Annotated in this window: 53 protein-coding genes, 3 pseudogenes and 1 riboswitch (2 of these 57 cut by a window edge); of the genes and pseudogenes, 21 read left to right on the top strand and 35 right to left on the bottom strand. The window is 64.3% G+C overall.

From position 1 onward, the window contains the following. Positions 1 to 165: the final stretch of a hypothetical protein gene (locus tag L810_RS19830; RefSeq protein WP_021160053.1), read on the top strand. 534 nt of this gene lie to the left of the window's left edge; the window shows 165 of its 699 coding nt (coding positions 535–699); its start codon lies off the left edge, out of view; the stop codon is at positions 163 to 165. A 212-nt stretch (positions 166 to 377) separates the two neighbouring features. Further along, complete coding sequence (locus L810_RS19825) at positions 378 to 698, top strand: DUF1330 domain-containing protein (RefSeq protein ID WP_021160052.1); 321 nt, start codon at positions 378 to 380, stop codon at positions 696 to 698. A gap of 28 nt (positions 699 to 726) precedes the next feature. On the opposite strand, the gene L810_RS19820 is transcribed toward L810_RS19825, so the two are convergent. Next, positions 727 to 1,563 (bottom strand): NAD-dependent epimerase/dehydratase family protein, encoded by an 837-nt coding sequence (locus tag L810_RS19820; RefSeq protein ID WP_021160051.1) that lies wholly within the window; start codon positions 1,561 to 1,563, stop codon positions 727 to 729. 82 nt (positions 1,564 to 1,645) lie between these two features. Between L810_RS19820 and L810_RS19815 the strand changes: the two genes are divergently transcribed. Next, positions 1,646 to 2,749, top strand: coding sequence for a LacI family DNA-binding transcriptional regulator (locus L810_RS19815; RefSeq protein WP_021160050.1), 1,104 nt, complete (start codon positions 1,646 to 1,648; stop codon positions 2,747 to 2,749). A gap of 94 nt (positions 2,750 to 2,843) precedes the next feature. Here L810_RS19815 and L810_RS19810 read toward each other — a convergent pair whose 3' ends face one another. After that, positions 2,844 to 4,136 carry an MFS transporter gene (locus tag L810_RS19810; protein ID WP_042975436.1) on the bottom strand — a complete coding sequence of 431 codons (1,293 nt, stop codon included), beginning with the start codon at positions 4,134 to 4,136 and terminating at the stop codon, positions 2,844 to 2,846. A 438-nt stretch (positions 4,137 to 4,574) separates the two neighbouring features. On the opposite strand from L810_RS19810, the gene L810_RS19805 reads away from it, so the two are divergent. Then, the gene (locus L810_RS19805; protein WP_021160048.1) at positions 4,575 to 5,108 is read left to right on the top strand and encodes a methylated-DNA--[protein]-cysteine S-methyltransferase; all 534 of its coding nucleotides are present in this window, start codon (positions 4,575 to 4,577) and stop codon (positions 5,106 to 5,108) included. 19 nt (positions 5,109 to 5,127) lie between these two features. Here the strand turns inward: L810_RS19805 and L810_RS19800 are convergent, their stop codons facing one another. After that, positions 5,128 to 5,946, bottom strand: a complete 819-nt coding sequence (locus L810_RS19800) for an AraC family transcriptional regulator (RefSeq protein WP_021160047.1) — start codon at positions 5,944 to 5,946, stop codon at positions 5,128 to 5,130. Positions 5,947 to 6,023: 77 nt separating this feature from the next. Here L810_RS19800 and panB point away from each other — a divergent pair, with 77 nt between their 5' ends. Further along, positions 6,024 to 6,890 (top strand): 3-methyl-2-oxobutanoate hydroxymethyltransferase, encoded by an 867-nt coding sequence (panB, locus tag L810_RS19795; protein ID WP_021160046.1) that lies wholly within the window; start codon positions 6,024 to 6,026, stop codon positions 6,888 to 6,890. A gap of 47 nt (positions 6,891 to 6,937) precedes the next feature. On the opposite strand, the gene L810_RS19790 is transcribed toward panB, so the two are convergent. Then, complete coding sequence (locus tag L810_RS19790) at positions 6,938 to 7,429, bottom strand: Lrp/AsnC family transcriptional regulator (protein WP_021160045.1); 492 nt, start codon at positions 7,427 to 7,429, stop codon at positions 6,938 to 6,940. 156 nt (positions 7,430 to 7,585) lie between these two features. Between L810_RS19790 and glmS the strand changes: the two genes are divergently transcribed. Then, a complete protein-coding gene (gene glmS, locus L810_RS19785) occupies positions 7,586 to 9,415 on the top strand; it encodes a glutamine--fructose-6-phosphate transaminase (isomerizing) (RefSeq protein ID WP_021160044.1) in 1,830 nt (609 codons plus the stop codon). A 27-nt stretch (positions 9,416 to 9,442) separates the two neighbouring features. Further along, positions 9,443 to 9,760: pseudogene (locus L810_RS19780) on the top strand (SMI1/KNR4 family protein); the annotation flags it as partial. 88 nt (positions 9,761 to 9,848) lie between these two features. Here the strand turns inward: L810_RS19780 and L810_RS19775 are convergent. Beyond that, a complete protein-coding gene (locus tag L810_RS19775; RefSeq protein ID WP_155836309.1) occupies positions 9,849 to 11,027 on the bottom strand; it encodes a hypothetical protein in 1,179 nt (392 codons plus the stop codon). Positions 11,028 to 11,851: 824 nt separating this feature from the next. Here L810_RS19775 and L810_RS19770 point away from each other — a divergent pair. The 3 genes from L810_RS19770 to L810_RS19760 are packed head-to-tail and all read left to right on the top strand — an operon-like array spanning position 11,852 to position 15,732. Then, positions 11,852 to 14,065: a type VI secretion system Vgr family protein gene (locus L810_RS19770; RefSeq protein WP_021160042.1), complete on the top strand. Its 2,214-nt coding sequence runs from the start codon at positions 11,852 to 11,854 to the stop codon at positions 14,063 to 14,065. After that, positions 13,957 to 14,709: a hypothetical protein gene (locus L810_RS45415; protein WP_179945677.1), complete on the top strand. Its 753-nt coding sequence runs from the start codon at positions 13,957 to 13,959 to the stop codon at positions 14,707 to 14,709. The genes L810_RS19770 and L810_RS45415 overlap by 109 nt, the downstream gene beginning before the upstream one ends. Positions 14,710 to 14,724: 15 nt before the next feature. Next, positions 14,725 to 15,732, top strand: coding sequence for a PoNe immunity protein domain-containing protein (locus tag L810_RS19760; protein ID WP_042975409.1), 1,008 nt, complete (start codon positions 14,725 to 14,727; stop codon positions 15,730 to 15,732). 68 nt (positions 15,733 to 15,800) lie between these two features. On the opposite strand, the pseudogene L810_RS45410 reads toward L810_RS19760, so the two are convergent. From L810_RS45410 to L810_RS19725, 8 genes and pseudogenes are all read right to left on the bottom strand, one after another. Continuing rightward, positions 15,801 to 15,893: pseudogene (locus tag L810_RS45410) on the bottom strand (H-NS family nucleoid-associated regulatory protein); the annotation flags it as partial. A gap of 382 nt (positions 15,894 to 16,275) precedes the next feature. Further along, entirely contained in the window at positions 16,276 to 16,800 is a 525-nt protein-coding gene (locus L810_RS19755; RefSeq protein ID WP_021160039.1) for an SMI1/KNR4 family protein, read from the bottom strand. Between the two features lie 164 nt (positions 16,801 to 16,964). Beyond that, positions 16,965 to 17,579: an NTF2 fold immunity protein gene (locus L810_RS47350; protein WP_162175293.1), complete on the bottom strand. Its 615-nt coding sequence runs from the start codon at positions 17,577 to 17,579 to the stop codon at positions 16,965 to 16,967. Between the two features lie 154 nt (positions 17,580 to 17,733). Continuing rightward, the gene (locus L810_RS47345) at positions 17,734 to 18,072 is read right to left on the bottom strand and encodes a hypothetical protein (protein ID WP_021160038.1); all 339 of its coding nucleotides are present in this window, start codon (positions 18,070 to 18,072) and stop codon (positions 17,734 to 17,736) included. A gap of 42 nt (positions 18,073 to 18,114) precedes the next feature. Then, positions 18,115 to 18,218, bottom strand: a riboswitch (SAM-I-IV-variant riboswitch). A 198-nt stretch (positions 18,219 to 18,416) separates the two neighbouring features. Continuing rightward, positions 18,417 to 19,907 carry a phenylacetate--CoA ligase family protein gene (locus L810_RS49140; protein ID WP_021160037.1) on the bottom strand — a complete coding sequence of 497 codons (1,491 nt, stop codon included), beginning with the start codon at positions 19,905 to 19,907 and terminating at the stop codon, positions 18,417 to 18,419. After that, positions 19,904 to 21,043, bottom strand: a complete 1,140-nt coding sequence (locus tag L810_RS19735; protein WP_257008912.1) for a nitroreductase family protein — start codon at positions 21,041 to 21,043, stop codon at positions 19,904 to 19,906. Before L810_RS19735 ends, L810_RS49140 begins: the two co-directional genes overlap by 4 nt. Positions 21,044 to 21,202: 159 nt before the next feature. After that, positions 21,203 to 22,015: a hypothetical protein gene (locus tag L810_RS19730; protein WP_042975427.1), complete on the bottom strand. Its 813-nt coding sequence runs from the start codon at positions 22,013 to 22,015 to the stop codon at positions 21,203 to 21,205. A 215-nt stretch (positions 22,016 to 22,230) separates the two neighbouring features. Then, positions 22,231 to 23,046, bottom strand: coding sequence for a helix-turn-helix domain-containing protein (locus tag L810_RS19725; RefSeq protein ID WP_021160034.1), 816 nt, complete (start codon positions 23,044 to 23,046; stop codon positions 22,231 to 22,233). 123 nt (positions 23,047 to 23,169) lie between these two features. On the opposite strand from L810_RS19725, the gene L810_RS19720 reads away from it, so the two are divergent. Beyond that, positions 23,170 to 23,829 carry a glutathione S-transferase family protein gene (locus L810_RS19720; protein WP_021160033.1) on the top strand — a complete coding sequence of 220 codons (660 nt, stop codon included), beginning with the start codon at positions 23,170 to 23,172 and terminating at the stop codon, positions 23,827 to 23,829. 45 nt (positions 23,830 to 23,874) lie between these two features. Here L810_RS19720 and L810_RS19715 read toward each other — a convergent pair whose 3' ends face one another. The 10 genes from L810_RS19715 to L810_RS19675 form a co-directional block, all read right to left on the bottom strand. Next, positions 23,875 to 24,963 (bottom strand): porin, encoded by a 1,089-nt coding sequence (locus L810_RS19715; RefSeq protein WP_021160032.1) that lies wholly within the window; start codon positions 24,961 to 24,963, stop codon positions 23,875 to 23,877. A gap of 197 nt (positions 24,964 to 25,160) precedes the next feature. After that, a complete protein-coding gene (locus L810_RS19710; RefSeq protein ID WP_021160031.1) occupies positions 25,161 to 25,496 on the bottom strand; it encodes a Rieske (2Fe-2S) protein in 336 nt (111 codons plus the stop codon). 3 nt (positions 25,497 to 25,499) lie between these two features. Beyond that, positions 25,500 to 25,811, bottom strand: coding sequence for a YciI family protein (locus tag L810_RS19705; RefSeq protein ID WP_021160030.1), 312 nt, complete (start codon positions 25,809 to 25,811; stop codon positions 25,500 to 25,502). Positions 25,812 to 25,816: 5 nt separating this feature from the next. Next, positions 25,817 to 25,954: a hypothetical protein gene (locus tag L810_RS47340; RefSeq protein ID WP_155638682.1), complete on the bottom strand. Its 138-nt coding sequence runs from the start codon at positions 25,952 to 25,954 to the stop codon at positions 25,817 to 25,819. A 27-nt stretch (positions 25,955 to 25,981) separates the two neighbouring features. Beyond that, positions 25,982 to 27,049, bottom strand: a complete 1,068-nt coding sequence (locus tag L810_RS19700) for a maleylacetate reductase (protein WP_021160029.1) — start codon at positions 27,047 to 27,049, stop codon at positions 25,982 to 25,984. Positions 27,050 to 27,057: 8 nt separating this feature from the next. Continuing rightward, positions 27,058 to 28,524, bottom strand: coding sequence for an aldehyde dehydrogenase family protein (locus L810_RS19695; RefSeq protein ID WP_021160028.1), 1,467 nt, complete (start codon positions 28,522 to 28,524; stop codon positions 27,058 to 27,060). 44 nt (positions 28,525 to 28,568) lie between these two features. Continuing rightward, complete coding sequence (locus L810_RS19690) at positions 28,569 to 29,588, bottom strand: hypothetical protein (RefSeq protein WP_021160027.1); 1,020 nt, start codon at positions 29,586 to 29,588, stop codon at positions 28,569 to 28,571. A gap of 38 nt (positions 29,589 to 29,626) precedes the next feature. Beyond that, on the bottom strand, positions 29,627 to 30,121 hold the full coding sequence (locus tag L810_RS19685; protein ID WP_021160026.1) for a hypothetical protein: 495 nt from the start codon (positions 30,119 to 30,121) through the stop codon (positions 29,627 to 29,629). A gap of 115 nt (positions 30,122 to 30,236) precedes the next feature. Further along, positions 30,237 to 31,166 carry a LysR family transcriptional regulator gene (locus tag L810_RS19680; RefSeq protein WP_021160025.1) on the bottom strand — a complete coding sequence of 310 codons (930 nt, stop codon included), beginning with the start codon at positions 31,164 to 31,166 and terminating at the stop codon, positions 30,237 to 30,239. A 153-nt stretch (positions 31,167 to 31,319) separates the two neighbouring features. Further along, complete coding sequence (locus L810_RS19675) at positions 31,320 to 32,573, bottom strand: MFS transporter (protein ID WP_042975401.1); 1,254 nt, start codon at positions 32,571 to 32,573, stop codon at positions 31,320 to 31,322. Between the two features lie 942 nt (positions 32,574 to 33,515). Between L810_RS19675 and L810_RS19670 the strand changes: the two genes are divergently transcribed. The 6 genes and pseudogenes from L810_RS19670 to L810_RS19650 all read left to right on the top strand — a co-directional run bounded on the left by L810_RS19670 (position 33,516) and on the right by L810_RS19650 (position 41,940). Next, positions 33,516 to 36,284, top strand: a complete 2,769-nt coding sequence (locus tag L810_RS19670; RefSeq protein ID WP_021160022.1) for a type VI secretion system Vgr family protein — start codon at positions 33,516 to 33,518, stop codon at positions 36,282 to 36,284. Between the two features lie 4 nt (positions 36,285 to 36,288). Then, positions 36,289 to 37,923: a T6SS effector phospholipase Tle3 domain-containing protein gene (locus L810_RS19665; protein ID WP_021160021.1), complete on the top strand. Its 1,635-nt coding sequence runs from the start codon at positions 36,289 to 36,291 to the stop codon at positions 37,921 to 37,923. Positions 37,924 to 38,197: 274 nt separating this feature from the next. Continuing rightward, positions 38,198 to 39,541, top strand: a pseudogene (locus L810_RS19660) (virulence factor). Positions 39,542 to 39,609: 68 nt separating this feature from the next. Continuing rightward, positions 39,610 to 39,867 carry a PAAR domain-containing protein gene (locus L810_RS45405; RefSeq protein ID WP_081052751.1) on the top strand — a complete coding sequence of 86 codons (258 nt, stop codon included), beginning with the start codon at positions 39,610 to 39,612 and terminating at the stop codon, positions 39,865 to 39,867. Between the two features lie 18 nt (positions 39,868 to 39,885). After that, positions 39,886 to 40,191 carry a TrfB-related DNA-binding protein gene (locus tag L810_RS19655; protein WP_021160018.1) on the top strand — a complete coding sequence of 102 codons (306 nt, stop codon included), beginning with the start codon at positions 39,886 to 39,888 and terminating at the stop codon, positions 40,189 to 40,191. Positions 40,192 to 40,461: 270 nt separating this feature from the next. After that, a complete protein-coding gene (locus L810_RS19650) occupies positions 40,462 to 41,940 on the top strand; it encodes an aminotransferase class V-fold PLP-dependent enzyme (RefSeq protein ID WP_021160016.1) in 1,479 nt (492 codons plus the stop codon). Between the two features lie 97 nt (positions 41,941 to 42,037). Here the strand turns inward: L810_RS19650 and L810_RS19645 are convergent, their stop codons facing one another. Beyond that, on the bottom strand, positions 42,038 to 42,829 hold the full coding sequence (locus L810_RS19645) for a helix-turn-helix transcriptional regulator (RefSeq protein ID WP_021160015.1): 792 nt from the start codon (positions 42,827 to 42,829) through the stop codon (positions 42,038 to 42,040). 109 nt (positions 42,830 to 42,938) lie between these two features. Between L810_RS19645 and L810_RS19640 the strand changes: the two genes are divergently transcribed. Further along, positions 42,939 to 44,018 carry an alcohol dehydrogenase catalytic domain-containing protein gene (locus L810_RS19640; RefSeq protein ID WP_042975399.1) on the top strand — a complete coding sequence of 360 codons (1,080 nt, stop codon included), beginning with the start codon at positions 42,939 to 42,941 and terminating at the stop codon, positions 44,016 to 44,018. Between the two features lie 138 nt (positions 44,019 to 44,156). Beyond that, complete coding sequence (locus L810_RS19635) at positions 44,157 to 44,576, top strand: hypothetical protein (RefSeq protein WP_042975396.1); 420 nt, start codon at positions 44,157 to 44,159, stop codon at positions 44,574 to 44,576. A gap of 17 nt (positions 44,577 to 44,593) precedes the next feature. Here L810_RS19635 and L810_RS19630 read toward each other — a convergent pair whose 3' ends face one another. After that, on the bottom strand, positions 44,594 to 45,694 hold the full coding sequence (locus L810_RS19630; RefSeq protein ID WP_042975394.1) for a DJ-1/PfpI family protein: 1,101 nt from the start codon (positions 45,692 to 45,694) through the stop codon (positions 44,594 to 44,596). A gap of 88 nt (positions 45,695 to 45,782) precedes the next feature. Between L810_RS19630 and L810_RS19625 the strand changes: the two genes are divergently transcribed. Continuing rightward, positions 45,783 to 46,793 carry a GlxA family transcriptional regulator gene (locus L810_RS19625; RefSeq protein WP_021160012.1) on the top strand — a complete coding sequence of 337 codons (1,011 nt, stop codon included), beginning with the start codon at positions 45,783 to 45,785 and terminating at the stop codon, positions 46,791 to 46,793. Positions 46,794 to 46,828: 35 nt separating this feature from the next. Further along, a complete protein-coding gene (locus L810_RS19620; protein WP_021160011.1) occupies positions 46,829 to 47,029 on the top strand; it encodes a helix-turn-helix domain-containing protein in 201 nt (66 codons plus the stop codon). Between the two features lie 65 nt (positions 47,030 to 47,094). On the opposite strand, the gene L810_RS19615 is transcribed toward L810_RS19620, so the two are convergent. The 10 genes from L810_RS19615 to L810_RS19570 all read right to left on the bottom strand — a co-directional run. After that, on the bottom strand, positions 47,095 to 47,487 hold the full coding sequence (locus L810_RS19615; protein WP_224052028.1) for a 2-oxoglutarate dehydrogenase: 393 nt from the start codon (positions 47,485 to 47,487) through the stop codon (positions 47,095 to 47,097). Positions 47,488 to 47,569: 82 nt separating this feature from the next. Beyond that, positions 47,570 to 49,417: a S10 family serine carboxypeptidase-like protein gene (locus tag L810_RS19610; protein ID WP_021160009.1), complete on the bottom strand. Its 1,848-nt coding sequence runs from the start codon at positions 49,415 to 49,417 to the stop codon at positions 47,570 to 47,572. Between the two features lie 729 nt (positions 49,418 to 50,146). After that, the gene (locus tag L810_RS19605) at positions 50,147 to 51,961 is read right to left on the bottom strand and encodes an ExeM/NucH family extracellular endonuclease (protein ID WP_021160007.1); all 1,815 of its coding nucleotides are present in this window, start codon (positions 51,959 to 51,961) and stop codon (positions 50,147 to 50,149) included. Between the two features lie 215 nt (positions 51,962 to 52,176). Then, positions 52,177 to 53,118 carry a copper resistance D family protein gene (locus L810_RS19600; RefSeq protein ID WP_021160005.1) on the bottom strand — a complete coding sequence of 314 codons (942 nt, stop codon included), beginning with the start codon at positions 53,116 to 53,118 and terminating at the stop codon, positions 52,177 to 52,179. Next, on the bottom strand, positions 53,115 to 53,495 hold the full coding sequence (gene copC, locus L810_RS19595; RefSeq protein WP_042975421.1) for a copper homeostasis periplasmic binding protein CopC: 381 nt from the start codon (positions 53,493 to 53,495) through the stop codon (positions 53,115 to 53,117). Before copC ends, L810_RS19600 begins: the two co-directional genes overlap by 4 nt. A gap of 14 nt (positions 53,496 to 53,509) precedes the next feature. Beyond that, positions 53,510 to 53,857, bottom strand: coding sequence for a copper-binding protein (locus L810_RS19590; protein ID WP_021160003.1), 348 nt, complete (start codon positions 53,855 to 53,857; stop codon positions 53,510 to 53,512). A 68-nt stretch (positions 53,858 to 53,925) separates the two neighbouring features. Further along, positions 53,926 to 55,221, bottom strand: a complete 1,296-nt coding sequence (locus L810_RS19585) for a multicopper oxidase family protein (protein ID WP_021160002.1) — start codon at positions 55,219 to 55,221, stop codon at positions 53,926 to 53,928. A gap of 1 nt (position 55,222) precedes the next feature. After that, entirely contained in the window at positions 55,223 to 56,719 is a 1,497-nt protein-coding gene (locus L810_RS19580; protein ID WP_021160001.1) for a TolC family protein, read from the bottom strand. After that, positions 56,716 to 56,994 (bottom strand): hypothetical protein, encoded by a 279-nt coding sequence (locus L810_RS19575; protein ID WP_021160000.1) that lies wholly within the window; start codon positions 56,992 to 56,994, stop codon positions 56,716 to 56,718. The genes L810_RS19580 and L810_RS19575 overlap by 4 nt, the downstream gene beginning before the upstream one ends. A gap of 90 nt (positions 56,995 to 57,084) precedes the next feature. Then, a protein-coding gene (locus tag L810_RS19570) for a hypothetical protein (RefSeq protein ID WP_021159999.1) crosses the window boundary here: on the bottom strand, positions 57,085 to 57,233 show its 3' end. It continues 208 nt past the right edge of the window; 149 of the gene's 357 nt are visible here — the last part of the coding sequence; its start codon lies beyond the right edge, outside the window; it ends in the stop codon at positions 57,085 to 57,087.

Below are 57,233 nucleotides of genomic sequence, written 5' to 3'. Positions count from 1 at the left end.
CGGCTCAACGACGACCCGAACGGCGATGCGCTGAAAGCCGACCCGGTGCGCGTCACGCGCGCCGATGCGGCGAAAGCCGTCACGTTCGAAGCGTGGCGGCCGGGTTACTGGTGCGATTCGGCCGAGCGGCGCGGAGCCGATCCGGCTTGCAGCAAGCCGCATTGACGAATGCGTAGCTATACGAATGATGCTGCGTGCGGGCGTGCTTGCGGGCAAGCGATATGCGTGGATGCTGCCGCACCACACGGGCGGCGTGCCTGCCGGCACGTGGCATCGTTAGCGGCCGCGCGGATTTCCTTACGTCGCAGGTAATCGACGCGCGTCGCCCGCACCGCGATCATGGCTCCATCGACTCACCTCACGCCACGGAGCCCGCCATGACCGCCTACGCCATCGCCCACCTGCACGACGTCGAGATGTGCGACGACATCGTCGAGTACCTCGAGCGCATCGACGGCACGCTCGCGCCGTATGACGGCCATTTCGTGATTCACGGCGCGCGGCCGGAGATACGCGAAGGCGTGTGGCGCGGCGACCTGATCGCGATCGCGTTCCCCGATCTCGCCACCGCGCGCGCATGGTACGAATCGGATGCGTACCGGCAGATCCAGCCGCTGCGCGCGCGTCACGCGAGCGGCCCGCTGATCCTGATCGACGGTGTCGACGCGCGGCACCGCGCGACCGACATCCTGCGCTGAACCGCCGCCGCGGCGATGCCGGCGGCGCTTACGACGCGTTGCGCTCCATCGGCTCGCCGACGACGAACCCGCCGCCCTGGAACCGCTGCGCGGGATCGTCGTAGTCGGCGGTCGGCGCCGCCACCGGGAACAACCCGGCGAACTGCTCCGAACTGTCGCGCGGGCGGAAGCCGAGGAAGCCGGCCTTCGTGTTGTCCCACCACTTCACCGGGTTGTCCGACGCGCCGTACACGATCGCATGCCCGACGCGGTTCGTCAGCAGCGAGCAGCGCACGAGCTCGATGAAGTCGCGGTAGCTGAGGAACGTCACCAGCATGCGCGGATTCTTCGGTACTTCGAACGAAGAGCCGATCCGCAGGCATACCGTCTCGATCCCGAAGCGGTCGAAGTAATAGCGCGACAGCGATTCGCCGAAGCACTTCGTCACGCCATACAGGCTGTCGGGGCGCAGCGGCGAATCGGCATCGAGCACTTCCGTGACCGGATGGAAACCGATCGCATGATTCGAGCTCGCGAACACGACGCGCTTCACGCCATGCTTGCGCGCGGCTTCGTACAGGTTGTACGTGCCGGTGATGTTCGCACCGACGAGGTCGTCGAACGGTGCATCGACCGAAATGCCGCCGAGGTGGACGATCGCGTCCACGCCGTCGACGAGCTGCATCACGGCCGGGCGGTCGGCCAGGTCGACGACGCGGGTTTCTTCATGCGCGGCCGCGTCGCCGAGCGTCGCGATGTCGCTGACGCGCACGACGTCGGCCCAGTCGGCGAGCGCGCCGCGCAACTGGCGGCCGAGGTTGCCGGCCGCGCCCGTCAGCAGCAGGCGCCCGAACGGTTTGCGCGCGCCGGTGGATGAGGCGTTCATCGAATCTCCTTGAATCTGACCTGAAATCTGACTGGATCGGAAAACGTTTTCCAACTATACGCGGGAGCGCAGCCGAACGTCAATGGCCGAACCCGCTCGCAGCCATCCGCACTTTCCCGATATCGGCGCGTGGCCGCACGGCCCCGTTTTCTGCCACAATCCGGCGTTATCGAACGAAAACGTTACCCTCCGCATGAAAAAAGTTTCCCCGACGATCCGCGACGTGGCGGCGGAAGCCGGCGTGTCGGTCGCGACGGTATCGAAGTACGTGAACGGCACGCAGCGCTTTTCGCCGACCGTCGAGGCCCGGCTCAAGGAGGCGATCGAGCGGCTCGGCTACCGTTCGAACCCGCTCGCGCGCTCGATGATCACCGGCCGCACGCGCACCATCGGCCTCGTGATCCTCGACATCAGCAACCCGCACTTCACGAACGTGGTGAAGGGGGCGAACCGCGTCGCGCTGCAGCACGACTACACGCTGCTGCTCGTCGATACCGAGGAGAACCAGGCACGCGAACGCTCGCTGATCGAGGCGCTCGCGCAGCGCGTCGACGGGCTGATCGTCAGCACGCGGATGCCCGACGACGAAGCCGGCTGGATGCTCGACCTCAACAAGCCGCTCGTGCTGCTGCGCCGCAGCCCCGGCCTGCCGATTCCGAGCGTCGGCATCGACAACCGGCTGTCGACCTACATGCTCGCGCGCCATCTGCTCAATCTCGGCCACACGCGCATCGCATATCTCGGCTTCGGCACCGCGCGCGTGAACGACGAGCGGATCCAGGGCGCGCGCGACTGCCTCGCCGAAGCCGGGCTCACGCTCGACGTGCACGATGCGCATGCGCCGACCGCCGAGGCCGGCGAGCGCGCGTGTTCGCGCGTGATGCTCGGGCCGCAGCGTCCGCAAGCCGTGATCTGCTACAACGACCTGATCGCGCTCGGCTTCATGAAGGAAGCCGCGTCGCTCGGCTTCCGGCTGCCGCAGGACGTGTCGGTCGCGGGCATCGACAACGTGCCGTACGGCGAATACGCGGCGCCCGCGCTGACGACCGTCGACATCCAGAGCGAGAACATGGGCGAGCTCGCGATGCAGAAGCTGATCGACGCGCTCGCGGGACGCACCGATGCGAGTTATTCGACGTTCGAGCCGCGGCTGATCATGCGCGCGTCGACGGCCGCGGCCGGTTGAGTGCCCCGCCTCGAGCCACCAAACGAAAACGCGCCGCCCAAGGGCAGCGCGTTCGTTTGCAGACATGCGATGACGTGACTACGCGATCACCCCGTCACGCGTCGAGTTGCGCCGGCTTCATCTTCGGCGTGAGCATGTGCATCACGGCCAGCGCGAGCAGGTAGGCCGACGCGCCGATCGCGAACAGCACCCAGTAGTGGCCGGTGCGCTGCAGCACCTGGCCGATCACTTCCGAGAACAGCACGCCGCCGATCGAACCGGCCATCCCGCCGATCCCGACCACCGAGGCAACCGCGCGGCGCGGAAACAGGTCGGACGCCGTCGTGAACAGGTTCGCCGACCAGCCCTGGTGCGCGGCGGCGGCGAGGCCGACGATCAGCACCGCAACCCACAGGCTCTGCACCTGCGACACGAACGCGATCGGCAGCACGCAGCACGCGCAGATCAGCATCGCCGTCTTGCGCGCGCGGTTCACGCTCCAGCCCGCGCGCAGCAGCATCGACGACAGCCAGCCGCCGCCGATGCTGCCGACCGTCGTCAACGCATAGATGCAGACGAGCGGCAAGCCGATGTGCTGCATGTCCATCCCGCGCGATTCGTTGAGCCACTTCGGCAGCCAGAACAGGTAGAACCACCACACCGGGTCGGTCAGGAACTTGCCGACCAGGAACGCCCACGTTTCGCGCTTGCGGATCAGTTCGCCCCAGCGCGGCGCGCCGGCGTTCGCGTTCGCCGCGTCGAGCGCTTCCGCTTCGTCACGCGGCTCGTCGTATTCCGCGGCGAGCGCGCGCGTATCGGCCTGGCGATAGAGCACGAGCCACACCGCGAGCCACACGATGCCGATCGCGCCGATGATCACGAACGCCGCACGCCAGCCGTAGGCCACCGCGATGGCCGGGATGATCGCCGGCGCGAACACCGCGCCGATGTTCGCACCCGAGTTGAAGATGCCGGTGGCGAGCGCACGTTCGCGGCGCGGAAACCATTCGGCCGTCGTCTTGATCGCGGCCGGGAAGTTGCCGCCCTCGCCGATCCCGAGCAGCGCACGCACGAACGCGAAACCCATGACCGAGCCGACCGCCGCGTGCAGCATCGCGGCGACGCTCCACACGAGCATCGCGACCGCGTACGAGACGCGCGTGCCGAGCCAGTCGACGATCCGACCGAAACCGAGCAGGCCGAGGGCATAGAACGCGGAAAACGCCATCACGATCCGGCCGTACTGCACCTGGGTCCAGCCGATGTCGTGCTGGAGCATCGGTGCGAGCAGGCCGAGGATCTGCCGGTCCATGTAGTTGATCACGGTCGCGAAAAACAGCAGCGCACAGACGGTCCAGCGGTAGCGGCTGGCGGCCGCGCGCACGGCGCCGACGACGGCAGATTGCATGAATGTCTCCGATGCGCGGCCGCGCCCGTCGCGCCGCACGGTATTCGTTGACCGGCGACCGGCGCCGGGGCGGACGGCGGCGCGCTGTCGCGCACGGCCGAATCCGCCGATCAATCTGGAAAACGTTTTTCAAAGGATAGGTCGTCAGCCGGCGCCGTGTCAGTCGGGGATTTCGATGAGTCATCTCAAATTGGTCGCGGCAAAAGAGACGACTGTTTTGCAATGTGGCATTAACCGTTTTTCCGGGATTTTCCCGCCATCGGGGCGAGCGCACGGTCACGGATGCACATGTCCGAATCCGGCCAGGATCGGGGCCGGGATGGTTTACAGTCGCCCCATGCGCGTCGATTCCCCTCGCCTGCCGCGACGCATGCGGCGCGCCGGGCGCCGTGGCGCGCGCATGCCGCACGTGCGGCCCCTTCACGGAGAAATGTTGCGTTGACTCCCGCTCACCTGATTCCGAGCCCGCTGGGCGACATCGCGGTACGTATCGAGGACGATGCGCTGACGGGCCTCTACTTCGTCGGCCAGAAATACTTCCCGCCGGTTGCGATCGTGACCGAAGCGGACGCGCTCGCGACGCCACCGATCGCGCGCAAGGTCGCGGAAGAAATCGCCGAGTACTTCACCGGCACGCGCGAAACGTTCTCGGTGCCGATTCAACTGCGCGGCACCGCGTTTCAACGACGTGTATGGAAGGAACTGCTCGCGATTCCGTTCGGCGAACTCGTGACGTACGGTGACATCACCGAGCGCGTCGGATTGCCGATGAGCGGCGCGCGCGCGGTAGGCGGCGCGGTCGGGCGGAACCCGGTGTCGATCATGGTGCCGTGCCATCGCGTGGTCGGCGCATCGGGCAGCCTGACCGGTTATGCGGGCGGCATCGACCGCAAGCGTGCGCTGCTGTCGCTCGAAGGCGCGGGGTTCGAGCGCGGCACCGGCCGTCCGGCGCAGCAGACGCTCGCGTTCTGAGCGAGGGCGGGCCGCCGCGTCACGCGCTCAGCACGGGCCGGCGCGCTTCACGCTTCGCATACGCGCCGGGCGTCACGCGGAATTTCGCCTGGAACAGCGCGATGAACGACGACGTCGAGTCGTAGCCCAATTGCGCGGCCACCGCGCCGATCGGCTCGCCCGCCTCGAGCAGCGGCAGCGACGCCAGCAGCCGCACCGCCTGCCGCCATTCGGTGAACGACAGCCCCGTGTCCTGCCGGAACAGCCGCGACAGCGTCCGTCGCGTCGCACCGACCTGATGCCCCCATTCGTCGAGATTGCGCGTATCGCCCGGATACGCATGCAACGCACGCGCGATTTTCAGCAGACGCGGATCGCGCGGCAGCGGCACCGTCAGCGGCGCCGCCCGCATCCGTGCGATCCGGTCGGCGATCAGGCAGACGAGCGCACCGTCCGGCCCCGTCTCGTCGTAGTTCACCGGCAATTCGGCCGTGGCGATCACCAGCTCGCGCAGCAGCGGCGTCATGCAGAGGATCGCGCAATCGTCGTGCACGTCGTCACGCGCGATCGCCGCGTCGAGATACAGGCTGTGGAACGCGACACAATCGCGCGTCGACACCGCATGCGGCACGTGCGGCGGTATCCACATCGCATAGTGCGGCGGCAACAGCTGCCGGCCCGACGGCGTCGACACCTCGAGCACGCCGCTCGTCGCATACATCAGTTGCGCCCACGGATGACTGTGCGCGTCGACGCTCGCGTTGCCGGGAATCTCGAACGCACGCACATACAGCGGCCTCGGCAGGCGTGCCATCGGCGGCACCGCGTAAGGATCACCCGATTGTCCCGCCAGCAACATAAGACGTCCTCCGAAGGTCATTGCACGAACGAGCGCGATGCTACCGTGGCGGCTCTTCTTTCACACGGCTTCAGCCCATGAGCGCTCATACCCGCACCACCCGCAAGACCGTCACCGCGATCCGTTCGACCAAGGGCGTCGGCAGCCTCGTCTCGCTGACCGCCTACTCCGCGCCGATGGCGAAACTCGTCGACGAAGTGGCCGACGTGATCATCGTCGGCGACTCCGTCGGCATGGTGCTGTACGGGATGCCCGATACGCTGCGCGTCACGCTCGACATGATGATTGCACACGGCGCGGCCGTCGTACGCGGCGCCGCACAGGCATGCGTCGTCGTCGACCTGCCGTTCTCGACTTATCAGGAATCGCCGGCGCAAGCGTATCGCTCCGCCGCGCGCCTGCTCGCCGAAACCGGTGCGCAGGCCGTGAAGCTCGAAGGCGGCAGCGAGATGGCCGACACGATCCGCTTCCTGACCGAGCGCGGCCTCCCGGTGATGGCGCACGTCGGCCTCATGCCGCAGCAGGCCAACGCGACGGGCGGCTTCCGCGCGCAGGGGATGGACCCGCGCTCGGCCGCGCAGGTGTTCGACGCCGCGTGCTCGGCCGAACGGGCCGGCGCGTTCAGCGTCGTCATCGAAGGCACCGCCGAAGCGCTCGCGCGCCACCTGACCGAAACGCTGACGATCCCGACGATCGGCATCGGCGCATCGCCGGCGTGCGACGGGCAGGTGCTCGTGACCGAGGACATGATCGGCGCTTTCGATGCGTACACGCCGCGCTTCGTGAAGCGTTACGCCGATGCGAACACCGTGATGCGCGACGCGATCCGCCAGTATGCGCACGACGTGCGGCAACACGTGTTTCCGGAGCCCGCGCATTGCTTCGGATATGGCAAGCCGCTGCAGCTGATCGAAGCGGCCGACGCGGCCGACGCTGCCGCGTAATCGAATCGCGAGCGCATCGCGCACGCATCGCGAACCGTGCGATCGCTTCACGCGCGCTTGCGCATCGCATGCGTGACCCGCGCGTTCGCCTCGAATTTCGCGCGATGCGTCGAGAAGAACGTCCGCACGTTGCGGACGTTCGATGCGCCGGTGAACAGTCGCCGCGCGAATTCGTCGTATTCGGCGACGTCGGCCAGATCGGCCACCACGACGAAATCGGGCCCCGGCGACACGCGGTAGCACTGCGTGACCGCCGGCTCCGCGCACACGTACGCTTCGAACGCGTCGTAGTCTTCCGCCGTCTGCCGGTCGAGACTGATCTCGATCAGCGCGGTGACGGCCGTGCCGATCGCCACCGGGTCGAGCACCGCGACCTGCCGGCGGATCACGCCCGCCTCCGTCAGCCGCCGCACGCGGCGCATGCAGGTGGGCGGCGACGAGAGCGCGCGCTCGGCGAGTTGCAGGTTCGACACCGACGCGTCGTCCTGCAGGATCGCGAGAATGCGCAGGTCGAGATCGTCGAGGGTGATGCCGGCCATCGGCGGCTCCTTCCGGTCAGGGCGTGAAATTTAATTTCAACATGATAGACGATCCGCTATCCATTTCATTTATTCGTATATTTTGAAATTTAATTCCATCCGACGCCCTCTACCATCGCTCTCACTGATCCAGACAGGACATTTACGGAGCGCGATATGTGTGGAATTGTCGGGGCGGTCGCCCAGCGGGACATCCTGCCGAACCTGGTCGACGGCCTGAAGCGGCTCGAATACCGCGGTTACGATTCATGCGGTGTGGTGGTCTACCGCGACCGGGCGCTGGCGCGCGCCCGCAGTGTCGACCGCGTCGCGAACCTGCAGCGCGAGATCGCCGGGCAAGCGCTGTCGGGCTACACCGGCATCGCGCACACGCGCTGGGCCACGCATGGCGCGCCCGTCACGCTCAATGCGCATCCTCACTTTTCGCCGAGCGACGCGAACGCGCGCATCGCGCTGTCGCATAACGGGATCATCGAGAACTGCGATCAACTGCGCGCCGAACTGCAGGCGCAAGGCTACGTGTTCGCGAGCCAGACCGACAGCGAGGCGATCGCGCACCTGGTCGACCACCTGTACGACGGCGATCTGTTCGATGCGGTACGACGCGCGGTCGCGCGACTGCGCGGCAGCTATGCAATCGCGGTGATGTGCCGCGACGAGCCGCACCGGATCGTCGGCGCGCGCGACGGGATGCCGCTCGTCGTCGGTGTCGGTGAGGGCGAGAATTTTCTGGCGTCCGACGCGATTGCGCTGTCGGGGATCACCGATCGGATCGCGTACCTCGAGAACGGCGACGTTGCCGATATCCAGCTGCATCGCTACTGGATCGTCGATGCGAACGGCCAGCGCGTCGAGCGCGCGGTGCAGCGGGTCGCAGCGCATAGCGGCGCGGCCGATCTCGGGTCGTATCGCTACTACATGCAGAAGGAGATCTTCGAGCAGCCGCAGGCGGTGGCCGATACGCTGCTCGATGTGTCTTCGATCATGCCGGAGCTGTTCGGCGATGGTGCGTGGCGGGTCTTCAACGACGTCGATTCGGTGCTGTTGCTCGCATGCGGCGGGAGTTATCACGCGGCGCTCACGGCGAAGTACTGGATCGAGAGCATCGCGAAGCTGCCGGCCAGCGTGGAAATTGCAAGCGAGTTTCGTTATCGCGACAGTGTGCCGAATCCGCGCACGCTCGTCGTCGCGGTGTCGCAAAGCGGCGAGACGGCCGACGTGCTCGGCGCCGTGCATGTCGCGAAGCAAAGCGGGATGATGCATACGCTCGCGATCTGCAACGTTGCGACGAGCGCGTTGATGCGGGAATGTGCGCTGCAGTTCGTCACGCGCGCGGGAGTCGAGATCGGGGTGGCTTCGACGAAGGCCTTTACGACGCAGCTCGTCGCGCTGTTTCTGCTCACGCTATCGCTTGCGCAAGTGCGTGGACGGCTGAGCGACGACGCGGAGAAGGAACATCTGCGGGCGCTGCGGCATCTGCCCGATGCGATGTCGAAAGTGCTCGCACTGGAACCGCAGATCATGGCGTGGTCGGAACTGCTCGCGAGGCGCGACAACATGCTGTTTCTCGGGCGCGGGATGCATTATCCGATCGCGCTCGAGGGCGCGCTGAAGATGAAGGAGATTTCTTATATTCATGCGGAGGCTTATCCGGCCGGGGAGCTGAAGCATGGGCCGTTGGCGCTCGTCAGTAACGAGATGCCGGTGATTGCGGTCGCGCCGAATGACATGCTGCTCGAGAAACTCAGATCGAACATGCATGAGGTCAGTGCGCGGAATGGCCGGCTTTTTGTGTTTGCGGATGTGGACTGCGGGTTGGTGCCGGGGGATGGGATCGAGGTCATTCGGCTCAACGAATACTACGGGCCGCTTTCGCCGATTCTGCATACGGTGCCGATGCAACTGCTCGCGTATCACGCGGCGTTGGCGCGGGGGACGGATATCGATAAGCCGAGGAATCTGGCGAAGTCGGTGACGGTGGAGTGAGAGGGGACAGACAGGCGTTTTGCAACGAAATTCGGAATTCCGTTGCCTGCATCCTACAAAGAGATGCTCCGCCATGCGGACGGCGTTCTCCACAATGGATTGACGATATGGCCTATCGAGAAGCGCGCGGTGTTCAGGCAGACAATTTTCGAAGTAAATGCCGACCTTCGTGACTCATTCGACAATCGCTTTGTCTACTTTGGTCAACGCGACGAAGAGCTCTACGTCATCAATACAGGTACGCGGCGCTACTGTGCTATCGAATTTGTCGGTAAGCCTATCTGGGAAGAGTTTTCTGACGACAAGGAAATTTTCGAATTCATGCTTGAGCGTGCATGGGAATAATACAGGAACCCCATCCGAGGTTCCATCATCACCTGAACAACAGTAAGTTGGTGCGCTGCCGTGGTCACGGTCACATCATGAATATTCCTCAACGCCCCCATTCAAAATCAATCCGCGCGAACAAGCTGGTTTCCGTATCCACTTGCACAGGACCATACCGCAAAAAATCTTTTACGACTTCGGAATGTGGATGGCTCTTCTTCCTCCTAGGGTCTGAACTAAATACACTTATAGCCGGCTTAATTTTCTCCGCAATTCCATCAAACCAATTGTAACGAGAGCCATGATGCATCACCTGGAGCAGCACAATATTCTTGTTGCGCACCGGGCCCAAGTAGGTTTGTAGTTTTTTCAGCCGCTGAGCCGTGTTCAGGAAGCCATCTCCAGTATAGAGAACCGCCGCAGGCATTTTCGGATGGTAAATGACCCGATGTAATGACTCTATTGAGGGGATACGTTTCGCAACGAAAATTGGCCCCCACGGAACTGAGCTCACCCCTACAAGAGGCCCTGCGTACATAAACAAGGATATGAGATTTTGACGGAAACCACTCGTCCCAAACGCTTTGTATTTCTCCTTTAGATGGTCCAGGATATCTTGACGCTGTAGGTTGTTTGGTGCGAGGAGAAGTTTGTTTCGAAGCTTCGCAACCTCGGACCTGAAACGCGACGTGGCAATATGCGCCAACTCGCTATCGTTATAGAGAACAAACTCCCACACTCGAGAAACTGTGATTGCGGTTCCCGGTTGCATGTATTGCACGCGAATATTCGCCCGAGCCGCTTTCTGCGAGTCATTTGAATTGACAACATCCCCCTCGTCGTCGGGTGCCTCGTCCGTTACGTGAACTGTGACTGGCCACCGATATCGCCCGCCCTCCGGCAAGTCTTGGTTTTCGTCTGGTTTGGGAAAGTCCGGCTCATCGCCATCGTCAAAATCCGGCAGCTCAGGTGTTTCGCCGCCACCGCGCACGAACAGGATGCGTTCAACGCTCACGTCCCGCAGGCCCGCGACAAACGCTACCGGGTTCACCAGAAATTGCGTGAGCTGAGACCTATATGCCGCATCCGCCATAAACACGGTTGCGAGACGCTGCCACAAGGGAACGTAGGGCAGCACGAGTTCACGAATGTGAAACCTCGACAACAACATTACCAGCCCACTGATATGGTCATGGTCAAAGTGTGACACTGCCAGAAGGTCAATCACCGGGCGAGTATTCCCAATGGTTACCTTTTGCTCGAATTCCCGAATTGCCTGGTCCAAGAACCGCCTTGCGGAATTGGTCCCGCAGTCGTAAACCCATGTAAAACAATTTTGTCGTTCGTGCCGACCAAAATTGCCCAGCATTCCTGTACAAAATAATCCCTGACCGACTGCATGGAACTTCACGCGTGCGCTAACTCTGTATTTGACCATCAATCTTCCCCGCAACGTCAATTCTTACGCCAAGCGAACAGTCTCTGTACACGCTTGATACTTCATATTGGTGAAAATCAATCAACCTTGAATAAAAATGAAATGATAATTGTTCTTTGCAACCAATTCTCCCTTCACCTCGCACATCACTCCAGGCGCAAGTTGATTTTGGCAGGATATCTTGTGCGACCATGAGCCTGAACTCTTTTACTATATTGTGAAATTTTCGGCAATCACTCGTTCCAAACGCCTGACTCCGATTCAGCTCGCATTATCGACGTACTGACAGGCGTGGGCCGCGCTCCGTGGATTGACGACAAGCCACCAAGTTGCGACGTACACGACGTCATAGTGAAAATCAAAGTCCATTGTGGTCCCACGCTATCGTAGATTTTTTAACCGCGCTCTGCTCGGGCCGCGAGATTAGGCTATTAGATTGCAGAAGGCCGCGGCGCATACTTTGACGACGCCGGGTACGCCAGACATGTTCATTAACAGTACCCATACCCCCTCTCTGAGCCCAATTATTTCAAAATAGAGCATAAATCCCTGGATTGCATCAATCTCGGTGCACTGGTGGGTGCAAGGTTGCGCTTGTCATATTGCCTGCATAGGGTCTTCCCTATATGATTTTGCTCGGCTCTGAGGGGAGCCGACACAAGGAAAGCCAAATGGGAGCGCAGGACCTTATCGCGTTAATGAATGCCGGGGTATTCCAGTCTGACCGAATCGTGAAACTGGACACGCCCGCAGGACCGAATGTGCTGCTGCCGCATATCGTGGTGGGCACCGCTAGCCTCGGCGGTAATTTTGAGATAGCCGTCGATGTGGTTTCGCTGCAGGACTCGCTCGAGCTGAAATCACTCATCGCGCAGCCGGTCACCCTTTGGACTCAGCAGTCTGACAAGACCTACCGTCCACGACATGGGTACGTTCACACGGCCCGCCGGCTGGGTTCCGACGGGCGACTGGTCAGCCTGCAGCTGATTTTCTCGTCGTGGCTTCATTTCCTGAAGTTCCGCAAGGACGCACGGATATTCCAAGACCAGACGGTCGAGACCATTCTCGAAACAGTTTTTCAAGGTCATCCGCAGGCGCTTGGGGCCTTTCGCATCGATGTGCAGAAGCCTTCGCCGGCGCGCTCGTTCTGCGTGCAGTACGAAGACGACTGGAACTTCGTGCACCGGCTGATGGAGTCGGAGGGCTGGTTCTATTACTTCGAGCACGCCGACGACGGCAAATCTCATACCCTCGTCGTCACAGACGACCTGTATTCGCTCAAACCGCTTGAGCCTGAGCAACTCCGGTTCTATCGAGCTGGCGTCACGCGTCAGCCCGACGCGCTCGTGCACTGGTCGGGCACGCGAACTCTTCAGAGCACATCGTATTCGACAAGTACGTTCGACTATAAGAATCCCGAAGCGCGCAAGGAAAAGTCATTCCCTACCGTCGCAAACCAGGGCGACCTGCCGCAGCAGGCCGAGGTCTACGAGTACACCGGACCGTACACGTACCTGGAGGATGACCGCGGCGACCAGCTTACGAAGCTGAAGCTGGAGGAATGGGAGTCGCGCGCGAAACGATTCTACGCGGTAGGCAGCGCACCGAGCATTGATGTGGGGCACTGGTTCAGCTTGTTGGACCATCCAGAGCACGACCGGGATAGCGCCGAGGACCGCAAGTTCGTCGTCGTCGAAACGAACTGGTACATCCGCAACAATCTGCCGGTGGGCGAAAGTCGCCCCTACCCGCATAGTCTGGACGCCCGTCTTGCCGAGGTTCGCGATGCTCACGATGAGTCAGCGGCGGCATTCACTGTCAAGGACGCCATGGGCAGCGAGGGCTTCTTCCTCGTCGAGGTCGAAGCGCAGCGTCAGAAGGTGCCGTTTCGCAGCCCGCTCGAGCACCGGAAGCCCGTCATGCACCTGCAGACAGCGACCGTCGTTGGCCCTGGGAATGAGGAGGTCTACACCGATTCACTGAACCGCATCCTGGTGCGCATGCATTGGGACCGACGCGAGGGTCTTGGAGCAACATGCTGGGTCCGGGCCGCCTATTCCGACACGGGCGGCGGTTACGGCAGCGTGCATGTGCCGCGTGTCGGAGAAGAAGTCACCATCGATTGGGTCGGTGGGGATTGCGACCGCCCCATTGCGACAGGTCGCGTCTACAACGGGGCGACGCAGCCCCGCTGGCACTCGAATGGCATCCTTTCGGGCTTCAGCTCGAAGGAGTACGGCGGTGGGGGCTACAACCAACTTGTGATGGACGACGCGACGGGCCAGAACCGATTGCAACTCTTCTCGTCGCAAGCTAGCTCCATGCTCCACCTGGGATACCTGATTGCCCAGGACGGTAACGTTCGTGGTAGCTACCTGGGAAGCGGTTTCGACCTGCGTACTGACGCCTACGGCGCCATTCGCGCCAACCGCGGGCTATTCCTTACGACGCATCCCGGCTCGGGCGCCGCGACCCAACAGCTCGAGGTCCAGCAGGCTCAGCAGCAACTCGCCGGCGCGCACAACCTGGTCGAGTCGCTTTCCGATGTCAGCACCCAGCACCATGCCGAAAGCCTGAAAGCGGGCCGAGATGCGCTCAAGGATTTGGCGGACGCCGCGACCGACAATGTCCAAGGGCAAGGACCGGGCGGCGGTGGTCGCACGGCAGGTGGCGGTACTGGCTCAGCCAACGCATTTAAGAAACCCATTCTCCTGGCAGCAAGCCCGGCCGGCATCGCGCTATCGACGCAGCAGTCGGTGCACCTGGCCTGCGGGTCATGGGCAAGCTCAATGACAAAGGCAAGCTCAACAAGCTGTTCGAACTCAAGGCACGCGGTCACGGCATCGACGGCGTATGGCGTGCGGCACCATTCAGCAACCAGATGAAGGACTACGCCATCGTCGAAATGAAGGCATCGACGACGAAGCGCAAGCTGAAGGACCCGAATGCAAAGCATAGTATCTGGAGCAAACTCGGGACAATTAAGGATGAGGTGCGGCCCGCCGCAGACGACCTTCTCGAGCCGCCCGATGACGAGGGTCCCACTGTTCCCACTGGTGGTGGCTCAGGTAAGCCAGGGTCCGGCAAACCCACGTCTGGCGGAGGAGGTGGAAAACCTCCGAGCACCGGGGGAGGAAAGCCTGCCGCCAGTAGCGACGTCAAGGTCCAACGAAAGCCGCAAAACGAGGGTGCTGCTGCGCCAGGCGAAGCGGTTCCGACAACTGAGCCAGTGGCTCCGAAGGACCCGAAAGCCAGCATCGTCCAGATGAGCAACGCCTGGATTCTGAAGAATCTGCCGGAGGCCGTGTCGCGAGATATCGAGCTGTCTATTCTGAATGTAGGCTACTCGCGACATTTGTTGTATGTGCCGTTCTACCTCCCCTCGGCCGCGCAGCACGTCGAAGCGCTTGCGACGGGTGATGAACATGGACACGCCGACCACGACCTACCATTCACTCACCACTACAAGGACGGCGAGGTGGCTGAAGCGGTCAAGCGCAAAGCCGAGCGGCTAAAATCGCGTACCTGACACGAGATATTCGAAATGAGCGATTTTGATTCGAAGCGACGACAGCGTTTTCTAGGCGAGGACTACTTCAAGTGGCTGCTGGCCTCCTTTTCTGAAAACATCGCGAGTTGGGAAGACAGGCTGACCCCTATCGGCGATACTGAAAATGAGAGGAAGGCGCTGACCAGAGGCATTGTTGCCTCCGACAGCTATCGTCGCTTTCTGCTCATGTACACGGGCGGCGCGGACATCAGCCTGCTAAGAGACGAATTCGATTCGGTGGTCTCCGCATTCGAACAACTCACGATAGCCGAGCGCGTGCATCAGGCAGATGATCGGCAGCCGCCGCTCGCGTTCAGTGAAATCGGCGATTATGAGACCGCGATGCAGCTGATTGGCTTTTGCTACCTGCTGCATCGGCGTGACTTGCTGCCGCGCATCGTCGCAATGTTCGACCCGGCCTACCGCGGGAAGGACACACTATACGAAGACCTGCTCGCGTATGAACTCGAAGGGCGTGTTGACGTCGACAGCTGGTTTCACGATGTTCCGTATCGGCCGCTCGTCTTCAGCCTTTACCGCGAAGCGAAACAGGAATGTGTCGACGACATCACGCAATATCTCGAAGCCTGGTATCCGGGCATGGCCGCGGCGGTGTGGCATGACGGCCACCTCGAAGCACGGAAGGGCGACAAGGGGACGTACGTTGGCTATTGGGCAATCGAAGCCGCAGCGGTTGCGTATCTGCTGGAGCTGGACGACAGTTCCTTCCGGGACCATCTGCTGTATCCGAAGGACCTAGCCGACTTTGCGCGCAACTTCGACCCCGCGAAGGGGAATCCGCCAGCACTTCAGAACAACGGACCGAAGACAGTGCGTACCGGTCAGGTATGCCCGGAGACCGGTATCTGGAAAGCACAGGGCCACCATGTGCCTGGCGTGATGGTGCGACAGGGCGAGCGCATGCCAGAAGTGTTCGCTCCGGACCGGTCAGGTGCATACCGCTCCCAACCTGCGCTCTGGGAGTTTGAACGCAAGGCCTGACGCATAGACGAGTTCTCCAAGCCACACGCACAAATTTTGATGCGCGCGGTCTTGTCGAACTTAACACCTTACTTTGCGATGAGGAAACGGTCGCGACTCTTTGCGTCGCGAATCCAGAGCGGAGCGCGACCGCGCCCAGACCACATCTCGCCAGTCTTCGGACGGAGCCGCACACACCGAGGCTCTGTGCGAGGCCGGCCGTAACCGAAACTATTGGAAAAACGAGGGTACCGATATTCAAGACGTGCACGCAAACTCTGACCGGCTTGGGTGTGGCCGAGCAAGCCGAGGAAGTCATTGATTTTCCAATGAAATCTGCGTCAAACCAGAACTGATGGCGACGTGCAACTAAATCTAATGCAACTCAGCACGCGCTCAACTACAACCTCGTTTCGACAGAGCGCAAGCAACGCGCAAAGCAGGACACTCAATAATTGGTTTGCGCGCCCCGCCATCCGGTAATGCATACGCCGGAGGAGAATTCCCACGTCGTTGAACTCGACGAAAATCGACTACGTTCCGGGAAGCCGATATGTTCGCCTTTTAGCCGGGCCAGTCATCGACGGGGATGAACTGCATGTGCTTCGTTCCGGCGACAACAGTATCCAGGAATGCCGGGAACCCATCTGCTACACAGTACAGGTTGCCACATTCGGCCACCTCTGCGATATCCGGCTTGGCGGTGTCGTCGGCATGCAGATTGGTTCTATCCCAATAAAGAACTTTTCGAGCGTCGCCGAACTTCGCAAGCGCATAGTAATTTCCACCCGGATCATCGCCGATCACAACGAATTCACTCAGGAACCCGACCTCATCCATGACGCGCTCATTCTGCTCAATCAGATCAAAATTTTCATTACTGGCAGCGAGCCCGAACAACGACGAAAAAGAGATCACTCCATTATCGACGCCTGAGAAATCGAGATCGAGATAATCGGCGCCGCTGACGAACAAGCCGTTCCACTTCGCCAGAAAATCCGCATACTCGGCCGGAATACCGAAACCAATCCGGGATTCCAGCTCAGCGAAAAACGGCGCCGCGGGCTTTACACCATACAGAACTGGCACATTACCTCCTCAACACGACGGTCGATTTCACGATCGGGCAGCACCATACGCGATTGAAGCACCAACGGCCCTTGCAAGCAGTTTCTCATCCGATTCTCCCGCACCTCGGGAGGCGCGCCGGTTTGACCGACACCGAACCGGAACAGCAGGTCGGGTAGCGCTCGCTACAGCACTGATCGTTGCCACTTGTCCTTAAGATTGACAAATTCCTTTTTTCTCACCCTCCATTCGCCCGCGTCGTTCTTCATGGTGATTCGGAATATTGCCAACATCCCGACGGTTTGACGAATGATGAAAACCACCTCTCCGCCGGTGGCTTCCACGCCATCTTCAACGTCAGTTTCAGGATCGTAAGTCGGTGGATCAGAGCAACCCAAATCAATCAGACGACCTTGGCTTGCCTTATCCTGCAATGTCCATCTCTCGAAAATACCCAAAAGCGCCTTCCGAGCACAATCATCGACTTCCGATACGTCGAGCCCGCGCTCCAAGGCACTGCGCTTCTGCTTATAAAAATCCTTTTCCCAATGATTCATTTCCGACATGAACGATCTCAACGCCGTTCGCGACCGCACAAAATCATCATCGGTCATCTTCAATCTCTCATGATTGAGAATATCGCCCACAACCAGCCAGGGAGCCGGCAGCAAATCCGTCGATATTTTACCGTGCAGGGTCGGCGGGCCTTTGAGTCGGTCGCATGCTTGCGGAATGGGAAGCGCGCAACGAACAACAGGCGGCGCAACTTCGCTCCGCGCAAGTCTCTCGGAAATGTTCAATGAATTGGCACTGGCCGCGCGACGATCAAAGACAGGCCGCGGGCAAAAATACCGGTGACGTCCAATGTACACGCGACGCAGAGCGCTTTCATTTGGCACCAACATCAGCCGAACGGCGACAACAATCAGGCATCGCCTGACGGCACCCCTCCGGTCAATTCCCGGAGGCGGCCGAACCGGCCCGGACGAAATGATGCTCCATCCTCGTGCGCAGCACGCCATCGAGCGCGGCAAGTCGATCGCGCAGCCGAACCGCTTGCCCTTCCGTCATTTCCCCGAGAACGATCTTCTGCTCGAGAACGTCGCCACAACGGGCGATGGCCCACCGGTCGACCGTGGCGGTTTCACCTTCGAGTACGGCAGCCGCTGTCGACACGATGCCCGGATTCAATCCCGAAACGAGGTGAACCGTATGCGTGAGCGTGAAACCGGGAAGGAGGTGCGACCAGTCTTCACAGACAGTCTGGCGGGAAGCAGCGGTATCCTGGTGCATTATTGCTCCGGTTGAGTGGTTATCGAACCGGTGCCAGCCATGCTGCTCCCGTTTCGTTGCCGTAAATCGGCCGCATCGCCTCAAGGGCGTCCACCTTGCCCGGGAGGGCAGGTTGGCGTCGGATAACCCGACTCTGGATGCTTGGTTTCTCTCGTTCGACATTCCGAACGAGATTTCATTATATCGAAAAGCACGCGTAGCGCAAGAAGTGTCGGGAGAGCGGCACTTTAGCCGCATTACCTCACCGATCCAGCTCTTGTAAGCGAGGCGAAAGGAAGAGCTGTGTCAGTCCTCCTCACCGCCCTCCAACCACACGCGCCCCAAACACCCCGAAACCTACGCCCTCACGCGATATACCTGTTCTTGATCCGAATATCCCGCCCCTTGAACGGCCCCGTATCGTGCTCATGCACATGCACGACCACCTGTTTCGGATCGAACAACCTCGACACCTCACGAAAATCCTGGTTCACTCGCTTCATGCCCTCGACCATCTCGCCATGCAGCGCCGCATCGTCGAGCGGCATCGGCGCACTGCCCAACGCCCGTTCGAGATGGAGGTGCAGGAAACTCGTCAACTGCGCATCCTCGGTCGTCGCGAGCTGGAACGTGCTGATCGCGTCATGCAGCACCGGCGAAGCGGACAGAACCTGCTCGATGTCGGACGGGAACACTTTCGCGCCATAGAACGGCACGCTCGAATCGTTGCGGCCGTACACGAACAGGAACGGGAAATGGCTGGTCCGCGCGGCAAAATCCTGCAGGCGCATGCCATGTGCCGACAGACGCCTGTTCAGCTCGCGGAATCGATACGTCCCACCCGAATCGCGAATGTTGTACCGGATCTTCGGCGCGGCGCCCGACTGCCTTCCGATAGTCACCAGCAGTTCGCCATCGTCATTCGTTTCGATCACGTAATCGAGCGCGTTGTACTGGAAGATCATCGGCGGCGTATCGCGGCCGAACAGCTCGCGGCACAGCTCGGGCCGCGTGAGCAACGCACGCCGCAAGCCGATCGTCGTCGGCGTCTCGACGCCGATGTTGATCTCGAGGTCCGACGCGCCATACGACGAGATCACCGTGCTCGCCTTGCGCAGCAGATGGTCGCGCAACGCTTCCGACAACCCCTCCCCGCCGACGATGAAATCGATGTGGTACGCGCTCAGGTCGAGATCGCATTCGTCGACCACCGAGCGGATGAACGGCGGGTAGCCGAATATCAGGTACTGGTATTTCGGCCCGAACAGCTTCAGCGTGTTGATCAGCTTGGCCTTGTCGGGGCCGATCGACTTCATGATGCCGACGTCGACGAGCGACATCGACACGTTCATGCCGGTCGCCCACGGCCCGAGCGCAAAGCAGTTCAGCAGCATCTTGCCGGAGTCGCGGAACACCAGCTGATAGTTCAGTTGCAGGATGCGCTTGACGTCGCTGCGTTCGGCCGCGCTGCGCACCCAGTTGTTCGGCTGCCCCGTCGACCCCGACGATTCGTCGATGACGACACCCGACTTCGGAATGGCGCCACCGTAGCAGCGCTGCTCGATCGAATAGCGCTTGATGTAATTCTCCTTGGTCATGGCGGGCAGGTCCGACAGCCGCCATTTGCCGCCGGCCTTGTAGCCTTCGGCCTTCAGGAACTCGATGTAGGCCGGGCACGACGTGCTCGCCTTGAGGAACGCGACGCGGGCGCGCATACGGCCGACATAAGCCAGATAGGGCTGAAAAATCGGCGCGTTGAGGAATACGTAGAGACGTCCGTCGACGCTGATCACGCGGCGAAGGAACCAGAGCGTCCAGAGAACGGCTTCGAGAAAGAGGCGAATGAGCGTGTTCATGCGGATCTCGGCGAGTGAGACGGAACCGGCGCATCGACGAGGATGTCGGCGAGCGCCCTGCGTTGGCTTTGCGGCGGCGTACGCGAGTAGCCGACCTTGAACACGAGCCATGCGCGGTCGACTCCGGTATGCGCGCTGAACCACGCGGCGGCGTCGGGGTTCGTGACCAGGTTGCCGTACGGATGCAGGTACAGGCCGAGGCTCGTCAGCGCCAGCCAGAAGCGCAGCAGGAAGCGGCCCGACTCGATCGCCTTCTCCGGATTGAAGAAGTCGCCGCTCAACACGCCGATCGCCGGCACATGGCCGAGCTGCGACCGGTACCGGCGCTTGAAATAGAAGCGCGTCGGCTTGAACGTCAGAATCTTCGACAGACGCGCGGACATCCAGAACTCGGCGCGCGACAGGTTCATGCAGCGCCAGTCGAGACCGTCGCGATGCCGGGCAGTCGAGCGTTCCGTGAACCGAAACCAGGCCGTGATTTCATCGTGGTAGTCCGCGACGTTCATGTCATGGAACACGGCGTCGATGTTCGCCGCGATGATCGGCTCGATCCGTTCCGCACCCGACAGGTGCGTATATCGATGCCCCCATTCGTCGGCCAGCGCCGCCAGTTGCGTGACGGCGGCATCCGGCACCGGTGTCGGGTCCATCGAAATGCGCGACGTGCGGCGCGCCAGCATCAGCGCAGACGGATCGTCGCGCGACGCATCCGCGTGGGTGTTGGCGACGAGCCGCAACGCAGCGAACGGAATCAGCCCCGGCGGCGTCGGCCGGGACAGGATGGCCGCGAATTCCTGCACCGGGCGATGCAGTTGCCATTCGACGCGCAAGCCATGCGGTGCCGCGAGCAGATCGATCGCGTCGATGAACATGCCCATCGCGGACAGCAGGAACGCGCCGGTCGTGTCTTCTTTCGGCAGCGTGCGCGCGCCGTCGACGAACAGCTCGGCGCAATCGTCCGAGATCAGTTGCACCCGCCATGGCTGAACATTGTGCGGCGACGGTGCGTGTCGAGCCACGGACAGGATCGTGTGCCAGACAGTAAAGGTTTCCGTGGGAATCCCCGGCATATCTCGTGGCTTCCTTGTTGTTGTGCGGCTGATTGCCGTTGTGGCGCGAGAACCGGCCCCTCTCAAGACCGGGTGAAGCTGTGCGCATCTTACATGAGGGCCGAGGCAGCCTCATGGATGCACGGGCGGCAGATCGGCGGCGACGCAACTGTCCGCGCCCCGCAGCATCGTCCGCCGTCACATGCGGAGCCTCGTGGCCGGTCGAAGCTCCGCTCGAGAAACCCGCTACTTCGACAAATGCAGCTTCTTCGACACGACGATGCCGCTCGACTGACTCACCAGCGAGATGTCACGGATATCCATGTGCAACGTGGAGATCCTCGTCGTGATGTCGGTCGGCTCGTCGATACTCGGATCGGTATGCTCGGTTTGTTCCGTCAGGTAAGGCCGAACCAGCCGCCCGGAGAAAACGAGTGCGAATTCGCCACCCGCTCGTGCGTGCTCGGCGGGCGATAGCCGCATGCGGCTACGAATCGCGGTCTTTTTGCCTTGGCCAGAATCGAGTTCGATGATGTCGACGTGCTGGATGTACCCTTTCGCCTTCGCTTCGGGTGCAATCACGAGCCCGCGCCCTCGCGGCCCCGTCGTGACTTTTCCGAGCAGGATGCCCGCGCGGTCGTTGCGCTCTGCGTCGAACAAGTCGACGTCCAGCGTCAACAGGTGCCGGCGTGACGAGTACCTCAGCCCATACCGCACCGGCACCACGAACGTCACGTCACGATCCAGATCGACGGACGCCAGGTCCGGATTCGGGCCATGCCGGTCGACCGCGCTGGAGACCAGGCCGCGAACCCGGTCGGGCAACGAAGGTGAGTGGCTATTGATGTGCAGCTTCTTCAGCGCATCCCGGATTGCAACCGGGTCGTCGCCGGCTATCGGTCGTGCCGGCGACGTGTCGTGACTGACCGCCGACGCGATGCGCGCCGTGCCGTCCGCAGCCTCCGCCGCTGCATGCGCCGCGACCGGCGCCAGCATCATCGTCAGGGCGACGACGCACGCGAAGTTCGAGCGACCCAATGTGGATTTCCGGTAAAACACGACGAACTCCCGAGTTTCTTGCAGATCGATCAACGACGTGCACTATAGGGTGGAATGATCGGCAACGCACCCGCCGTTCGACATTCACGGACGGGCGGCGCGCCCATCATAGGTTCGTCGTCGGTACGGCGGCAGGTCAACGGACACACTACCGTGTTGCCCGGGCGACAACAACTGGCGGAAAACGCGCAGCGCGCCGTCAGGAATCCGCACACTCATCCCCGCCCGTCCTCGCGCCGATACTCCGCCGGCGCCTTCCCCACCAGCTTCCGGAAGTCGCGCGTGAAGTGCGCCTGATCGAAATACCCCAACGCCTGGGCCAGCTCCGCGAGATCGACCGCCTCGCCGCCCGCGAGCTTGTCCGCGGCTTCGTGCAGGCGATAACGACGGATCACCCATTTGGGCGTCACCCCGACATGGCTGGAAAAGAGCTGCTGCAACGTGCGTTCGCTCAACCCCGCACGCCCGGCCAGGTCGCGCACCTGCGTGAGCCCGATGTCCTGCTGCAGCATCTGCAAGATGGCATGAATACGCTCGACCTGCGGATCGGGCGGCGGCAGCACCCGCAACAGCAGCGCCTCGGCCGCCGCCACCATTCCGGCATCGTCCCCGGCGCCGAGCACGGCGGCTTCGGCTTCCGCATCGCCGCAGTCGAACAGCGTCGACACCGGCAGCACCTTGTCGGTCGTCAAATGCACCGGCTTGCCGAAAAACGCCCGGAACGCGCCCGGCCGGAACCGCATGCCGATCACCCTGCCGGCCCCCGCGAGCGTCGTCTCGAACGCCCCCGACACCACACCGAAGATCCCCGTCTGCCGCCGGTCGAACACCACATTCACGCACGGATATGGCAGTGTGCGCTGCACGTAAGGCGGCTGGCCGCGCAGATCCCATTCGACGATCCAGTGGTGATCCAGCACGCCGGCCAGTTCGGCTCGCGGGTAATAGCGATTGAGACGGAAGCGCTGATTGATCGCCTTCGGGCCGACCACGCCCTTGGGCGTGTCGGTCACGTTACGCAGGTCGGCCATGGTTGGGGAACCGGTGAGGTGAAGGCGCAATGATGCACCGCCACAGCGGGTTTTTCCAAGACGAGGGCGCGCAACCGTCCTACATTCGAATCCCTGCCGACGAACGCACCACCGGAGCCCGCCATGCCGCAAGACCGTCACCTGATCCTGTTCCATTCTCCGCGCAGCCGCTCGGCCGGCGTGCGGATGCTGCTCGAGGAACTGGGCGCCGCCTATGAATTACACGCGTTCGATCTCTCCACCGGAAAACACCGCGACGCCGAATACCTGCGCATCAATCCGCTGGGCAAGGTTCCCGCGCTGCGTCACGGCGACGTGATCGTCACCGAGCAGGCGGCCGTCTACATGTACGCGGCCGAACTGTATCCGGAAGCCGGCCTGTCGCCGGCGCCGGGCGATTCGCTGCGCGGCCCCTATCTGCGCTGGATGACGTTCTATGGTTCGTGTTTCGAGCCGGCCGTCGTCGACCGATCGATGAATCGCCCGCCCGCGGCCTACTCGACGTCGCCCTACGGCGACTTCGATACCGTCGTCGACACAATCGATGCGCAACTGGCGAAGGGGCCTTACCTGCTGGGCGAGCGCTTTACCGCCGTCGACGTGCTGTGGGGCTCGGCGCTGAACTGGACCACGATGTTCAAGCTGGTGCCCGAGACGCCGCACATTCGCGCCTACATCGACCGCGTGCTAACACGCCCGGCCATCCAGCGCGCGCAGGCGGCAGATGCCGCGCTGGCGGCGGAACAGGACAAGACCAAAGAGGCGGCCGCAGCGGCGGGGTAGTCCATTGGCGGGCCGACCTTGGCACCGGATCTGCCCGCCGCCCCATCAGAACACCGTATGCAGTCCCACCCGCGCCACCGTCTGGTTCGCCGAACCTGAAGCCCCGTTCGGATCGAGCACGCCATTGACCTGTGCATTGGCGCCGCTGTTCGCGCGTTGGTAGTCGGCCGATACATAAACCATCGTCCGCTTCGAAAACAGATACTGAAGCGCCACACTGACCTGATGCGCGTGGTTGTCGTTCACCGCTTCGTTGCCCTTCATGTACATGTACTTCGCGCCCAGCACGACATCGGGCCTGATGTGCCACAGCCCGCCGGTCTCCGCCATCCACACGCCGGCATCGTTGAACGCGTTGCGCACGGTCGTCACCAGCGCACTCGCGGTCACGGCGCCGAAGTCGTAATGCATCCCGACACCCCAGTTGCGCACGCTGGTGGACGGCACGCCAGGCGCGGGACCGTACTTCTCGTTCGTGTAGGCCGCACCGACCCCGAACGCCCCCATCTCGTAGCTCACCCCGGCGCTCACCGCATTGTCCGCGCCGACCGAGCCGGCCACCCCGCCGAACGCGTACATCACGCCGCCGGAAAAACCCGCGACCGTCGGCGAACTGTACTTGACGGAATTCGCGATCGGCTTGCTGCCAGCCGTGCGATCCCAATCGAACGCGCCGGTCGGATTGCCCGGCAGCGCGAGACGCTGGAACGGGCCGTTGCGAAAGCCGTACAGCCCCGAGATGTCCCGCGCGATCGCATTGCCCTTCGAAAAGAGCGAATCCACCATGAAGTCGTACTGGTTGCCCAGCGTGATGCTGCCGAACCGGTTGCTTTCGAGGCCCACATACGCGTTGCGTCCGAAAATCCCCGTCCCGACGATGCTGCCGTTCGCCATCGAGAACTGGTTCACGAGCGCGAACGTCGCGCGATACCCGCCTCCGAGGTCTTCGGTTCCGCGAAAGCCGAAGAGATTGGGCGCGAATATGCCGTCGTCGAACTTGACGTTCTTGCCGCCGCCCTCGTTGCTGACATAAGAAATGCCCGCGTCGATCAGACCGAACATCGTCACGCTGCTCTGCGCCGATGCGCCGTGCGCCACGGCAAGCATCATCACTGCTCCAAACCTGAGTTTCATGTCGTCTCCGTCTTTTTTATGAAAATGCGAGGCCGCCACCCGCTACGGGGCGGGTGCTCTCGCTCGGTGCTTCAAAGGAAATTGCGTTCATTCAGGCGGAATCGAATAGCGCCTGAACCATGGTTAGCTTTACTGATTGATCAACTCGATGACCACCACATCAATCGGCCCCGCCCGTGCGCATCGAAACGCGTGAATCAGGCGCCCCGATGGATGATCCACGCGGTGGAATCCACCTCGACTGTCACGGCCTCCAGCGCCGAACCCGAGCAAGGCCCGTCGATACACACACCATCGTCGAACCGGAACAGCGCGCTGTGATGGGCGCACATCAACACCTGCGACCGGTAGCAGGAAACGCTACCCGGAACGAAATCGAGCGGCACCGAGAAGTGCGGGCAGCGATTCACGTACGCCCACACCTGCCCGCCGCGTCTCACGACGATCACGGGGCGTCCGATGCAGGCCTCGTCGACGACCCGCGCGCCGCCGTCGGGCACATCGGAAAAACGGCAGAGTTGTCGGGCTTCCATGTCTCACACCCGCTGCTCGGGATTGCCGAGGCTCCAGTCCCACGGCCGCACTTCGACGTGCGAAAACAGCCCTTCCTTCACGTACGGATCGTTGCCGACGAACTGCATCACCGCGTGAATGTCGTCCGCCTCCACGACGAGCAGCGTGCCGTTCATTGCGTCGCCGTGCGGGTCCAGCGTCGGCCCGCCGAGCCGCACGACCACGCCGTGCTGGTCGGCCGAGCGCAGGTAGGTTCGATGAATCGGCCGCATGCGGTCGCGCACGTCGCGCATGCCCGGCTGGTCCGTCGCAAACACCGCAAAAAATCGCGCCATGTCGATCAACTCCGGTCGAGGACGAACGCGCGAAGAGGCCATACGACGCACCGCACGCGCAGGCGCGCGCCTCGCGTGCCGTCGAAGCCGGCGGCGACCTGCCCGGTCAACCCGGCATCGCCGTCATGATGGTCATCGCTCATGTCTGTCTCCAATGACGCGCGAGCCGCTCACCGCGGCGCGCGTCCTTCCCATGCATCCTGAAGCAGCGCGCGAATCGCTGCGCGTTCGATCGGCCGCGGGTTCGCATACGGGTTGCGACAGGCGAGGTCGGCCGCTTCGTCGAGACCGCTCTCCGGCATCCCGAGATCGGCGAGCGCCGGTGCGATGCCGAGCCGCGCGTTCAGCGCGAACAGCAGCGGGCCGGCTTCGGCTGCGTCGTTCCCGCCCAGGGCGCGCGCCACGCGGCGCAGCGCATCGGGCGCGGCGGCATGGTTGTAGTGCGCGGTATGCGGCAGCATCGCCGCGTGCGTCTGCGCGTGCGGCAGGTTGAAGGTGCCGCCGAGCGTGTGACACAGCTTGTGGTGCAGCGCCATGCCGACCGCGCCCAGGCAGGTTCCGGCGAGCCACGCGCCGTACAACGCGCGGCTGCGCATCGCGCGATGTTCAGGATCGCGCACGATCACGGGCAACGCGTCACCGAGCGCGCGGATCGACTCTTCCGCCATCAGGCTGATCACCGGGTTCGCGTCTTCCGCATAGAGCGCCTCGACGGCGTGCGCCATCGCATTGATGCCCGATGCCGCGGAAATGTCCGGCGGCAGCGACACCGTCAGCGACGGGTCGTAGATCACCGTACGCGGCAGCACCCGTGCGTCGCGCCCGGTGCGCTTCAGCCGGCCCTCCGTGAGCCCGAAGATCGGCGTCATTTCCGAGCCGGCGTACGTCGTCGGCACGGCGAGGATCGGCAACACCGACTCGAGCGCAATGGCCTTGCCGAGCCCGATCGTCGAGCCGCCGCCGATCGCGACGCAGCAGTCCGCGTCCAGCTCGGCGGCCATCTCGCGGGCGGCATGCGCGACCTCGACCGGCACGTGCATGACCGCCTGCGCACAGATGCCGGCCGCACGCTCGCCCAGGATCGCCTCCACGCGCTCGGCGAGCGGCCGCTGCTCGGGCGTGGACAAGACAAGCGCGCGGCGGGCGCCGAGCGTCGACAGCTCGTCCGGCAGCCTCGCGAGTGCGCCCCATTCGAACACCACGCGGGAAGGCGTGCCCTGATAGACGAAGCGATCCATGGAAAACCTCAGCGCTTGAAGTGCGGCGGCACGTTGCCGTCGACGTTGACCCACACCGATCGCGCTTCCGTGTAGTCGTGCATGGCCTCGAAGCCCATCTCGCGGCCATAACCCGACTTGCCGACGCCGCCGAACGGGCTGCCCGGATTGACGCGCTTGTAGCAGTTGATCCAGCACATGCCTGCGTTGATCCGCGATGCCATCCGGTGCGCGCGCGAGAGGTCCTTCGTCCAGAGGCCGCTGCCGAGCCCGTATTCCGTCGCGTTGGCGATGGCCAGCGCTTCGTCGTCGCTGCCGAAGCGCAGCACCGTGACGAACGGGCCGAACACTTCCTCCTGCGCGACGCGATCGGCCGCGCTCCTCGCTTCGATGACCGTCGGGCGCACGTAGTAGCCGCCGGCGAGCGCCGGGTCCTGCGGCGCGCTGCCGCCGGTGAGCACGCGGCCGCCCTGCTCGCGCGCGACGTCGACGTACGACAGCACGCGATCGAGGTGCTGCTTCGAGGTCAGCGGCCCCATCTCGGTATCGGCGTCGAGCGGGTTGCCGATGCGGATCGACGACGCGAGCGCGACGAATCGCTCGAGGAATTCATCCGCGATGCGTTCGTGCAGCACGAGACGCGAACCGGCGATGCACGCCTGCCCCTGGTTGTGGAAGATCGCCCATGCGGCGCCGTTGATGGCCGCGTCGAGGTCGGCATCGTCGAAGACGAGGTTGGCGCCCTTGCCGCCCAGTTCGAGCTGCACGCGCTTCAGGTTGCCCTGCGACGCTTCGACGATCCGGCGGCCGGTGGCCGTCGACCCCGTGAACGCGATCTTGCCGACCCCCGGATGTTCGGCGAGCCGCTGGCCGGCCGTATGCCCGTAGCCGGGGACGATATTGACGACACCGGCGGGGAACCCGACCTCGGCCATCAGCTCGACGATGCGCAACGTCGACAGCGGCGTGATCTCCGACGGCTTGAGCACGACGGTATTGCCGGCGGCAAGTGCCGGGCCCATCTTCCAGCTCGTGAACATCAGCGGAAAATTCCACGGCACGATCTGGCCGACCACGCCGATCGGCGCGCGCTGCACGTAGTTCAGGAAGCCGGTTTCGACCGGAATCACCGAGCCTTGCAGCTTGTCGGCCATGCCGCCGAAGTAGCGGAAGCAAGCCGCCGTGCGCGGCACGTCGAGCGCACGCGAATCGCGGATCGGGTGGCCGGTGTCCAGCGATTCGAGCTGCGCCAGCTCCTCCGCGTTGGCCTCGATGGCGTCGGCGAGGCGCAGCAGCAACCGGCCGCGTTCGGCGGCCGGCAGGGCCGACCATTTGGGAAACGCGCGCGTGGCGGCTTCGACGGCGAGATCGACATCCGCCGCGTCGGCTGCGGCGATCTTCGTGATGACGGAGCCGTCGTGCGGGTTCAGCACGTCGATCGTGGCGCGGTCGACGGCGTCAACGAAACGCCCGTCGATGAAGAGTTGGGTTTGCATGAATCGTCCTCGGTACAGGGCTGAAGCGGAAGCGGCTGCGTTGCTCAGAACGCGATCGGATACGGCGCGAGCTCACCGCTCTCGTAGCGTTGCGGCAGGTCCGGCGTCGCGTTCTCCCAGACGAGCAGCATCGAGCGCTTCGTCGAATAGCCTTGATGCCGGATGTCGGCGGGCATCGCGCAGATGTCGCCGGCGCGCATCGTGACGCGTGCGCGCGGTGCGCCGGTGTTCTTGTCGCCGATGTCCCATACGATTTCGTCGGACAGTTGCAGGAACCATTCGACGCGGTCGTTGCCATGGAACACCGGCAGGATGAATTCCTCGGTTGTCGGGCAGAACAGGCTGCGCCCGCAGACCGACGTGACCGACGGATTCCACGTGACGTCCGAACGCGACAGGTACTTGAACAGGTTGAACGCGTGCAGTTCGCCTTCGAAGCCCGGCTCGACATGCACCTCCGGTTCGTCCTGCGCGACGTCGAGGAACGCGCGGTTGACCGGCAGATCGTCGCGCAGCGGCAAGTCGCCTTCGAGGCCCGGCATGCGGCGCGTCGCGATGCGCGTGCGCTCGATCGCCGCGCCGTTCTCGCCGTGCTTGCGCCCGAACGCCGTGCCCGTTTCCTCGGGCGCCGCGAACGGATCGAAGCCTTCGTTCGTCCAGTCGTGCAGCATCGCCTTGAAGGTCGCCATGATCGTGGGCGTTTCGAAGGTCTCGGTGTAGTCGACTCCGGCGTCCTTCAGGATGCCGTTGAACGTGCCCGCATACATGTCCACCTTGCCGTAGTGATTGCGCGTGCCGAACACGTGGTCGAAATTCACCCAGCCGTAGAAGAAGCCCCACGCCACGTCACGCATCATCGCGCGCAGGAACGCGTCCGCCGGCATCGCATGCGTGCGGGACCGGCCTTTCGCGGGCCAGCTGATCTTCACGAAGTATTCGTCGCGCTGGAACGCGAATTCGCCGAGCTGGAAGCGGCGGTAGCCGGTGACGGGATCGGCTTCGGTCGATCGCACCAGATCGGCGGCAAAGCCCGTGGAAAGGTCGAGGGTGTCGAGGGTGGCCATAACGTGTCTCCTGGGAATGTCGAATGAGGTCGGACGAATCAGTGCAGGCAGATCTCGGCCCACTTCTCCACGGACAGCTCGCCAAGGACGGTCTGCACCAGCGCGACGCCCGGCCGGCTCGCGGTGAAGCGGTATGCACAACCGGCCGGCAGCAGCGCCTGATGGCCCTTGCGCAGCACGACATACCCCATCTTGCGGCCGGCCGGCTGGGCGCCGGCGCTCACGGTGCCGCGCCCCGGTTTCGGCGGCGAATCGAGCTTGATGAAGTCGATCCGGACTTCGCCGTCCATCTGGATCACGAACTCGTCGTGCGGGCACGCGAACCACGGCGACTGGCCGTCGGTCCGCAGCACTTCGATCACGTATTCGAGGTTCTTGCCGGCGACGACCTTTTCATACGGCGCCGATTTCGATGCGACCTCGAACACGTTCGAGAACGCGTAGTGCCGGGCGCTGCCGCTGGTGATTTCGATCTCGCCCTTGCGGTAATGGTCGAGCGAGCCAAAGACGGTGTGGAATGCCGTGTCGGTCATTGCTGTCTCCTGAGTTGAACTGCTTGTTGGATTCAACTCTAGGGGCAACGCACAGCAGCAACAAGGCAACGGACGGCGATTACGGCATTTGCGTTTCGCGAATAATCCGCACGGCTCAACGCACCCAGCCGCGCTCCACGAGGGGACGATCCCACGGGGATTCGTCGCCGATATATTCCGCGAGGAATTCGACCAGCGCCTTCACCTTCAGCGCCTGTCGCTGCGTTGCGGGATAAACGGCGGCAAAGTTCAGCGGCGCGAGTTGATAGTCGGTCAGGATCGGTACCAGGCGGCCCGCGACGAGCGCATCGCTCGCCACCAGAGTGGGCAGGCACACGACGCCACCGCCGGTCAGCGCGTATTCGCGCAACAGGTGGACGGAGTTCGAGCGGATCATGCCCGGCAGCTCCATTTCGACGACCTCGTCGCCGCGCGTCATCGTCCAGCGGTTGCGCGACGGGTAGCCGGAATACAGCGCGGTCGTGTGCTGCAGCAGGTCGCGCGGATGTTGTGGTGCACCATGCGCGTCGAGGTAAGCGGGCGACGCGCAAAAGAGGCGCCTGACGGTGAACAGGCGCCGTTCGATCAGCGACTCGGAGATCGGCGGAAAGATCTGGAACGCGATGTCGAACCCTTCTTCGACGGGGTCCACCACACGGTCGTTGACGATGACGTCGATCTGGATGCCCGGGTAGCGCCGGTTGAATTCCATCAGCGGCGCGCCGAAGTGATCGAGCGCGAAACCGGGCAGCATCTGGATGCGCAGCCGCCCGGTGGGCGTGGCGCGCAGCTCGCGCATCTGGTCCGTCAGCTCGTTGACGCGCCCCACGACCTCCGCGCACTCGCGATAAAACGCCTCGCCCACTTCCGACAGGCGCACGTGGCGCGTGCTGCGATGGAACAACGGCGCGTTGACGAACTTCTCGAGCTGCTGGATGCGGTTCGTCACGACCGAGCTGGTCACGCCGAGCTGCCGCGCCGCTTCGGCGAAGCTGCTCGCCTCCGCCACCCTGACGAATGCCTCGATGCTCAGAAACCGGTCCATGTCGCGCCCTTTTTCGACAGCGAAACCGGCAGTCTACCCGTGCGGATATCGGGTTGTGTCATGCGGGAGGCGTCACTGTGTCACCCAATCGATGTCAATCGCCGGCGGCGGCACCCGCCGCTCGCCGCATGCCCTGCCTTGTTCGCGCGGGCCTTACCGCGACCGCTCGCCGGCCGCCAGTTCCGGCTGCACGGCCACGCGGCGCTGCAGCACGGCCGGCGCGGTTTCCTTCAGCAGCAGGCTGACCAGGATGCCCAGCACGACCGCACACATCGGCAGCCACATAATGTTCTGGACGCCAAAGTGTGCTGCGACGTAGCCGCCCAGCGCCGGCGCGATGCCGCCGCCGAAGATCTCGCCGACGCCCACCACCACGCCGATCGACGTCGACACGAGCCCGACGGGCGCGGCCTCCGTCGCCACCGGGCCGGACAGCAGCGACACCAGGCCGAGTGTGAAGAACGACGCGACGAACAGCACCCCGAACAATGCGAGCGGCTCCGGGCCGAGGCCGCGGAACAGATAGAGCATCACGGCCGTTCCCGCGAAGCCGACGATGCTCGCGAGACGGCGGCCGACCAGGTCGGACAGGCCCGGCAGCCCGAACTGCCCGAGAAAGCCGCCGAAGCCGATCGCCGACACGACGAGGCCCATCTTCTGCGTGCCGAGCGCCAGGTAGTCGGTCAGGTACAGCGGCAGCAGCGCACCGAGCACGAATACGCCCGTCATCGCGCAGCACAGTGCGGCCATCGCCACGAGGATATTGCGGCTCCTGAGCACATGGCCGAGCGATGCCGGTGCATGCTCCGATGCGACTTCCTTCGCGACCTTCGGCTCGCGGATCACGAAGAACATGATCGCGCCGAGGATCAGGCCGGGAATGGCCACGAGCGCAAACACCCAGCGCCACGACACGAAACCGAGCAGTTGCGTCGCGATGATCGGCGACAGCGCGAGCCCGAACAGCGCGAAGCCGCTTTGCTGCAGGCCGAGGTTCAGCCCGCGCCGCCGCGGATGCGACGCGTCGGCGGTCGCGGCAAAGCTCGTCGGGCAGAACGAGCCCTCCGCGACACCCATCAGGCCGCGAATCGCCATCAGCCCGAGCAGCCCGCCCGCGAGCCCCGAGAAGCCCGACAGCAGCGAGAACGCGATGATGGCCGGAATCAGCACCTTCCTGCGGCCGACCTTGTCGGAGATGCCGCCCATCAGCGCCGCGAAGATGCCCCACGACAAGCCGAGCACGCCGATGCAGTTGCCGACGTCCTGCGCGTTCAGGTTGAGGTCCTTCATGATCGAAGGGAACAGCGGCGCGATCAGCCAGCGGTCGAGGCCGACCAGCCCGAAGCCGAGCGCCAGCAGCGTGACCGCCTTCCACTCATAGGAGGTATCCCACTCGTTTGCTTTCATTTCCGTCTCCGTGGACACAGGTTCGCCTGCGCGCGACGGAGCGCCTGCGCATCAGCCAGGTCCGATGGTTTTTGTGTGCGATGTGAATCGCCGGGAAGCGCCGGCTTCCACTCCGGTTCGACGTATCGAATCCGGCGAGCCGACGGCACAACGATAGGTGCAACGCCAGGGATCGGGTATCGAACGGGCGGCGAACGCGCCATTCGCGATATGCAAATAATCGGCGGCGGTGGGCGGAAGCGACGGTGGGAAGGCGCGCAAGGAACGGCCGTGGGGGTGACGTGACGCGCGATTGTGCGTCACGGGGGAAATCCCTCATGGACATCCGGATGACCGGGGGCTGGTTCGCTCACGCCCGGCATGCACCCGATCCGGCGAGGCCGGACGAAACGTGCGGGCAACACATTTCGTATGACAAAAGATGCGTTTTCGGTCTTCGCGCTTACGCAGTTGCGCCATGGCGAGCTGTGACGGAACCCGCCTTCCACACTATCAAACCGAAAACGGCAAAACTGCTGTCAAGCAGATAGCGCATACCGGATGCACGAGCACGATCCTGAACACATCGATTTTTATATTTCAAATCCGCCTTATCCATACTCGAATTAAGACAAATCTAATTTCCAGTTAAAAACATCCAATCCGGTTGGGCATAGCTGCCCGCAACCTTCATCTCCCAGCCTTCCAGAAAGGGATAGCGACAAATACCACCCCTGACGAACCGATATAAGACTTTTCCAATTAAAACAAATGACTCAACCAAGTCATAAAAATGTCGAACACCGTTTCAGAGCGAATTGATTTTCATCTCAAAATACCAATAAATCTTTAAAAGCCCCATTGTTTGATATTCTGCGCAGCGAAATCACGATCACCGCTTCTTTACCGCACCGAGAATTCGACTCAAAAAGATCAAGCCAGAAAAGCAACGAGATTGCCGTTATGTCGATAGCAACAGCATTACGAAACTTTGCGTCCGGTCTGGTCGACTGGAACACCCGGCCCGTCGCCCTGCACTTCGGGCAGGCGCAACACGCGGTCGGCCATCTGCTGGCGCTTCATCACGCCGATATTCGCGAAGGACTGATGTCGGGAATCGACGGGCAGCTGACCTGCATCTCCACCCACGCTCATCTGGCGCCCACGCTGTTTCTCGGCCTGCCGGTGTCGGTCCGGCTGACGACCGACCGGGGCGACGTGCGGGCGATCAACGCGATCGTGCACGACGTGCAGGCCGGCCAATCCGACGGCGAGTTGACCGTGTACCAGTTGCGCATCTGCGATGCGCTGTCGTTGATGGACCGCCGCATCAATTCCCGCGTCTTCCGGTCGCGAAACGTCATCGACATCCTCGGCACGCTGCTGAACGAATGGCGGCAACGCAGCCCCGCGCTCGCGCGCGCGTTCGATTTCGACCTGTCGGGATTGCGAGCCGAACGTTATCCGGCGCGCGAACTGACGCGGCAGGTCAACGAGTCGGACGCCCGTTTCGTGCGCCGGCTGTTGCGACGCGAAGGCATCACCGTTTTTGCCAAGGCGTGGGCGGTCGACAACGCGCGTGGCTCCACCGACGAGCGGCCGATCCACACGCTCGTGTTCTGCGACGACCCGCTGCGATTGCCGGAATCGCCTGCCGGTACGGTACGCCTGCATCCGCGCGATTCGGGAACCTCGCAACGCGATACGGTGACGTTGTTTGCGCATCGTCAGCGCCTGTCCCCCGGCAAAGCCGGCCGGCCGTCGTGGGACTACAAGAAGGCGCGCATGGACGACTCCGCGATCGCGACGAGCATCGATCAGGGCGACGCCGGCAATGACCTGGCCCGGCTGCTGACCGACGTCGCGATCGACATTCCACATGTCGGCGATTCCTGGAACGATCACGACCGCATCACGCACGACCGGATACTCGCCCACCAGTTCGCGGCGGAGCGCTACGACGGTATCGGCCACGTTCGCGACATGCCGGTCGGCTGCTGGTTCACGCTGACGGGCGACCCCGAACTAGACATGAAGCCGGCCGAGCAGCGGCAGTTCGTCGTGACGTCGGTACGGCACGATGTCCGGAACAACCTTCCCAAAGACCTGACGAGCCGCGTGACCATGCTGTACGCGGCCAGCCGGAACCTTACGCAAGCCGACCCGACCACGCCGGGCGATGCGCCGGAACAGTCGGACACACGCTATGAGAACCATTTCACGTGCGTGCGTCGCGGCGTGCCGCTCACGCCGTCCTACGATCCGAGAATCGACCTTCCACCAGCTCACCTGCTGACCGGCACGATCGTCGGCACGCAGGGTGAGGAAGTATTCTGCGACGCAGCCGGCCGCGTGCGCGTACGGATTCATGGCTTCGATCCCGCCGATCACGAACACGCGCAAGGCGCCGGAACGAACGGATCGGCCGGCGACAGCGCACCGATACGCGTCGGCGCGAGTCTCGCGGGCGGAAACTTCGGCACGCTCTTTCTGCCCCGCGTCGGGATGGAAGTCTTGCTGGGCTGCCTGTCGGGCGATCCGGACCGTCTGGTCATAATCGGAGTGCTAAGCAACGGCGCGAACCCGCCCGCGACGTTCACGCATACCGGCGCGCTGCCGGGCAACCGCTACGTGTCCGGGATCAAGACAAAGGAAATCAACGGCGATCGGTACAACCAGCTTCGCCTGGACGATACGCCGTCGCAAATATCCGCGCAGCTGGCGAGCGAGCATGCGCATACCCAGTTGAACCTGGGTTATCTGACGCAGCCCCGCAAGGATGGACACGGTGCCGATCGGGGCGAAGGCGCGGAGTTGCGCACCGATGCCGCGGCGGCCTTGCGCGCGGCCCAGGGCATCCTGTTCTCGACCTATGCGCGCACACGTTCGACCGGTGGTCAGCTCGATCGTGACGAACTGATTCAGTTGCTCGACCAGTGCATGATGCTGTTCAACTCGCTCGGCGACTATGCCGGCCAGCACGGCGGACGGGCCGCGGATACCGCCGGGCAGGAGAAGATCGTCGAGGCGTTCCGCCACTGGAAGCCCGACCTTGCGGAAGCCGGTTCGGCCGGCGACACGTCCGCCTTGATGGCGTTCGGCGCACAGGCAGGATCGCTGCACGTCACGCCCAGGACGCATGTCATGTATGCGGGCGAGAACATCGACCAGATTGCCCAGCGGCACGTGCAGGTCGCGAGCGGCGAACGCATCAATCTGCACGCCGGCCATGGCGTCGCGATGTTCGCGCACAGCGGCGGCGTGTCGGCCATCGCGAATCGCGGGAAGGTGACGATCCAGTCGCAGGACGACGACACGCAGGTGGATTCCGCGAAAAACATCCAGTTGACCGCAGCCGGCGGCAAGCTTGCCGGCATGGCGAACGATCAGGTCGTGTTCGTCACGTCGGGCGGGGCGTACCTGAAGCTGAACGGCGGCGACATCGAACTCGGGTGCCCCGGCACGTTCACGGTGAAGTCGGCAGGCCATGCGTGGGGCGGCCCGGCCAGCATGAGCACCGATATGCCGGCGTTCGACCACGCCCCGCTCGGCCGTGTGCCGAAACTCGTTCGCTCGACCGACGGCGATGCGGTGGCAGGGTTCGACGGGCAAACGCAGAGGGGGGCCGGTGCGCCGTCGAACCTGACCACCGACGCGGCCGGTGAGCTGCCGGCGGTGCATGGCGATCGGTTCGACACGCTGTCGGTGCAGTTCATCAAGAAGGATGGTTGAGATCATGACCGATTCGATTCTCGATCCTCGGCCGGTAGCGAGTGCGCACGTCCATGCGCCGGTCACGAAGACTGATGCTCCCGACGCGACGGCATCGCGCTCTTCCCCACCGCCTATCGTCGTCGGCCGAACCCAAGGGCCGATGCTGTTCGACAAGGACAAGCGGCTCATCTGCGTCAAGCAACTGCCGTTGCCCGGCGTCGTCATCTTCGTCCACGGCGTCAACTCCGAGGGCGAATGGTACAAGGCGTCCGAAGAGGGACTGTGCAAAGGCCTGAATCGTCGGCTGGGACGGCTGGACGACCAGATGAAGTATCACGGGGTCGACGCCGGGCAGTTGACGCCTGCGAAGTACACCGAGAGCGTGACGCCGGAGGGGTTTCTGAATCCGAAATTGCTGCCAAACAACTACGTCAAGCCCGATCCCTCGTTTTCTCCGGTCATCCATTTTCGGTGGGGCTACCGCGCGACACTGGAAGAGCTGAAGGAATACGGCGACAAGATCTTTCTCAATGAGAAAGATTATTGGGGAGGCGGGCCGTTCACCAACGGCTGTTCGAGCCTGCCCGATCTTTGGCACGGTGGCCTCGACGACCGAGCTGTGGGGTGGATAACCGTGCAGGGAATCAACCCGACCAACCGGCCCCTCTATCGCGCGCCGCCGCGTGCTTATGGCGTGCTTGCCGCGTTGCGGCTTGCCAAACTGATCGAGTCGATCCGGAAGATGCGCGCCGACGTGCCGATCACCGTCGTGTGTCACAGCCAAGGGAATATCGTCGGCCTCACAGGTGCGTTCTTCGGTGACGCGTTACCGGAAGCGGAAGATCCGTGGGGGCGCAAGGGGCGATGCGTCGCGGATGCCTATGTGCTGGCCAATGCGCCTTACAGCCTGGCGAACAGTGAAGGCCCGCACAGATCCGACACGTTCATGGATACCTGGTCGCAACGTGCGACAAAGGATGCCGATGGCAAGCGCGGCCGACAGACCTACGCGGCGCGCACTCAGACGCTCCGCACCTTTTTGTCGATGATTGGCGATCGCGCCGACCATGAACCGTCACCCGACACAGTCGATGCCGACATGGCGAACAACCGGGTATCGCCGACGAGCGACAAGTCGTTTGCCGCACAGGCCGACCGTGCACGCCACGGTCTGAACGGATCGACGTATGGGCGCGTCACGGCGTATTGCTGTCCGCACGATCAAGTGATTTCGGCGATCACCGTGCAGGGTATCGGCTGGCGCGGCATCGACAGGCACGAACTGACGGATAGTGATGCCGCCTCGGCGCGACTTGTCGGCCTATCGCAGACACTCACCGAAATCCTGCCGGAGTACGACCACAAGAATCAGGCGTTCAACACCGCGGCCTTGCTCGGCGACATGGGAACCGGTAGCGCATTGACCGACGTTGCACTGGCGATCGGCCGGACCAATCACTACGGCGGAAACGCGCTCGTCGCGGGCACGACCGACCCGAAACACCCCGCAGCCGTGGTGGTCATGCCACCGGCCAATCTCACGCCAATCGATCCGAACGAGGACTGGTTCCGTGCGCGTGGTGGAAACAACGCCTACCTGCCATGGTGGGGGCGTCGTCACGACACCAACTACGGGATGCAGGGCTATTCGTGGTGATGCATGCCGACGCGCAGCGCGTTGAGCACGAACGCGCTCGCCACACCGAATCCCGTCGAGGATGACACTCCACAAAGCCATCCGAATAGCAAGACGAGCGCGGAGGCCAACTCTATCCGACGGTTGGACGGGCGCTATGAAGGCTCTGATCGCTGCTCGATCCCAACGCGTCGCCATCGCCGTTCTGGTCTGGTTAATCACAATTCCGCTGATGGCCACGCTAATGGCACATGTCGAACAACCGGACCCGGCACACTTGGAAATGGGAGATTGGATGAAACGATTCGTAGCTGTGCCCGGCTTGCTGGCGCTCATGATCTTTCTATTCACTACGGCCATGGAACGGCCAGCCCAAGCAGAGACGCTTCCCGATCTAGCCACTCGCTCAGCCACCCATACGGAAGAACCTGACAAGCCTTTCGTTGCGCAGGTCGTCGGTCTGATTTGACTAAATCCGTTGCAACGCAAAGACTATTCAACAGAGTGGCAAACACTGTGGACGCAAGGGCTTGTTGCACCAAACAAAAACGATGACATGATGCGTACAGACCCGAAGTCGTTTGCGACACTCCAATCAGTCGCCGGGATTGCCTACGGGAATGAAGGTACGGAGACCTTCAAGGGTTTCTATCACAAATACATGTACGAATTTCCACTGCTGTTGCGTTCACGCTATGCGACAAACCCGAAGTATTTCTACACAGTGAGTCCTGACGATCGAAAAGACTGGCGTGAGCTGGCGGGTATTCGTGTCGAGCTTGCCATTCCCGATCGGCTGGACGCAGCTGAATCTCAAAGTTACTTGCAAGACTCGATTCGAAAAACGTTTTTCATCGGCAACCCACATTTTCCGAAGGTATGGAGCCGCGACACACCCCCTGACGTGCAGATCACACAAGGCGGTGCAAACGCCGGCTTCACGTCGTTGAACAACGCGCTGGACTATCTGCAGGCGAACCCCGACAAGAGCGTGTGGGTTATGAATTGGGACGCGCCGAATTTCCCGCCCACCGATGCCCAGATCAACGAGAACCTCGTCGTGCTGTTCCTCGCCGGCCCGACCTTCAACACCGAGCGCGAACCACTCGCGTGGATCGGCAAGGCCGCGACCGGCAACGCCGACGCGTTTTCGAAAAAGTCCGGCACGACACGAACGGTGCAGGCGTGGAAGGCAACCATCGATCAGGCGGCGCGCAACGCAGGGATCGCGATTCCGGATATCAGATACATCGTTCACGACGCCGGCACCGGTAGCGACGCCGCATCGGCGCGACTTGTCGGCCTATCGCAGACACTCACCGAAATCCTGCCGGAATACGACCACAAGAATCAGACGTTCAACACGTCGGCATTGCTCGGCGACATGGGAACCGGCAGCGCGTTGACCGACGTTGCGCTGGCAATCGGCCGGGTCAATCACTACGGCGGCAACGCGCTCGTCGCGGGCACGACCGACCCGAAACACCCCGCAGCCGTGGTGGTCATGCCACCGGCCAATCTCACGCCAATCGATCCGAACGAGGACTGGTTCCGTGCACGTGGCGGGAACAACGCCTACCTGCCGTGGTGGGGGCGTCGTCACGACACCAACTACGGAATGCAGGGCTATTCATGGTGATGCCAGCCGACGCGGCGCGTTGAGCACAAACGCACCCGCCACACCAAATCACACTGGGAATGGGTTATATGCGAGGAATCATTCGAGTAGGCGACCAGCACACTCACGGCGGCAAGGTCGAATCCGGAGCGGCGACGAGCAAGGTGATGGGACGCGCGGTCGCCCGTGTCGGCGATGCATGTTCGTGCCCGCTTCACGGCGCCTGCGTGATTGCTGAAGGAGACGAGGCGTTCAATGTCGAAGGTCGCCCCGCGGCATTCCACGATCACAAGACGTCCTGCGGCGCGGCCTTGATATCCACCCTGCAAACTTCCGGGCGCATCTGAATGGCACCGATTCGACGCATGACGGCCGAACAGTTTCGGTTGTTGAGGCTGCACGATACGCGGATCAAGCCGGTGAACCGGTGGGCGTTGTTTGAAATCTTCGTCAAGGGCCGGTCGCAGCGCAAGCTCGCCGCCGAACTCGGCATCACCAATTCCGCCATGTCGCAGCTGGTACGGAGAGCGTGGCAGCGATATCTGGCATTGCCGGGCAACGACACGCGCCTGACCACCCTGACGATCACGATCCCTGCCCGGTACGAAAGCGCCTTGCGTGCATGGGTGCGCGACACTCACCGACGGGCCACGCTACTCGATCCGCCGTGACCACCCGGTCGAGCCGGGGGAAACGCCGCGCCCCCTTCCCCGTTTCGCAGACATCGCGGGACGGTGCCATCTATCCATCGTTTCCACCGCAACCCTGAGACGGGGCCATCTCGCGCGGCGTCATTGATCAAGAAATAAATTCCCCAAACCTCCACAAAAACAAAACCACATTCCACGATAAGCCCAAACACCAACCCATTTTGGATCCTTTTTCCCTTCTGTCCCCCGTATCATTTCTCCGATTCTGAAAGAACTGAGCAAGAGACGGACATGAGCGAACCCACCACGCTGCACTACCTCGACTACGCAGCCACGACGCCCGCCGATCCCCGCGTGATCGAAGCGATGACGGCCTGCCTCGGCTTCGACGGCATCTTCGGCAACCCCGCATCGAGCTCGCACGCCGCCGGCCGGCTCGCGAAAGACAAGGTCGAGCAGGCCCGCGCGCAAGTCGCCGCGTTGATCGGCGCGGATGCCGACGAGATCGTCTGGACGTCCGGCGCCACCGAATCGAACAACCTCGCGCTGAAGGGTTACGCGGAAAACGCGACCGACAAGCGCCACCTGATCACGAGCCGCATCGAGCACAAGGCGATTCTCGACACGATGGCGAACCTGTCGAAGCACGGCATGTCGGTCACGTTCGTCGCGCCGACGCGCGACGGCGAAATCACCGCCGACGCCGTCGCTGCCGCCATCGGCCCCGATACGGGCCTCGTGTCGCTGATGCTGGTGAACAACGAACTCGGCACGCTGACCGATATCGCCGCGATCTCCCGCATCGTGCACGCCGCCGGCGCGCTGCTCCACGTCGACGCCGCACAGGCGCTCGGCAAGACGCCGATCGACGTGCGCGCGCTCGGCATCGACATGCTGTCGATGTCCGCGCACAAGGTGTACGGCCCGAAGGGTATCGGCGCGCTGTTCGTGCGCCGCGACATCGCCAACCGGATCGCCCCGCAAATCCACGGCGGCGGGCACGAGCGCGGCCTGCGCTCGGGCACGCTCGCGACGCATCAGATCGTCGGCATGGGCGTCGCATGCGAACTGGCCGCGGAAAAGCTCGACGGTGAAGCCGCGCGGATCGCGGCGCTCGGCGCGCGCCTGACGAACGCGCTCGCCGCGCTCGGCGACGTCACGCAGAACGCGGCCACGGCACGCCGCATCCCGCACACGCTGAGCCTGACGGTGAACGCGCCCGGCTTCTTCCCGTTCATGCTCGACGAAGCGCTTGCCGTGTCGTCGACCTCCGCGTGCAACTCGGCCAGCGGCGCACCGTCGCACGTGCTGACCGCGATCGGCCTCGACGCGGAGACGGCGGGCCGCACCGTGCGCGTGAGCTTCGGCCGCTTTACGACGGAGCAGGACGTCGATTTCGCGATCGCCTGTTTCCGCCGCACGATCGAGCAGTGTCGTGCGACGGCCGCGAACGGGTTTTCCGCTTCGCGGCAGATCACGCCGGCCGACCTGAAGGCGATCCGCAACGCCGGCTTCCGCTCGGTGATCTGCAACCGGCCCGACGGCGAAGGCGCCGACCAGCCCGCATTCGACGAGATCGCCGCGGCGGCCCGCGAACTGGGCCTCGACGCGCGTTACCTGCCGGTCGAGCGCGACCGCATCGGCGAGGCGGACATCGACGCGTTCGGCGCGCTGGTCGACACGCTGCCGAAACCGGTGCTCGCATACTGCGGAAGCGGCAACCGGGCCGGCATGCTGTGGAATCGCCTGTCGGCACGACGCACGGCCTGAGCCGGCACACTTCCGTCGTTACACCGCAACGTCCGCGTTCACGCACGAAGCCGACGCTTCGCTGCATGAACGCGCGGTGACGCCGGCCTACTCGGCCTCACGTCCCTTCATCGCCGTCCATCGGCGTATAGATCGCCAGCTTCAACGCGGGATCGTCGTTCGCCTGGAACGTCGCATACTCGTAGCGCTGCGTGCCGCGTTGCGCGTGGACGAGCATCTTCTCGCCCGACACGCCGCTGCGCACGTCGTGCTCGTCCCACCATTGCGCGAACTCGACGCTGCCGGCGCGCAGGCGTTCCACCAGCGCGACGAATGCCGGCTCGCTCGCGTAGAGATCGTGGTTCGTGCGAAACAGCGCGATCATCCGGCGCGCCTCGTCGGCCCAGCTCGCGGCGAAGAGCGCACGCGCGTGCGGCTCGACGAACATGTAGACAAGGATGTTGCGATCGGCTTCCGCCAGCCGGTCGAAGCCGAGCAGTTCGGCCGCGGCGGCATTCCACGCGAGGATGTCCCAGCGCCGCCCGGTCACGTATGCAGGCTGCTGAAGATAGGCAACGAGCCGCGCGATCGCGGGCGGCACACGCTCCGGCACGAACGCACGCGCCTCGTCGCGCCGTGCGAGCGTGCGCAGATGGGCGGCCTCGGCCTTGTCCAGCCGCAATGCGCGTGCCAGCGCATCGAGCGTCGCATCCGACGGGCTGACGTCGCGCCCCTGCTCGAGCCGCACGTACCAGTCGACGCCGATGCCGGCCAGTTCCGCCACTTCCTCGCGCCGCAGGCCGGGCGTACGCCGGCGTGGGCCGCCGTGCAGGCCGACGGCATCCGGCCGCAGCTTCTTGCGCCGCGAGCGCAGGAAATCGCCGAACGGCGTTCGCGTGGTGACGGTCATCGGGTTCGCTCCATGCAGGGTGGTATTGGCCGATCCTGGGCTCGTGCCGAGCCTTGTTGCGGATTCTAAGCCTGCCAGAATCGATGGGCCCCCTCCATCAGGAACCCTCATGAAAGCTGCGATTCTGAAGTCGCTCGGCCTGCCGCTTGCTATCGAGACGATACCCGACCCCGTGCTCGGCACCGGCGAGGTCATCGTGGATGTCGTCGCGACACCGGTTCTGCCCTACGCGCGCGAAGTGTTCAACGGCGCGCGTCGTTATCCGCTCGAACTGCCGATGGTGCCCGGCTGCGGCGCGATCGGCCGGGTCCGTCAAACCGGCCCCGACGCGACGCAGTTGCAGCCGGGCGACTGGGTGTTCTGCGATCCGACCGTGCGCTCGCGCGACGATGCGCGGATGCCCGACATCGTGCTGCAGGGCTGGAGCGCGCGCGGCGAAGGCGGCAAGCAGTTGCAGCGCTACTTTCACGATGGCCCGTTCGCCGAGCGGCTGCGCGTGCCGACCGAGAACGCGGTACGCATCGGCGATATCGCCTCGGCCGACGCCGCGCGCTGGTGCGCGCTCAATACGCTGCTCGTGCCGTACGGCGGGCTGCTCGCGTCCGACCTGCGCGCGGGCGAGATCCTGCTCGTCAGCGGTGCGACCGGCAACTTCGGCAGCGCATGCGTCGCGGTGGCGCTGGCAATGGGCGCGCGGTGCGTGGTCGCACCCGGCCGCAATGCGCGCGTACTTGCCGACCTCGAACGCCGCTTCGGCGGCCGCGTGCGCACGGTCGAGCTGACCGGCGATGAAACCGCTGATCGCGCCCGCATGCAGCAGGCAGCGCCGGGGCCGATCGACTGCGTGATCGACCTGATGCCGCCTTCGGTGCCGGCGACAACGGTGCGTGCCGCCGTGATGGCCGTGCGCCCCTACGGGCGCGTGGTGCTGATGGGCGGCGTCGGCATGCTCGGCGGGGCGGGGCTGGAGTTGCCGTATCCATGGATCATGCGCAACGACATCACGCTGCGCGGCAAGTGGATGTATCCAACGGAAGCGGTGACGCTGATGGCGGGGCTGGTTCACGGCGGGCTGCTCGATCTCGGGCATTTCGACGTGACGGCGTTCGCGCTCGACGACGCGAACGATGCGGTCGCGCATGCAGCCGCGAACGGCGGGCCGTTCAAGGTGACGGTGATCGCGCCCTGACCTCGGCACGCGGCGATCGTGGCGGAGCGCGATCCGGTGGAAAGCGCGCGCGAAACACTGCGCGAGTGGCCACCGGCCAAGCCCGGGCGCCAGTGAATTCCGGCACAATGCCCGTCGTGTCCGTCCCCCGAAACCCGCATGCCCTGCCCGTCAAACTCCCGCGCGCGGAAGCGCGCTGACACCGGCGCACCTTCCTCCGACAGCCCGAGCAACCGGCGGCATGCCGGCAGGGCCGCCGCGCTGCTGCTTGCCGTGAGCCTCGCCGCGTGCGACGCGACGCCCGTCCCTGACCGGCTCTCGGACTTCGATGCGACCTACGCGATGCAGGAGCGGTTCGGCCTCGGCGACGTGTTGGTATTTCTCGGGTCCTGCATCGGCGCCAAAAACCCGACGTATCCGGGCCAGGCCGCCTGCACCGCTGTCATCTACTCGAACGGCCACGGGACGGAAACGCAGGCCGATTTCCACTGGAACGGGAAGAAATGGGCGGCCGAGCCCACCCAGTCGCAGGATCTCCTGCCTTACCCCGATCCCAGGCTCGCAAAGTGGGTGAAGTAAGCGCGCGCGACGCGCCGCTACTTCGGATACTCCAGTTGCAGCGCGACCCAGCCCGATGTCGCGTCTCCGTAGCGTGCCGCGATGTCTCCGAGCACTCCCGGAAGCACCGATTCGCCACGCCGTCCGGCCGGCATCGCCACGCGCGCGTGCCCGGCATTCGCCGGCTGCGCCAGCAACCGCAGCCCGTGCCTCGACTCGATCACGCGCGCGCCCGCCGTCGCGACGACGTCGCTGCGCCAGGTCCGCGCCCACGCGTCGGCGGTCAATGCAACCGGAAGCTCGTCGAACCCGTCTTCGACCGGAAGATCGAACGTCTCGTGCCGCCAGAACGCGAGGCGGTTCGTCAATGCGACCGCTACCGCCGGCGCGGTCAACACGAACCGGCTGCCGTCATGAACGTCGCTCCATGCCTGCGCGCCGACGCGCCGCGCAGTCTCGCGCGCCGCGGCCGGCCCGGCCAGCGCACTCACCAATGCCAGCGATGCGGGAATCGACGCCGACACGCCGGTCGTCGTCATGACGTTGCCGTCCATCACATAGCGGCGATCGTCGACCCACGTCGTCCCGGTAAAGCGGCGACGCAGGCGGTCGCGCGAATACCAGTGCGACGTCGCCGTGCGCTGCTGGAGCAGGCCCGCGTTCGCGAGGACTTCCGCGCCATCGCAGATCGCCACCATCGTCGCGCCGCCAACGGCCTGCTTGCGCAACCACGCCAGCACCGCCGGCCGGTCGGCACCGTGCAGCGCGGGAACGATCACGACATCCGCCCCGGCCGGAACGGTCGCGTCGAACCGGTCGAACGTGGTGTCGGCCAGCATGCGCAACGCGGGCATCAGTTCGACCTCGCCTTCGTCGGCCGATACGGCGACGACATCGGCCGCACCGGACGTCTTCAGAATCGCGTACGGAACGATGAAATCGGTCGTCTCCGTTCCTGCATTGTCCGCGACGATCGCCACGAGCGGTCGCACGCGGCCCGCCTTCGGCGCGCCGACCGCAAGCACTCGTGCGACCGGCGGTGTGTCCTCCGCCCTCACCGGTGCCGCCAGCCCCGCCGCACACGCGCCCAGCATCGCGCACACGAGCAGCACTGCCCCGCCTGTCTTCCCTGACCGCATCGTCCATCCGTATTCGTCGATTGCACGTCCGGAAAATTACAAGGATCATGCTCGCGGTCACAAGGACAACTCCACCGCACTTTCTGCCATGTCCCAGTCAACCTGTTCGGCACGCGACATCGTTGTCGTCGGCTTCGAAGGCGTCCAGTCGCTCGACATCACGGGCCCGATGGAAGTGTTCGCGGTCGCGAACCGTCATCTTCCCGACCATGCGCGGCCGTACCGGCTCACGCTCGCGTCGCAACACGGCGACGACATCGTCACGCACGCGGGCCTGCGCCTCGCCGGTACGGCCGCGCTGGCGGCACTGCCGGGGCAGATCGACACGATCGTCGTCGCCGGCGGCAATGAAGCGGCGCTGCGACACGCGGCGTCGGAAGCCGGCGTACTGCCGTGGCTGCGCACGCGGATCGCGGACACGCGGCGAATCGCGAGCATCTGCACGGGTGCGTTCGTGCTCGCCGCGGGCGGATGGCTGGACGGCAAGCGCGCGACCACGCACTGGAACCAGTGTGCGACGCTGCAGGCGCTGTGCCCCGACGCGCGAATCGAACCGGACGCGATCTATGTGAGCGATCCGCCGTTTCATACGTCGGCCGGCGTGACGGCCGGCATCGACCTGTGTCTTGCACTCGTCGAGGCGGACTGCGGCGCGCCGACCGCGCTCGCGGTCGCGCGCGAACTCGTGCTGTTCGTGCATCGCCCCGGCGGGCAGGCGCAGTTCAGCGTCGGGCTCGACATCCAGGCCAACGCAACGCCGCGCATGCGGACGCTGCTCACCGGGATCGCCGACGATCCGACCGGCGATCTCGGCGTCGCCGCGCTGGCCGCACGGATGCACATGAGCGAACGCACGTTTGCGCGCAACTTCCTCAAGGAAACCGGGCAATCGCCCGCGCAGTTCGTCCTTGCGGCACGCGTCGAGCGCGCGAAGGCGCTGCTGGAGCGGGCCGACTGGCCGCTCGAACGGATCGCCGAGCAGTCGGGATTCGGCAGCGTCGACGCGTTGCAGCGCGCATTCGCGAAGCAGGTCGGCGTCTCGCCGCGCGACTATCGCGCCCGCTTCGGCGCGAGGCGCGACCGGCAGCGGATCGCTTAGGCCGGCGCACCGCACAATACGCGTTCCAGGATACGTTGAACCTGAACCCCATCGCGTACCTGCGGGTCGTGTGCCTGAATCACGTATACCGCGAGTTCCGGCTCGGCGATTCCGTAACCTCCGCAGCCACCAGATGGGGCGGCCGGCACCTGAGCAGTTTCGCGCGGGACTATCGTGCGATGTTCGGCGAGTTGCCGTCGGCCATCGCGAAGCCCCACGCACGCCACGCAACCTGAACGCCTGCCACCTTCCGGCGGCCGGTGCGAACGATCCCGCACCGGCCGCCGCCCTGCCTGCTACGTCACTCGTCCTGCTGTTCCTGCTGCGCCTGCACCTGCCGCTGCTGGATGAACTGCCGCACATCGCTCATCGTCACGCGGCCGGTGTGCTTCGCATCGATCTCGTCGAAGTGCTTCGACACGAAGCCGAGCCCGCTGCTCTGCGCCTGCGCCTTCGTCACGGCCGCGCCGTTGCTCAGCACCGTATTGGCGCCGAGCCGCGCATCGACACGCTGCTGCGCCTGCTGCTGCAACGTCGCGCCGGTCGACGGCAGCACCGGCGCCGCCCGCGTGGCAGGAAAGAACGGACCGTCGACACCGTGCCCGCCGTGCGGCAGCTTCACCGGCGCCACCGACTGCGGCGGCAACGCGTGGGCACTGCTCATCACGGCACCGAGGACGATCAACGGGGACATACGCCGCATCAAATTGATTAGGGACATGATCACTCGCATTCAATGGATGAATAGAGGGTTCCTTTGACAAGGAGTCCGTCGCTCACGGGGCCGCCGCCAGCGTCGTCGCGGCCGTCGCGCCCGGGACGCTGCCGGTCGGCACGCTCGGCGGGTTTTCATCCGGCCACGGCGGCGGCAGCGTATGCAGCGTCAGTGCCGTCGGAATCCGCGCGCCCTTGTAGAACGTCTTCAGGTCCCGCTTCATCTGCGGACGGGCGACGTCGTCCAGGTAGATCATGTGGCCGCCCTGGAAGAAGTTCACCTGCAGCTTCGGATTCAGGCCCTTCACCGTCTGCAGCCGCGCGAGCTGCTTCTCGGTGTTGAAGAACGGCGTCGCGAGATCGTGGAAACCGTTCTCCGCGAGCACGCGAAGCTTCGGGTTGAGCTGCAGCGCACCGAGCAGATCGGGGATCGTGTCGGGCATCGGCTGGCCGTCGTGCGAGAAGTCCCAGACGCCGATGATGTTGTCGTTCAGCGGCAGGTACGTCGCGTTCGGCGCGGTGTAGCCGAGGTAATCCGGCATCTGCGTCGCGAGCGCGTTCGTGAACGGCTGCGAAATCAGGATGTCGGACGGGTCGCCGTCGTTCTGCAGCCGCGGATCGGAGTTCGGCAACGACACGCGTCCGTCGTACCGGCCGATCGTCGTCCCGGGCAGCAGGCTCGTGCCGAACGGATTCGCGTTGAAGTAACCGCGCAGCGCCTGTTGCGTGAGGCTCGACGGGATCGACCACAGCTTGAGCGTCGCGTCGCTCGGGAACACCGGCGTGCCGAGCGCATCCGGAATGCCGAGCTGGCTCAACACCCACGACTGCGAATACTTCTGCAGCTGGTTGTAGATCAGCGTCGTGAACAGTTCCGTCTGCAGTGCGTACAGATCCTGGTTCACCGGTGCCGGCGAAACCTGGTTGAAGTACGCCGCGACCGCCGCATAACCGGGCAGGTAACCGGCCACGGTATCGGTTTCGAGCAGCAGCCCCTCCGTCGACTGCGTGATCGCGACAGCTTCCACCGCATCCGCGAAGTAGTTCAGGATTGCCGACTGCAGCACGATGCCCGTCAGGTGCACGCCGGCCGATTCGAGCGCCAGCGCGAGCATGTCGGTACGCGGCGTGCCGTACGATTCGCCGTACAGGTAGATCGGCGACGTGCTGCGGCTGTTGACGTTCAGGTAGCGCTGGATGAAGTCGCGCATGATGTTCACGTCCGCATCGGAACCCCAGTACTTGTGGTTGGTGTTCGGCAACACGGCTTCCGACAGCCCGGTGCCGGGCGGGTCGATGAACACGAGGTCGGTGGTGTCGATCAGGCTGTCGGCGTTGTCGACGAGCGGATAGTTCGGCCAGTTGCTGCCGAACCCCGGATCGGGCGTGGCCACGCGGGTCGGCGCGAACGAGCCGAGACGCAGCCAGATCGACGACGAGCCGGGGCCGCCGTTATAGACGAACGTGACGGGGCGCGGCTTGCCGTTCTTGCTCGGCGCGGTGTACGCGACATACGACATCGACGCTTCCGCATTGCCGTTCGCGTCCTGCGCGGTCAGGTGGCCGGTGGTCGTCGTGTAGTCGACGGTCGTGCCGCCGTTTTTCCACTGGTAATGCATGACGGCCGCTTTCTCGGACACCTGCGCGGGGGCGAGGCCGTCGGTCGCGTTCATCGAATAGGCGACCGGGTCGACGTAAGGCTGGTTGGCCGCAGGCGCCTGACTGCTGGCCGCTTGCGCGCTGGCCTGCTGACTGGCCGTTGTCTGCGCGAGACTCGATGCGCCGACGGACGACGAATCGTCGCCGCCGCACGCCGCGAGCGCCAGTGTCATCGCGGTCAATGCGCCTAGCCCGGCCATCCGGCCGCGACGGCCATGGCGGCTGCCGGTACTGCTCCTGTCTGGTTTCATCTCGTTCCTTGTGGCTGGTTCGGATACCGCTTCACAAAGGCCGCCCTCACTGGCGAGACGCGCAGCAACACCCGCCACTCGCGCAAAGGCGGTTGGGATCGGACTGCTTCAAGAGACTGAACGTGATACAGACACAGCAAACTGCTGGCGAGAATCGTGCTTGAACCGCCCCCTGCAGTTTGGACTTCTTTTCTGATTACCGAAATTTACGACATCGACAAAATAGGCGGTGCTGCGCCGCGTTGTCAAAGATCATTCCGATATTAAAAATCCCGTAATGATGCGAAGGGCCGCCAGTGTCTGGCATTTGAAAGAATACGGGATTATTCGTGCAAGGTGCGTCTTGTCGGCAATGCCGCGCCGAATATTTTACTTTTCGCGCACAACGACGAAGCCTTTACTGCATTGATGCAGCACGCTCAATACCTTCAGATCGACAGGATTTTTCTTTCATTTTTATTATCGCCAACCGATTAATGCATTGCGGCGAAATGCAGGCTCGATTCGAAGATTCGATTCACTTCAATCATTCTTCAATCCGGGGCTTATGCATCCCCGCCACCCATAAAATACCGATTTCGCGGAATTGCATCGGTTCCAGTGGAATTATTTACCCGATATCCGGCCGGGTTCGTCGATGCGCGAGCGGCGTGCGATTCATCCGCTGCCCGCGCGACGACGTGCGCACGTGCCGCACGTCGTCCATCGCGAAGCCGGTTCAACCCGCGCTCAATGCCCGCCGCCCGGCAGCGCGATATCGATCAGCACCGGGTCGTGATCCGACGAACGATACGCGTCCGGCGCGTAGAACGTCTTCTGCTGCTCCGCCGATTTGTAGGCGAGCGTGTACTGCAGCGCGAGCGGCTCGTCCGCGTTGATGTGCCATTCGTGCACGGCCTTCACGTGCGACGCGAGCGGCAGTGTCGCGAGCGCGTGATCGAGATAACCGGCTTCGCCGTTGTACACATAGCTGTACGCATTCGGGCCGATCCAGCGCGCGACGAGGTTGCGATAGCCGCGCGATTCGAGCGTGCGGATCGGGTCTTCGTACGTGTAGCTGTTGAAATCGCCGATCAGCAGCACGCCCTGGCCCGCGACGCCCGTCGGGTTGCCGGCGAGCCAGTCGGCCACCTTCGCCGCCGCGCGCGTGCGCGTCGGGTTCCAGCAACCCTGGCCGTCACCCTGGTCGAGATCGTCGTTCGCGGCGTCCGGGCAGTTCTTCGACTTCAGGTGGTTCACGGCCACCGTCAGCGCCTGCTTGTTGCCGCCGACCAGCCGGAACGACTGCGCGAGCGGCTGGCGGTTCTTGTCGTCGATCGCGAGCGTGGCCGCGCGGCCGACCGGCTCGACCTTGCGGCTGTCGTAGATCATCGCGACCGTGATCGCATCGCCGCCGAGCCGCGACGTGCCCGGATCGACCACGCGCCACTGGCTGCCGAGCTTCGCCGCAAGCTGGCGCACCGCGCTCAGTTCGCCGTAGCCGTTGTTCTGGATTTCCATCAGGCCGATCACGTCGGCGTCGATCGCCTTCAGCGCGCTGACGATCTTCGCTTCCTGGCGCTGGAATTCCTGGAAGTTCTTCGCGCCGCGGTTGTTCGGATCGTCGAAGCCGCCGCCGAGACCGTTGCCGTTGAAGTAGTTGAGGACGTTGAACGACGCGACGCGCAGGTTCGATTTCGGATCGCGCGCGGGCGCGTTGGTGCGCGGGTTCGTGCGCGCATCGAATGCCGGCACGGCCGCGCCGGGCAGCGGCTGCACGCGCCATGCGCCGTAACGCACTTCGAGCACGCCTTCGACGTCGCGCACCGTGTAGCCCGCACGCAGCGTGTTCGCGGCCGACAGGCCCGGCGCCGGGTACGGCACGGTCGCGGGGTTCTGCTTGTTCGAGCCGTCGTCGAGGATCAGGCGGTTGCGTGCGTTCGCATCGATCTGCGTCTGTGCCTGCGCGGGCGGCACGACGCTCGTCGGCGTGCGCAGGCGACCGTTGCTGAGCATCACGCTGCCGTAACGGCCGAGCTCGTAGTTGTCGGTGACGTTCAGCGTCTGCGGCAAGCGCACCAGCATCCCTTCATACGCGGCGAACGCGTTCGGGCTGTCGACCGGCAGCGTGAGCGTCGCGGGCGTGACGGTCTGGCCGTTCGCGCACACCGCGATCGCGCCCGACTGCGTGAGCTGCGTCTGCCCGTACTTCTCCTCGACCTTGCCCGTCACATGCACGAGGTCGCCGGCCTTCGCGCGCACTTTCGGCGCATAGACGAACAGGCCCTCGGACACGCCCGGCTGGTTGCGGCGCTGCGCGTCGGCCTGCTGGACGAAGAAGCCGCCGAAGCCGTCCGTGCCGCCGAAATCGGCGGTGACGACGGCTTCGATCGACACGTTCTGGCCGGCGAGCGGCGACGGCGCGCCCGGCCCCTGGATATCGGCGATCGGCGTCGTGCTGCCGCCGCAGTTCGGGCTGACGGGCGCGGCGGTGGCGGCGAAAACCGGCGCGGCAAGCGTCGGGAGCAGCAATAGCGGGGTGAAGAGGCGGATTGTCGAGCGCATGACGGGGAATCCCGGTTGTGAGGGTGGCGAAAGCTTAGCGGCGCTCAATGACAGTTTTTGGTAATCGAAAGACAGGCCGATGTAATTGTCGTCATCACGCCGCGATCGCCGTCGTTCGCATGTCCGGGCCCGAAAATGCGGGGGAAATCGTCCGACAAAAAATTCGTCGTGCTCGCGACGACTCCCCCGCGTGCCTTCGCTCATGATCCGCCGCGCTAAACCGTCCCCGGCAACGCGCTCGACACCAGCACGGCCGCCACCATCAGCACGCCGCCGAGCACGACCGCCTCGATCCGCAGCACCGCACCGAATTGCCGCAGCGGGCCGGCCGGCATCGCGGCGGCCGGGTCCTTCAGCGCGGCCAACAGCTTCGGCATCCCGAAGAAGCGGTTGTGTCCGCCGAGCGCCGCGGCAATCAGCACCAGCGAGAGCTTCAGCAGCAGGATCTGCCCGTACGTCGACGCGAGCAGGTTGGCGGGCGTATCGACGCCGCGCCAGCCGTTGTACGCGCCGGTCGCGAACAACACGATCAGCGCATATGTCGATGCATCGGACAGCGACTGCACGAACGATGCGCCCGTCGTGCGTTCGCTCGCGGGCAGGCCGGTGAGCCGCGGCATCACGCCGAACGCCGTCACGAGCACGAGCCCGACCCACGCGCTGATGGCCAGCAGATGCAGCCAGTCGATCCACACCGGCACGCTGAACAGCCCCGCGTCGACCGGATGCCCGCCGTTGCTGCGCGCGAGCGCGACACAGGCGAGCGCGGCCCAGATCGCGAACGGAAAGCGCGAATCGCGCGCTCGCCTGACGAACGACAGCAGCACGACGACGAGCATGAATACGGCGCCGGCCAACCACGCATGACCGAACCCCGTGCCCGCGAGCATCGCGCGGACGGACGGCCCGGCTTCGAGCATCGACACGTCGCTCATCAGCGCGCAGTGCGCCCAGAACGCGGTGATGCTGGCAAGCAGCGATATGACGGACGCGATGCGCAGCGTCGCGACGAGCCGCCGCCCGATGCCGTGCTGCCACGCCGACGCGCCGCGCGCGAGCCAGTGGCTGCCGAGCAGCGCGCCGACGACGACGGCGAACCCGGCATTCTGGATCGCCACCGACACGAGCCGCAGGAGACCGACGAAGCCGTCGTTCACCCTTTCACCCGGAACGTATAGGCGCCCTTGGTGCGATGCGCATCGGCCGTCATCGCGACCCACTGCACCGTGTACGCGCCCGGCGCGAGCTTCGGCATCGCAATGGTCATCACGCGCGGGTTCGAAGCATCGATCTTCGCCTTTTCCTGCGAGACGGCGTTGCCGTTCGCGTCCGACACCTTCACCGAACTGAACGTCGGTTCGAGGTCTTCGTTGAAGGTGAGCCGCAACGTGTCGGGCGCCGTGTCGACCGTGCTGCCCGTCGCCGGTGCGGCGCTTTCCAGCTTGCCGTGCGCCGAGGCGGCGACCGGCGCGGCCGCGACGATCGTGCCGGCCACGGCGAAGGCGGCCAGCCGCCTGAGAGTCGTGATCTTCATGTTCATGTCTCGTATCACGGCTTCTTCAGCTCGACGACGGTCAGTGCACCGTTCACGTCTTCCGCGACGAAGTCGATCTTGTCGCCCGCCTTCACCTGCGACAGCATCGCCGGGTCCTTCACCTTGAACACCATCGTCATCGCATCCATCCCGAGGTTCTCGAGCGGGCCGTGCTTGATCGTCAGCCTGGCCGCAGCCATGTCGACCTTGCGGATTTCGCCGTGCGACATGCTCCGCTTTGCCGCGGCTTCCTGCTTCGCGCCACCGCTCATGTCCATCCCGGCCATGTCGCCTGCCGCGTACGACGCGGCGGAAAACGCCAGCGCCCCACCCGTTGCCATCAAAACCAGTCCCTGCTTCATCGTGTCGACTCCCGTGTGAGTGAATGGAAACCGGCGGCCGCATCGGTACGGCCGCCGCATGCTGCTGCTCAACCGTCCGGCAGTTCGCCGGTGTACTCGTACGCGACGGTTCCCTTCGGATGCCTGAACCAGCCCGGATCGCGATAGTCGTTGCGGCCGAGGCCCTGCCGCACCTTGCAGACCGTGAACATGCCGCCCATCTCCAGCGGCCCGAACGGGCCCGTGCCCGTCATCATCGGCAGCGTGTTGTCGGGCAGCGGCATCTCCATGCCGCCCATCGCGCCGCCCGTGCTGCCCATCGCCATGTAGTCGGGCACGAGCTTGCCGATGCGCTTCGCGAGATCCTGCTGCGGCACGCCGATCAAATTCGGCACCTGATGCCCCATCGCATTCATCGTGTGATGCGACTTGTGGCAGTGGAACGCCCAGTCGCCCGGGCGATCGGCGCTGAACTCGATCGCGCGCATCTGCCCCACCGCGACATCGGCCGTCACTTCCGGCCAGCGCGCCGCCGGCGGAATCCAGCCGCCGTCGGTGCCCGCGACTTCGAAGCTGTAGCCGTGCAGGTGGATCGGATGATTCGTCATCGTCAGGTTTCCGAAGCGAATCCGCACGCGGTCGCCCGCGCGCACCGGCAGCGGATCGATGCCCGGGAACACGCGCGAGTTGAAGGTCCACATGTTGAAGTCCGTCATCTCGTTCACGCGCGGCGTGTAGCTGCCCGGATCGATGTCGTACGCGGCGAGCAGGAACACGAAGTCGCGATCGACCGGCATCGTGCCGCGATCCTTCGGGTGCACGATGAACATGCCCATCATCCCCATCGCCATCTGCACCATCTCGTCGGCGTGCGGGTGATACATGAACGTGCCGTGCGCCTCGAGCTGGAACTCGTAGACGAAGGTCTTGCCGGGCGGGATATGCGGCTGCGTGAGGCCGCCGACGCCGTCCATCCCGTTCGGCAGCCGCAGCCCGTGCCAGTGGATCGTCGTGTGCTCGGGCAGCCGGTTGGTCACGAAGATGCGCACCTTGTCGCCTTCGACGGCCTCGATCGTCGGGCCGGGCGACTGGCCGTTGTAGCCCCACAGGTTCGCGTTCATGCCGGGCGCCATCTCGCGCACGACGGGCTCGGCCGTCAGGTGGAACTCCTTCCAGCCGTTCTTCATCCGCCACGGCAGCGTCCAGCCGTTCAGCGTCGCGACGGGCGTGTACGGCCGGCCGTTCGGCGGCACGAGCGGCGGCTGCGTGCCGGTTTTCGTCATCGTGGGCGCTTCGGGCAACGACGCGGCGCCGGCCTTGCTGACCATCGCCGAACCGAGCAGCGCGGCGCCCGAGTGGCTGAGAAATTGTCGACGGGACACCATGTCAATGACCTTCAGGATGCGTTTGCGTCGCGGGCGCCGATTGCGCCGCGGAGGTTGAAGCCGGCTGCGGCGCAGCGTCGGCGCTGGAAGCGGGCTCCGGCCGGGCAGATGGCGTCGGACGCGGCACGTCGCCCGGCGTCGGCAGCCGGCCCCCGACGGCCATCTGCAGATCGGTTTCGGCGAGCCAGTAGTCCTTCAGCGCATCGATGTAGCCGTTCACCGCGCCGACCTGTTCGCGTGCATCGGCCAGCAGCTCGAACACGCTCGCGAGCATCCCGTTGTAGCGCAGCAGCAGCTCGTCCGAGATCGTCTTGCGCAGCGGCACGACTTCGTCGCGATAGTGGGTGGCGACGTCGTAGCTCGTCACGTAGGCCGCATACGATTCGCGCACTTCGGAACGCGCGTCGATGGCCGTTTTCGCGAGCCGGTTCGCCGACTGCATGTAGACGGCCTCGGCCCGCGCGACCTTCGCGCCGCCCCAGTCGAACAGCGGAATCTCGACGCTGATCTCGAAGCCGTGCTCGTGACCCTTGCCGGTCTCGTAGTCGTTCACGTAGCCGAGATCCACCGCATTGACGAAGCGCGTGGCCTTGCTCAGGCCGAGCGACGACGCGACACCCTGCGTCTGCAGCTTCGCGGCCTGGATGTCGAGGCGGTTGCGCATCGCGAAACGTTCGAGATCGGGCAGGTCCGGCCGCGCTTTCGGCAGGTCGGGCAAGCGCTCGGGCAGCGCGTATCGCGTGCGTTCGCCCCACAGCCCCATCGCGCGCGTGAGCTTCTCGCGCGCGGCCACGGCCTGCTGGCGCGCCTTCGCGTGCTGCGCGACCGCATCGGCGTGGAACGCCTGTTCCCGCGCGTAATCGAGGCGGCTGAAGTTGCCGGCCTGCCGCATGCGCTGCGCGAGTTCGGCGGCCGCACTCGCGGCATCGCGCACCTGCCCTGCATAGTTCGCGGCCTGCTCGGCCGCGACGGCCTCGACATACGCGCGGCGCGCGTCGGCGGCCACCTTCAGCATCGCGTCGGCGGTTTCGAGCTTGGTCTGCTCGAAGCGACGGCGTTCGATGTTCGTCGCGAGCGGCAAGGTCAGCAGCGCGAACACGTTCGCCGAAAACGTGCGGCCGAGCGTCAGCTCGCCGTCGCCCGCGCGGGTGCGGCTGAACGCGAAACGCGGGTTCGGCAGCCGGCCGGCCTGGACGAGATCGGCCTCCGACAGCCCCAGTTCCGCGTACGACGCCTGCAGGCCGCGGTTGTTCAGCAGCGCGACCTGCACCGCATCGTCGATCGACAGCGGCCTGGCGAGCAGTTCCTTCGTGCGCGTGTCGACGGCTTCACGGTCGACGTCGGTCCTGACCACGACCGCGTCCTTGCCGATGCGCTCCGACGCGACGGACGACACCGCGTCGAAACCGCCGTCCTTCGAAAACGTCGTGCAGCCGGCGAGGAAGGCCAGCACGGCCGCGGCCGCGCCGATCCTCGGCGAGATCGACAGCATCGTCATCGCGCGGCCTCCTCGTGCATCGAACGGGTAGCGCCGCCAGCCGCATGACCGGTCGTGCGCCCCTTCGCGGGCCGTTCCGTCACGTCGCGGTTCAGCTGTTTCCAGCCCGGGCCTTCGTCGTCCCGATACGGCCGGTAGCCGTCGAATACGGACGTCACGGTGACGTCCGGCACCGCCGCGGCGGCGTCCGCCGGATCGGGCAGCGGGATTTGCGCAGGCGCGAGCGACGGCACGATGGCCGCCGCGCCAAGCAGCGCCGCAGTAATCAATCGCATGAATGGGTCTCGTCGTGTGTCGTCCGGCGGACGGGATGCCGCCGCCGGAGCGGATTGCGGAGCACGGCCGGTCTGGGCCGCGGGCGGGGTCTAGACGAGAAGCCGGCGCGGCGGCCTGTCGATGCCGCCGGTCAGGAACGACACGACCCCGGCCGCGGGCGGCGGCGAGACGATCGCCGCGCGAACGCCGGCCGCGGCGGGGACGGCGGGCGCGCCCGGCATGCCGGCGCCGACGCAGC

This window comes from Burkholderia sp. AU4i (genome assembly GCF_000466765.1).
Classification (GTDB): domain Bacteria; phylum Pseudomonadota; class Gammaproteobacteria; order Burkholderiales; family Burkholderiaceae; genus Burkholderia; species Burkholderia cepacia.
This window is presented reverse-complemented; position numbering and strand designations above follow the sequence as displayed.

Coding starts and splice junctions, on each gene's coding strand:
- L810_RS19700 (WP_021160029.1), bottom strand. CDS start 27,049: ATGGATCGCTTCGTCTATCAGGGCACGCCTTCCCGCGTGGTGTTCGAA.
- L810_RS19685 (WP_021160026.1), bottom strand. CDS start 30,121: ATGACCGACACGGCATTCCACACCGTCTTTGGCTCGCTCGACCATTAC.
- L810_RS19820 (WP_021160051.1), bottom strand. CDS start 1,563: ATGAACGCCTCATCCACCGGCGCGCGCAAACCGTTCGGGCGCCTGCTG.
- L810_RS19715 (WP_021160032.1), bottom strand. CDS start 24,963: ATGAAACTCAGGTTTGGAGCAGTGATGATGCTTGCCGTGGCGCACGGC.
- L810_RS19680 (WP_021160025.1), bottom strand. CDS start 31,166: ATGGACCGGTTTCTGAGCATCGAGGCATTCGTCAGGGTGGCGGAGGCG.
- L810_RS19650 (WP_021160016.1), top strand. CDS start 40,462: ATGAGCGAACCCACCACGCTGCACTACCTCGACTACGCAGCCACGACG.
- L810_RS45415 (WP_179945677.1), top strand. CDS start 13,957: ATGGGCAAGCTCAATGACAAAGGCAAGCTCAACAAGCTGTTCGAACTC.
- L810_RS19810 (WP_042975436.1), bottom strand. CDS start 4,136: ATGCAATCTGCCGTCGTCGGCGCCGTGCGCGCGGCCGCCAGCCGCTAC.
- L810_RS19615 (WP_224052028.1), bottom strand. CDS start 47,487: ATGTCCCCGTTGATCGTCCTCGGTGCCGTGATGAGCAGTGCCCACGCG.
- L810_RS19770 (WP_021160042.1), top strand. CDS start 11,852: ATGGGAGCGCAGGACCTTATCGCGTTAATGAATGCCGGGGTATTCCAG.
- L810_RS45405 (WP_081052751.1), top strand. CDS start 39,610: ATGCGAGGAATCATTCGAGTAGGCGACCAGCACACTCACGGCGGCAAG.
- glmS (WP_021160044.1), top strand. CDS start 7,586: ATGTGTGGAATTGTCGGGGCGGTCGCCCAGCGGGACATCCTGCCGAAC.
- L810_RS19645 (WP_021160015.1), bottom strand. CDS start 42,829: ATGACCGTCACCACGCGAACGCCGTTCGGCGATTTCCTGCGCTCGCGG.
- L810_RS19720 (WP_021160033.1), top strand. CDS start 23,170: ATGCCGCAAGACCGTCACCTGATCCTGTTCCATTCTCCGCGCAGCCGC.
- L810_RS19635 (WP_042975396.1), top strand. CDS start 44,157: ATGCCCTGCCCGTCAAACTCCCGCGCGCGGAAGCGCGCTGACACCGGC.
- panB (WP_021160046.1), top strand. CDS start 6,024: ATGAGCGCTCATACCCGCACCACCCGCAAGACCGTCACCGCGATCCGT.
- L810_RS19710 (WP_021160031.1), bottom strand. CDS start 25,496: ATGGAAGCCCGACAACTCTGCCGTTTTTCCGATGTGCCCGACGGCGGC.
- copC (WP_042975421.1), bottom strand. CDS start 53,495: ATGAAGATCACGACTCTCAGGCGGCTGGCCGCCTTCGCCGTGGCCGGC.
- L810_RS47340 (WP_155638682.1), bottom strand. CDS start 25,954: ATGAGCGATGACCATCATGACGGCGATGCCGGGTTGACCGGGCAGGTC.
- L810_RS19665 (WP_021160021.1), top strand. CDS start 36,289: ATGACCGATTCGATTCTCGATCCTCGGCCGGTAGCGAGTGCGCACGTC.
- L810_RS19800 (WP_021160047.1), bottom strand. CDS start 5,946: ATGTTGCTGGCGGGACAATCGGGTGATCCTTACGCGGTGCCGCCGATG.
- L810_RS19760 (WP_042975409.1), top strand. CDS start 14,725: ATGAGCGATTTTGATTCGAAGCGACGACAGCGTTTTCTAGGCGAGGAC.
- L810_RS19705 (WP_021160030.1), bottom strand. CDS start 25,811: ATGGCGCGATTTTTTGCGGTGTTTGCGACGGACCAGCCGGGCATGCGC.
- L810_RS19590 (WP_021160003.1), bottom strand. CDS start 53,857: ATGAAGCAGGGACTGGTTTTGATGGCAACGGGTGGGGCGCTGGCGTTT.
- L810_RS47345 (WP_021160038.1), bottom strand. CDS start 18,072: ATGCACCAGGATACCGCTGCTTCCCGCCAGACTGTCTGTGAAGACTGG.
- L810_RS19695 (WP_021160028.1), bottom strand. CDS start 28,524: ATGCAAACCCAACTCTTCATCGACGGGCGTTTCGTTGACGCCGTCGAC.
- L810_RS19585 (WP_021160002.1), bottom strand. CDS start 55,221: ATGGTGTCCCGTCGACAATTTCTCAGCCACTCGGGCGCCGCGCTGCTC.
- L810_RS19630 (WP_042975394.1), bottom strand. CDS start 45,694: ATGCGGTCAGGGAAGACAGGCGGGGCAGTGCTGCTCGTGTGCGCGATG.
- L810_RS19675 (WP_042975401.1), bottom strand. CDS start 32,573: ATGAAAGCAAACGAGTGGGATACCTCCTATGAGTGGAAGGCGGTCACG.
- L810_RS19640 (WP_042975399.1), top strand. CDS start 42,939: ATGAAAGCTGCGATTCTGAAGTCGCTCGGCCTGCCGCTTGCTATCGAG.
- L810_RS19825 (WP_021160052.1), top strand. CDS start 378: ATGACCGCCTACGCCATCGCCCACCTGCACGACGTCGAGATGTGCGAC.
- L810_RS19605 (WP_021160007.1), bottom strand. CDS start 51,961: ATGCGCTCGACAATCCGCCTCTTCACCCCGCTATTGCTGCTCCCGACG.
- L810_RS19610 (WP_021160009.1), bottom strand. CDS start 49,417: ATGAAACCAGACAGGAGCAGTACCGGCAGCCGCCATGGCCGTCGCGGC.
- L810_RS19625 (WP_021160012.1), top strand. CDS start 45,783: ATGTCCCAGTCAACCTGTTCGGCACGCGACATCGTTGTCGTCGGCTTC.
- L810_RS19815 (WP_021160050.1), top strand. CDS start 1,646: ATGGCCGAACCCGCTCGCAGCCATCCGCACTTTCCCGATATCGGCGCG.
- L810_RS19575 (WP_021160000.1), bottom strand. CDS start 56,994: ATGCGATTGATTACTGCGGCGCTGCTTGGCGCGGCGGCCATCGTGCCG.
- L810_RS19580 (WP_021160001.1), bottom strand. CDS start 56,719: ATGACGATGCTGTCGATCTCGCCGAGGATCGGCGCGGCCGCGGCCGTG.
- L810_RS19655 (WP_021160018.1), top strand. CDS start 39,886: ATGACGGCCGAACAGTTTCGGTTGTTGAGGCTGCACGATACGCGGATC.
- L810_RS49140 (WP_021160037.1), bottom strand. CDS start 19,907: ATGAACACGCTCATTCGCCTCTTTCTCGAAGCCGTTCTCTGGACGCTC.
- L810_RS19790 (WP_021160045.1), bottom strand. CDS start 7,429: ATGGCCGGCATCACCCTCGACGATCTCGACCTGCGCATTCTCGCGATC.
- L810_RS19690 (WP_021160027.1), bottom strand. CDS start 29,588: ATGGCCACCCTCGACACCCTCGACCTTTCCACGGGCTTTGCCGCCGAT.
- L810_RS19725 (WP_021160034.1), bottom strand. CDS start 23,046: ATGGCCGACCTGCGTAACGTGACCGACACGCCCAAGGGCGTGGTCGGC.
- L810_RS19670 (WP_021160022.1), top strand. CDS start 33,516: ATGTCGATAGCAACAGCATTACGAAACTTTGCGTCCGGTCTGGTCGAC.